The following is a 56,873-nucleotide window of genomic DNA, read 5'->3' on the forward strand; positions in this document are numbered from 1 at the left end:
TGGCCCCCTCCGACAGCGTGGCGGGGGCCCGGGGCGTGGCCGCACAGGATCCCGCCGCGTGTCCGCTCGTCGTCGAGGCGGCCCGGGGCGGATCCACGGCGCTGCCGGTGCGCCCCGAGGATCCGGACGCCTTCGGCCGTGACACCTCGGGCGCCCCGATCCTCGTACGCGCGAACGTGACGTCGCTGCTGTGCGTGCCCCTGACCACCTCGCCCGGCCCCGTACAAGGCGTGCTGACCCTGTTCCGCAGCGGCGCCCGCCGGGCGTTCTCGATGGCGGAGGCCCAGGTGATGGACATGATGTCCCGCCACCTGGCCCTGGCGATGAGCGCGCCCCGGTAGGGCTACGCCGCGTCGCGCATCACCTGGTCGCGCAGCCGGTGGCAGCACCGGCTGATCAGCCGCGACACGTGCATCTGCGAGATCCCGAGTTCGTCGGCGATCCGGCTCTGCGTCATGTCGCCGAAGAACCGCATGTAGAGGATGATGCGTTCGCGCTCGGGCAGGGCCTGCAGCCGAGGTTTGACGGCCTCGCGGTCGATGACGACGTCGAGCGCGGGGTCGGCCGAGCCGAGGGCGTCACTGAGCGAGTAGCCGTCGTCGCTGCCGGAGACCTGGGCGTCCAGGGAGAGCGCGGTGAAGCTCTCCAGGGCCTCCAGGCCGGCCCGGACGTCCTCCTCGCTCATCCCGGCGTGCTCGGCGATCTCGGCGACGGTGGGCCTGCGGCCCGAGATGGTCCCCGAGAGTTCCTGGACGGCGAACCGCACACGGTTGCGCAGGTCCTGGACGCGGCGCGGCACGTGCAGGGTCCACATGTGGTCGCGGAAGTGCCGTTTGATCTCGCCGGTGACGGTCGGCACGGCGTAGCTCTCGAAGGCGTTGCCGAGCTCGGGGTCGTACCGGTCCACGGCCTTGACCAGACCGAGTGCCGCGACCTGGCGCAGGTCCTCCAGGCTCTCACCACGGTTGCGGAACCGGCCCGCGAGCCGGTTGGCCATCGGCAGCCAGGACTCGACGATCTGCTCGCGGAGCGTGTCGTGCTGCCGGCCCGGAGGGAGCGAGGCGAGCCTGCGGAATGCCTCCGTGGTGTCGGGGGCGTCGTCGTGCGGATGACGTTTCGCGCTCACTTGGTTTCGCATGATGCGTCGCAACTCCCTTGCAGGTGCCTTGGGTTGGACGGTCACCGTGGGAGCGCACGGGTGCGTCGAACGGCACACCCGTGGCGAGGGCTTCCCCGCTCCCACGGACGTGCCTCCTGTCCGAAGCACTTGAATTCCGCCTGCCCCGGCCTGTGCGAGGCAAACACCGAGGCAAACACCCGCGCCTGTCGGCGCCTTGGGCTCAGGGAAGGGCGAGCAGGTACTCGATCGCGGCGCGCAGCTCCTCGTCCTGGAGGAAGGCCTCGTAGTTCCGTTCCTGTGCCAGGCGGCCGTCGAAGCCCCGTACCGTCCGCAGTGCGGCGCGCGTCGCGGGGGTGAGGGTGCCGATCCGGGCCAGGGCTCGCAGCGCCTCTCCGAAGAGCCCATAGTCGTCGCCGCCGTCGGCCATCGGCAGGACGAACTCCGCCAGGACGGAGATGCTCGGCTCGGGCTCGCCCGTGCCCGACCAGAGGGCGAGCGCGGCCTCGATCCGGCGAAAGCCGTCGGTGTTCTCCATGATGTGCCGTACCCGGTCGGCGTACGGCGCGGCCGCGGGACCGAACTCGGTCAGCAGGTGGACGGGCCCATAGTAGGGACCCTCCTCGGTCAGCATCGCGTCGCCGATGAGCCGCAGCGCCGCCGTACGGTCTCCGCCCATCTGCGCGGCGGCCCATGCCGCGTTCCAGTGGTACCACGGCCGGTCGAGCGCCTCACAGGCCCGCAGGGCGGGCTCCGCGGACGCGGCGCCCGGCCCCATCGCCACCAGCACCTCGACGATCGAGAGCGAGCCCGTGGCGTCGTCCAGAAGCGCCACGACCTCCGGCAGCGCGGGCAGTGCGTCCGGCCCCCACGCCTTGAGGACCTTCAGGAAGGCGCCGGTCAGCGGGCCGTGGCCGCCGTTGTGCGCCGCGTGGTGGCGCATCACCTCCCGCAGGTCGGGCAGCAGGACGCCGGCATGCGCCCGCAGCGGAACCAGCACGGCGTCGACGTCCGGAAGTCGCGGGTCGCTGAGGCAGTAGCCACGTCCGTAGTGCTCCCGATAGGGCTCGTAGAGCCGCTCGACGAGCCCCGGCATCGCGCGCGGGTCGCCGATCCGGGTGAGCGCCCAGCGCGCGTAGTCACCGACGGTCCCCTCCAGACAGGGGTCCTTCCCCGGGTCGTCGAGCAGCGTGGCGAGCCGGTCGGCGTACCGGGCCGACTGCCGGCCGAGCACCGCCAGAAGGTGTGCCGCCCGCAGGCGCACGGGGTCGGCCCGGTCGCCCAGCAGCCGGCCCGCCACCGGCAGCAGCGCGGGCGCCGCGGACGGCCTGAGCACCAGCAGCCGCCATGCCTCGTCCAGCACCGCCTCGGACAGTTCGGTGTCCCCGGTGCGGGCCGCCGCGCCGGCCAGCCGGACCACGAAGGAAGCGGCCGTCCGGGCGTCGTGGTCGAACAGCTCGGCGGCCCAGGTGACGACAGCTTCACGGCTGAAGGGGTCCTCGACGCCCACCACGTACCAGATCTCCTCGAACCTGGGCCGTACGGCGAGGTCGGAAAGTGTCTCCACCAGCAGGTCGATCCGCCGGACCGGCTCCTGCGGGTCGAGCCGTGCCCGGGCGATCACGGCGGCGACCTTCATGACGGGCTCGCCGTCACGCAGGACGCCGTCGAGTACCGCCCGCACCTCCTCGACCGACCGGGCATCCGCTTCCGCCGCAGCGGCGGCTGCCCATCCCAGCCGCAGCAGCACCGGCAGACGTACCGCCGGGTTCGTCTCGGCCCGCCACCGCTCCAGAAGCGGTACGACACCGTCGGCGAGCGGAATGGCCTCGCGCCGCACATCGGGGTCCGGGTCCGCGAGCAGCGCCAGGACCGCGCCCAGGTGTCGTCTCCACGCCGCGGGCCACCCCTCGTCCACCAGGTCCGGCCGGGCCGTCCTGGTCGCGTGCTGGAAAGCCACCAGCAGTCCTACGAGGTCGACTCGCGCGCCCGCCCCCGGGTCGGCGGCGAGCACCACCACGAAGGGCAGGGCCGCGGTCGCCGCGGAGGGCACCCTGCCGTTGTCCGCGACCAGGCAGGAGTACAGCGGGTGGCAGTACTCCTCCGTCGCGGCCCCGCCCGCGAGCGCCAGCCGCCGCAGCGCGCGGGGCACCTCCTCGACCGGGTGCCGGGGCAGCGCCGACTCGAGCCGGTCCCACGGCACCGCGTCCAGGGCCTCGAGCGACATCCCCGTCACTTCCACCCCCATGACCTCGGAGAACCGGTTCTCCGGCCGTCATCATGCCGCCCGGCGGTGGAGCTCGTCGTGCCGTTTTCCCACGGACGTGTCGACCCCGGGTCCAGGGGTACGCGATCACCGTCCCCGATCCCCTGGAGGGAGTCATGCAACGAGGCAGCGACCGGCTGAGCGTCCACCGGGACGAAGAGATGAAACACGAACTGCGGGGCCTGCTCAGGTCGGGTCACCCCACCCGGACCGAGGAGTGGCAGGACCCGGAGCCGACTGCCGACGACGACCCGGAGATCGCGCGCGGCCCCGTGGCACCGAACCGCGCGCCCGACTCCATCGAGACGGTGCGCCTGGAACTGGCCCGGTTCCTGAGCCGTACCGCCTTCCCCGCGGGCCCCCGCGACCTGGCCGACACCCTGCGCGACAAACACGCGCCCGACCCCCTGGTCGAGGCCGTGGAGCGGCGCCCCCACAAGGCGCGCTACGCCACGGTGCACGAGCTGGCCGAATCGGTCGTACGCGACCGGCACACGCGGTGAACAGCGCCCCGGCGCTGTGCACCACCGCTCGGGGGCCGGGAAAGGAAACGGAGGAATCATGCGTATCGCGTTCCTGATGGCGCCCGAGGGCGTCGAGCAGGTCGAGCTGACCGATCCCTGGCAGGCGGTACTGGACGCTGGTGGCGAGCCGGTCCTCGTGTCCACGAAGCCCGGCCGGATCCAGGCCTTCCAGCACCTCGACAAGGCGAACACCTTCCCTGTCGACGAGGTGGTCGCCGACGTGTCGGCCGAGTCCTTCGACGGGCTCGTGCTGCCGGGCGGTGTGGCCAACCCGGACGTGCTGCGCCTCGACGAACGGGCCGTGGCGGTCGTCCGCGCGTTCTTCGAGCGCGGCATTCCGGTCGCCGCGATCTGTCACGCCCCCTGGACACTCGTCGAGGCGGACGTGGTCTCGGGCCGGGTCCTCACGTCCTGGCCGAGTCTGCGCACTGACATCCGCAACGCGGGCGGCACCTGGGTCGACCGGCAGGTGCAGGTGTGCGAGCAGGGGCCCAACACCCTGATCACCAGCCGCAAGCCGGGCGACCTCAAGGCGTTCGACGAGGCGTTCCTGGCAGCGTTCGCGCGGCAGGCCGCCTGACGGAGTGTCCGCCGCTACGGAATCCGTCACCATCCGGCGCGCCTCGGTTCACCGGCGACAGCGGGGACCGAGGGCGACGGGTGCGGGCGGCAGCAACGGGTTTGCGGGCCGGGCGAGTTCGACCCGACGTCGTCACCCGTGCCCTCCCTGACACCCCGACCCGTCATGTCGCCCCGACCCGTCGTTCAGCACTCCGCCGCGAGGCCCCGCTCCCGGGCCCCGTCGCGCGTACGGCCCGCGGCGATAGGGCGGCGCGGATGGCGGCGCAGGTACTCGCCCTCCAGCTGCGCCATGCGCAAGTTGTGGGTCCGCAGGGCTTCGTTCGAACCGTGCAGCAGTGTGTCGTGGCGGGTGCGGTGGATCGTCTCCAGCTCTTTCATCAGCTGCTGGTCGTCCAGCCGGTCCGGGTCGACTCCGGTCATGGTGGTACCCCGCTCGTCGTGTCCTGCGGCGCGGTCCGGGTGGCCGCCGGGCAGGCGCTGCCGTGCGCGGCGCCCGAGCGGCGTCCGGGAGGGAGCCGTGGATCTCGCGTCCTCACTCCACTCTACGAACTTCCCGGCCCCCGGTCCTCCGGGAAGCACCGGACGACCGGGACCGGGACCGAGTCCTGGCGGGCCCGAGTCCTACCGGGCCCGAGTCCTACCGGGCCCGCTCGACGCGCCGCTCGTCCCACACCGGCTCCGCCGTCTCCCGGATCCTGCCGTCCGAGCCGAAGACCAGATAGCGGTCGAAGGAGCGGGCGAACCAGCGGTCGTGGGTGACCGCGAGCACCGTTCCCTCGTAGGCCTCCAGGCCCTCCTGGAGTGCCTCGGCCGACTCCAGGTCGAGGTTGTCGGTGGGCTCGTCCAGCAGCAGGGCCGTGGAACCCTCCAGCTCCAGCAGCAGGATCTGGAAGCGTGCCTGCTGGCCGCCGGAGAGCTTCTCGAAGCGCTGCTCGGCCTGGCCGGTCAGCTCGTAGCGGCGCAGCCGGGACATGGCGGCGCCCCGGTCCTGGGAGTGCTCGCTCCACAGGATGTCGAGAAGGGTGCGGCCCTGGAGCTCCGGGTGGGCGTGCGTCTGGGCGAAGTGTCCGGGCACGACGCGCGCGCCGAGCTTCCACTCACCTGTGTGCGCGACGGTGTCACCGGCGAGCAGGCGCAGGAAGTGCGACTTGCCTGAGCCGTTGGAGCCGAGCACGGCGACCCGCTCGCCGTAGAAGACCTCCAGGTCGAACGGGTTCATCAGCCCGGTGAGCTCAAGTCCCTTGCAGGTGATGGCCCGTACGCCGGTACGCCCGCCGTGCAGACGCATCTTGATGTCCTGCTCGCGCGGCGGCTCCGGCGGCGGGCCGGCCTCCTCGAACTTCCGCAGCCGGGTCTGCGCCGCCGCGTACCGGGACGCCAACTCATGGCTGATGGAGGCCGCCTGCCGCAGATTCAGCACGAGCTTCTTCAGCTGGGCGTGCTTCTCGTCCCAGCGCCTGCGCAGCTCCTCGAAGCGGGCGAACCGCTCCTGTCGCGCCTCGTGGTACGTCGCGAAGCCGCCGCCGTGCACCCATGCATCGGCGCCGGTGGGGCTGGGCTCGACGCTGACGATCTTCTCGGCGGCACGGGACAGCAGCTCCCGGTCGTGGGAGACGAAGAGAACGGTCTTGCGGGTCTCCTTGAGCCGTTCCTCCAGCCAGCGCTTGCCCGGGACGTCGAGGTAGTTGTCCGGCTCGTCGAGGAGCAGTACCTCGTCGGTGCCGCGCAGCAGGGCCTCCAGCACCAGCCGCTTCTGCTCTCCTCCGGAGAGGGTGCGCACCAGGCGCCACTGCGCCTTCTCGTACGGGACGCCGAGCGCGGCCATCGTGCACATGTCCCAGAGCGTCTCGGACTCGTATCCGCGTACCTCGGCCCAGTCGGAGAGTGCCTGCGCGTAGCGGAGCTGGGCGGCCTCGTCGTCCACGGTCATCATGGCGTGCTCGGCCGCGTCGACGGCCTTGGCGGCCTCCTGTATGCGGGGCGGCGCCACGGAGACGAGCAGCTCCCGCACGGTCGTCTCGTCTCTCACGGACCCCACGAACTGACGCATCACGCCCAGGCCGCCGGTCACGGTGACGGTGCCCCCGTGCGGCTTCAGCTCCCCCGAGATCAGCCGCAGCAGCGTGGTCTTGCCCGCTCCGTTGGGGCCCACCAGCGCGACGACGGCCCCTTCCCCCACCCGAAACGACACATCGCCGAGCAGCGCCCTCCCGTCGGGAAGGTAGTACTCAAGATGTGCGGCTTCGAGATGTCCCATGGGGAGGCATTCTCCGGCCCCCCGGCCCACGGAGCAAACGCATATCCCCACCGAGCTCCCAGGCCCCGGGATCCGGGGCGCAGCCCCGCCCAGGGGCGCGGGGAACTGCGCGACCAGCCCCCCACCCGCCCGCAGCCGAAGAACACACCCAGGGGGGTCTGGGGGCGCAGCCCCCAGGTCGAGGATGGGACGGGTAGGGGCGGCGGGGGCGAGGAAACGGTGGTTCGGCGGGTACGGGGAGCTCATGACCGTCACTCCAGACATCGACCTCACCACCCGCACCCCGACCCACCACCCCCTCCGAAACCACCTCCTCGCAGCCGACTCCCGCCTCTTCGAAGCCATCGCGTCCCGCCACTGGCCGGGCTGCGACCCCCTCCTGCCCAAACTGAGCCGCAGCGCGAACCACGGCCTGCTGTGGTTCGCCACAGCGGCGGCACTCACGGCGACCCGCACACCCCACGCCCGCCGAGCCGCCGCGACCGGCCTCGCCTCCCTCACCCTCGCCTCCGCCACGATCAACACCGTGGGCAAGCGCTCGGTACGCCGCCCCCGCCCACCCCTCGCCCCGGTCCCCCCGGCCCGGCAGCTGAAGCGACAGCCGATCACCACCTCGTTCCCCTCGGGCCACTCCGCGTCGGCCGCCGCCTTCGCCACGGGCGTGGCACTGGAGTCGCACGGCTGGGGCGCCGCGGTGGTACCGCTCGCCACCGCCGTGGCCCTGTCCCGCGTCTACACCGGCGCCCACTTCCCGAGCGACGTCCTCGCGGGCGCGGCGCTGGGCACGGCGGTCGCGTACGCCGTACGAGGCCTTCTCGCACGCCACCACCGACCGTGACCCGTCCGGACACCTCACTCCCCGGGCAACACCCGAGCCTCACCACTCGACTTGTCCATATACCAAGACATGGGTCTCACCATGCGACATGCGGGCGTACGGTGATGCGCAACCGACGAGACGACGCGAAGGGGAAACGGTCATGTCGAAGCCGCAGGAGACCGCCGTCTACACACACGGCCACCACGAGTCCGTACTGCGTTCGCACACCTGGCGCACGGCCGCCAACTCGGCCGCCTACCTGCTCGACTCACTGAAGCCCCACATGAAGATCCTGGACATCGGCTGCGGTCCGGGCACCATCACCGCCGACCTGGCGGAACTGGTCCCCGAAGGCCACGTCACCGCCGTCGACCACGCCCCGGGAATCCTGGACCAGGCCCGCGCCGTGGCCGCCGAACGCGGCCTGGACAACGTCGATTTCGGGGTCGCGGACGTGCACGCCCTGGACTTCCCGGACGACACCTTCTGCGTGGTCCACGCCCATCAGGTGCTCCAGCACGTGGGCGACCCGGTGCAGGCGCTGCGCGAGATGTACCGGGTCACCAAGCCGGGCGGTTTCATCGCCGCCCGCGACGCGGACTACTCGGCGATGGCCTGGTATCCCGAGGTACCGGGCCTGAACGACTGGCAGGACCTGTACCTGCGCGTGGCCCGAGCCAACGGGGGCGAACCGACGGCCGGCCGCCGTCTCAAGTCGTGGGCACTGGCGGCCGGCATCAAGGACATCACGGCGACGTCGGACACCTGGACCTTCGCCACCGAGGACGAGCGGGAGTGGTGGGGCGGGCTGTGGGCCGATCGCACGCAGGCCTCGGCGTACGCGGAGCGCGCCACGGAGGGCGGACACGCGACCACCGCGCAACTGGGGGCCGTTTCGGAGGCGTGGCGGGAGTGGGCGCGGCAGGAGGACGGCTGGTTCTCCGTCCTGCACGGAGAGATTCTCTGCCGTAAGGAAGCGTGATCCACCCGCGGTTCTCTTCGGCGCCGGATTCAGCGGGTGCGGCTCAGCGCACGATCGCCGTCTCCACCAGCAGCCGCGCCGCCGCCGCGATCGACTCCGCGTCGATGCCCGCGGCGTGCAGTTGCTCGGCGGGGGTCGCCGAACCGGGCATCGTACGGACGGCGAGGCGGACCAGGCGCGGCACCGGACGGCCGTCGAGGAAGGCGTCGAGGACCGCGTCGCCGATGCCGCCCTCCTCCCGGTGGTCCTCGACGGTGACGAGGCAGCCGGTCTGTTCGGCGGCCTCGCGCAGGGTGTCGCGATCGACGGGCTTGACCGAGTAGAGGTCGATGACCCTGACCTGGATGCCCTCGCGGTCGAGCGACTCGGCGGCGGCCAGCGCCTCGTGCAGGGTGACGCCCGCGGCGACGAGCGTCAGCCGGTCCTCGTCACTGGCGCGCAGTACCTTGCTGCCGCCGACCGGGAACTCCTCGGTGGGGCTGTAGATCACCGGGGTGTCCCCGCGTGAGGTGCGCAGATAGCGGATGCCCTCGCGGTCCGCCATCGTGGCGACGAGCTTGGCCGTCTGGTTGGCGTCGCACGGGTAGAGCACGGTCGTGCCGTACAGCGCCCGGAACATCGCCAGATCCTCCAGGGCCATCTGCGAGGGGCCGTCCTGGCCGATCGAGACGCCCGCGTGCGAGCCGACGAGGTTGATGCCGGAGCCGCTGATCGCCGCCATCCGGATGAAGTCGTGGGCCCGGGTGAGGAACGCCGCGAACGTGGTGGCGTACGGCACCCAGTCGCGTGCGGCCATACCGACGGCGGCCGCGACGAGTTGCTGCTCGGCGATGTAGCACTCGAAGAAGCGGTCGGGGTGTTCCTTGGCGAAGAGCTCGGTGCGGGTGGAGTCGCTCACCTCACCGTCCAGGGCGACGACGTCACCACGGGCGGTGCCGAGCGCGGCGAGCGCCTGTCCGTAGGCGTCGCGGGTGGCGGCCTTGTCCCCGGTGTCGTAGCGGGGCAGTTCGAGGTGGCCGGAGCGGACGGCGTGCAACACCCTTGCCGGGGGCGGCTGTTGGACCTCCACGTGCAGGTTGCGCACTCCGCCGAGTTCGGCGATCGCCTCCTCGGCGTCCGACAGCGGTTTGCCGTGCAGGCCCTCGCGGTCCTGGACGGACTCGACGCCCTTGCCCTTGAGCGTGCGGGCGATGATCACGGTGGGCTGTCCCGCGGTGGACTCGGCCTCGGCGTACGCGCGGTCGATGGCGTCGACATCGTGTCCGTCGATCTCCACGGTGTGCCAGCCGAAGGCCTGGAACCGGCGCGCGTACGCGTCGAGGTCGTGGCCGTGCCGGGTCGGGCCGCGCTGACCCAGCCGGTTGACGTCGATGATCGCGACGAGGTTGTCGAGGTGCTCGTATCCGGCGTGCTCGGCGCCCTCCCAGACGGATCCCTCGGCGAGTTCGCTGTCGCCGCACAGCACCCACACCCGATAGCCGGTGTGGTCGAGCCGTTTGCCGGCCAGTGCGACGCCGACCCCCACGGGCAAGCCCTGGCCGAGCGAGCCGGTGGCGGTCTCGACCCACGGAAGCCGCCGGGGTGTCGGATGCCCTTCGAGGCGGCTGCCGAGCCTGCGGAAGGTGAGCAGTTCGGCCTCGCTGATGGCCCCGGCCGCCCTGTACGCGGCGTACAGGAGCGGTGAGGCATGACCCTTGGAGAGGATGAAACGGTCATTGGCGTGGTGCTGGGGGCGCTCGAAGTCGTAGCGCAGGTGCTTGGCCAGCAGGACCGCCATCAGGTCGGCCGCCGACATCGAGGACGTGGGGTGCCCGGATCCCGCGGCGGCGGCAGCGCGCACGCTGTCGACACGCAACTGCTGTGCGAGTTCCTTGAGTTGACGGGTGTCCATGGCGTTCACGATGGTGTTCATGACTCTCCTTCCGGACGGCTCGCGAAGTCACCGGGGGAACCGGCCGCCCGTGCCGGTTGCAGCGAGGCGGTGTCCAGCGCCGCGGGTGACGGCCCCGGCGAGGGGGCCGGACAGCGGGATGCCCAGGGGGTTGGCGGCGGCCTGCGCGCCCCCGAGGCCGACGGTGAAGCCCAGGTCGCGGTGGCAGTGGGCACGTCGGCTGCCGATGCCGAGCGAGGCGGCGACATTGCGCCCCGCGACCCTCCCGTGCCGCCAGGCGTGCTGCGCCGTCTTCGGCGTGTACCGCCCAGGCCTCTCGAGATCCGGTACGGCGGCGGCGTCGCCGCATGCGAACACTTCAGGACGGCCCGGCACCTGCACATATGGGTCGGGCACGGGCAGCAGCTTGTTCACGCCGCCGACGGCCAGCACGAGACGATCGTACGTCAGCGTGGTGACACGGCGTGGCTCCAGGATTCCGGCGGCGACCCCGGGAAGCAGGGGCAGATACAGAAAGTAGTCGGTCGGGTGGAGCAGGGTGATGTCGGCCTCGTGCCGGGTCAGCCGCGCCGGCGTGCGGGCGGTTCGGTACCCGGCGAAGCCGGCACCGACGATCACGCTGCGGGGTCGACTCATGGTTTCGCCTCCGGCGATGTCGCTCGTACCTCGTACGGGGCTTTCCGCGTCCCCGTGGTCGGGGCGCCCAAACCCGGCGGCTCCGGTGTTTCCTCCCCACCCCCGGGGTCACTCCGCCCTCCGCAGGAGACGTCCGAATCGATCTCGCCCTCCGGCGTGCCCAACTAAGCTCGTCCGCATGGAGATTCTGGGAGCCACGTTGCGGATCTGCGTCGACGACCTGGAGGCTTCGGTCCCCTTCTACGAAAGACTTGCGGGTGGGCGGGCCCTGCGGTTCGAGCGCGGCGGCGTGTCGGTGGCGGCGGTGGGCTGTTTCCTGCTCATGAGTGGACCCGAGGCCGATCTGGAGGTCCTGCGGAAGGTCTCCGCGACCATCGCCGTCAAGGACGTCGAGGACGCGCATCGGGTGCTCAGCGAGTTGGGCGCGCGGATTCTGGCGGGCCCGGTGGGGACGCCGGCCGGGCGCAACCTGATCGCCATGCATCCGGACGGTGTGGTGTACGAGTACGTCGACCGCGGATCCCCGACCCCCTGACCGCCCCCTCGGGGCTTCGCCCCGGACCCGGGTGTGTTCCTCGACTGCGGGGGGCGTGGGCTTAGTTGGAGGGCGGGCGCATGCGGAAGTCGTAGTGGGGTGGGAGCGGCTCGTCCGTCAGACGGGTCCACAGGGCGGTGATGGTCTCCGCCCCCTCCCGCAGGTCGGCGACCTCGAACGCCTCTTCGAAGACGGCTCGCGCCCCGTCCCGGTCCCCCTCCGCGAGGAGCAGCTCCACCTCCAGCAGACGGAATCGGCCGCGCGCCCGCGTGGCGGGCCGCAATCGGTCCCAGACCCGCCGCGCCTCCCCGGTACGCCGCACCGCGAGCAGCGCCCCCACCGCCTCCCGCCCGAGCGCGGCCGTGGCCGCGGTCCAGGCCGGACCGTCGTCACGCCGCTCCTGGCACAGGTCGTCGAAGGCCTCGGCGTACCGGTCGGCGGCCCGTTCCCGGTTGCCGGCCTCCTGGTCGGCGACGGCCAGACACCGCAGCAACGGCCAGAGCGACGGGGCGAGTTCGAGCGCCCGCTCCCAGCTGCGCACGGCCTGCGCCAGGTCCCCGGCATGCCACTGCGCGACGCCGAGGTGGTACTCGGTGAGCGGCTTGGCTGGCGCGGTCTCCAGCATGTCCCGCCAGTGTGGAGCGACCAGGCTCTCACCGGGTGGCCCGACCCGCCGCGGCTCCGGGAAGGCGCCGGTCCGCAGGAGTTCCACCCAGGGTGCCTGCGGCTCCCGCAGCGTGGACTCCTCGAACGGCGTCCCGGGCAGCTTGTGGGAGGCGCGCAGCACTTCGAGCGCACCCCAGCCGGACCCGACGGCCAGCACCTCACCGGGCTCGGTGTCGGCGTACGGCAGCCATGCCTCGTACGCCGCGTCGACGTCCCTGCGCGGCAGGACCTCCGACAGCCGGTGTTCCGTCTCCGCGCGCGCGAGCGCCCAGTCCGCCCCGTGCACCGATCCCGCGTCCGTCGCGAGCGGGCCGTACGCCTCCAGCCAGGACACCTCGCTCTCCGCCTCCAGCCGGACATGCTCCAGCTGGGTACGGGCGAGTCCGGCCTGGATCTCGCAGTAGCCGCCGGTGCCGGGTTCGGTGAGCCATTCCTGCCAGCGCCGTCCGCCCGGACCGGAGCCCCAGACGAACAGCTTGCGCCCGCGCAGCACGTCGGTGGAGGTCTGTACGAGTCCGTCGCCGTTGTCGTCGAGCGCGGCGATCCAGCGGCGCTGCCCGTCGGGCACTTCGTAGAAGTAGTCGGCGGGGAAGACGCTGCGCGGCGGATATGTGCGGTCCACCCCCTCGTACTCCGGTACCGGCACCCTCCGCAGCCGCCGCTCGTACCCGAAGTGCCAGGCCTCGTCCGCGGGGGCCAGCACCCGGCGTTCCTCGGGGACGGCGATGTTGGACCACCAGTACAGGGGCGCGGGCCTCTCGTGCGGATTGCGGACGCGGACGCCGACATGGAGGAAGTCGGAGCCGTCCGGGAGCCACAGGTCGACCTGGAAGGGCAGGTCGCGCAGCCGCTCCCACTCCCACAGGCGGAGCATCTCGCCGCCGTCGGGGGCGGGGACCCGGGCGGCGTGCACGGGAGCGCAGGACAGCGTGGTGTGGCCGGTCGCGCCGATGTTCCACTCGATGCCGCCGGAGAACCAGGCTCCGTTGAGGGCGAAGCAGGCGGGCTGCACCACCGGGTTGCGGTAGAGGAGTTCGCGCTGCGAGGGCTTGTGGAACAGCGAGACCACCCGGCCGCCGTAGCCCGGCAGCACCACCGCCCGCAGCCGGTCGTTCTCGATCACGATCGTGTCGATCCCGCGCGGCTCGCGCCGTCTGTCGTATCCGTCCCGGACGCGCTGGGGCAGGACGCTCCGCAGCGGTTCGTAGCGGATCTGGCGGGCCATGTCGCGCGGCAGGTCGATCGGGGTCTCCCCTGCTCGAACGGAGTTGAGAGCTTGGGGAATGTCGCGGTCGTCGATGCGGTGTGTCTCGTCGAGCGGCCGCAGGGGTGGCAGCGGGTTGTCCGGGCCCAACTCCGCGACCGGCAGGGTCAGTACGTCACGTCGGATCGTCGTCACGATGACCATGGAACAGCGACATCGACCACCTGACCAGGGTGTCCGCTCGTCAGGATTCCGCAAAGGCGACGACGACCACACCGGTGAACAGCGCGCCCGCCGTGCCGACAGCAGGGAACAAGTAACGAGCCGGTGACCCCGTCGGCCGCCCCCCGGTCAGGCCGTGCGCTGCTGCTGTCCGGACTGCCCGGTGCCGCTCTCGGTGAGAGCCGTGCGCGCGGCCTGCAGCAGTTCTTCGGAGATCGGGTTGCCCCGGGTGGCGCGGGCGAGGACGAGGGCACCGACCATGGTGCAGAGCTGGGCCATGCCGTCGTCGTCGCCGGTGGCCAGCCGGGCGGCGCGGTTCCGTACCCCGTTGATGTAGACGTCCTGGGCGCGGGCGGCCTGGCCGGGCTCGCGCCCCAGGTCGGCGGCGAATCCGGAGACGGGGCAGCCCTCCCCGGGGTGATCGCGGTGCCAGACCGAGAGGTAGTCCTCGATCAGCGTCCGGCGGGCGGCCTCGCGCTCCCCTGCCTGCTCGTCGGGCGCCACCGCCGAGTGTGCCGCCTGCTCGTCGAAGGCGTGTGCGATGGCCTCGTCGACCAGGTCCTCCTTGGAGCCGAACTGCTTGTAGAAACCGCCGTGGGTGAGCCCGGCGGCCTTCATCAGGTCGGCGACGCTGACCGCGGTGCCTTGCTCGCGGAACATCCGGGAGGCGGTGGCTACGACGCGCTGCCGGTTCTCCTGCGCTTGCGCCTGGGACACGCGGCCCACGGAATCACTCTCCTCAATTGGATGTCACTTGCCATCTATCCTAGCCCCCTGTTTAGATTACTGACGACATCTATTTGATGTCCCTCCGCTCCGCAACCGCAGAACCACCGACAGCACTGGAGACCCCTGTGGCATCGCCACCCGCCCCCACCGAGTCCTCGACGCCCGCGGCGTCCACGCCAACCGTGCCGCCCGGACCGTCCGCCCGCCGGACGGTGCCGGTACGAGCCTGGCTGCAGCCGGCGATCGTCGGACTGATCGTGGTATCGGCCTTCGTCGCCTGTTACGTGGGCCTCCAGCGCAACCCCGAGCCGCACGGCGTGCCGCTGGCCGTGACCGGGCAGCGGCTCGCCACCGAGGTCCGGCAGACGCTCGGCGACCGCGTCGACGTGCACCAGGCAGCCGACGCCGGCGCGGCGCGCCGCGCGGTGCTCCACCGTGACGCCGTCGCAGCCCTCGGCCCCAGCGGTGACGGCGGACTGCGGCTGGACGTGGCCGGAGCCAACGGCCTGTCCACCACGAACGCCGTCACCGGCCTCGCCGCCACCTATGCGAACCGGGCGGGGCAGCACCTGGAGACCGCGGACGTCGTCCCGCTGGCCAAGTTCGACAGTCGTGGGCTGTGCGGCTTCTATGTGGCCTTCGGTGTGACCCTCGCCGGGTTCGTCCTCGCCCAGAGCACCCTGGGCCTCGGCAACGTGCTGGCCCTGCGCCACCGGTTCCGGCTGATCTGGGGTTTCTCGGCGGCCTGCGGCACCATCGCGGCCGTCATCGCCGGACCCGTCATGGGAGCCCTGCCGGCACCCTTCCTGCCCCTGGCGGGCACGCTCGCGCTGCTGGCAGCCGCGGCAGCGTTCACCACCAAGCTGCTCGGTACCTGGCTGGGCCCGCTCGGCGTCCCGGTGGCCACCCTGCTGCTCCTCACCGTCGGCAACTCGACCAGCGGCGCCACCATCGGCGTCGTCCTGCTGCCCCGTCTTGCCCGCGTCGTCTCGGGTCTGCTCCCGCCCGGCGCCGCCATACGGGCCGTCGCCGACCTCAGCTACTTCGGCGGCGCCCACGTCTCCGGCCCGCTGATCACCCTCGCGCTGTGGGCCGTGATCGGGGCGCTGCTGGTGGGCCTGCGGTCCCGGCAGGTCGCCGCCCGCTGACGCTCTGAACACCTCAACACACCTCAACACACCTCAACTCAGATGTTCCCTCACTCCGAAGGAGATCGACCGATGGTCACCAGCAACCTTGTTCTCATCGCCGGCGCCGGTGGCGTGGGCCGCACGGTCCTCGAGCAACTGCGCGCACAGGGCGTGCCGGTGCGCGTGATGGTCCGCCGCGACGACGATCGTGCTGCCGAGCTGCGCGCACTGGGCGCGGAGGTCGTCACCGGCGATCTGACCCGACCCGAGACCGTCGCCGCCGCGCTGGAGGGTGTCGGGCGGATGTACTTCGCGATGCCCGTGTCGCCGGACCACCTGCTGGCGGCAACCGTGGTGGCCTCCGTCGCGAGGGAGTACGGGAAGCTGGACGCCCTGGTCGGGCTGTCCCAGATGACGGTGTCGCAGATGACCGCCACCAGCACCGAGGAGTCGCACCAGCAGCGGCTGCACTGGCTGGCGGAGCAGGTACTGAACTGGTCCGGCCTGCCCATGGTGCACATCCGGCCGACGGCGTTCCTGGACACTCCGCTGTTCACCTCGCTGGCGGCGCGGTCGATCCGGGAGAACGGCACGCTCGCGCTGCCGTTCGGCACCGGACGCACCTCGCCGATCGCCGTGGACGACGTCGCCCGGGTCGTCGCCACCGTGCTCCGCGACCCGGCCCCGCACATCGGGCAGGTCTACGAGCTGACCGGTCCCCGCTCGGTCGACATGAAGGAGCTGGCCGGGGAGTTCTCGCGGGCGCTGGGACGACCGGTGACCTACGTGGACGTGCCCCCGGAGAGGTGGGAGGCCGAGCTCCCGAAGCTGGGGATGCCGCCGCACCTCGAACAGCACGTCGCCGTCATGGGCCGACTGCACCGTGAGAACCGCTACGACCGCACCGCCGACGGCGTCGAACGGGTGACGGGCGCACCTGCCCGGACGATCGAGGCGTTCGTGGCCGCCCGCAGGGACTTCTACCTGGGCTGAACCGCCTCCCGGCCAAGGCCGGCCCCGGGGCGAGCCCGCAAGAAGCCCTCGTCGAAGGGAGGTTCAGGTCGAAGAGAGGTTCAGCTCGACGGGAGCATCTCCGAGGTGATCGCCCATCGCTCGTGGTCGCGCCACGCCCCGTCGATGTAGATGAAGTCCGGCGAGAACCCCTCGAGCCGGAATCCGCAGCGCCGGGCGAGGGCGATCGAGGCCGCGTTCCGGGGCTGGACGTTGATCTCCAGCCGGTGCAGCCCCATCGCCCCGAAGGCGTACCGGACCACGAGCCCGAGTCCCTCGGCCATCAGCCCGCGCCCCGTGGCGTGTGCGAAGGCGCCGTAGCCCAGCGCCCCGCACAGGAAGCCGCCCTCGACGATGTTGTTGATGTTGATGAAGCCGGCGATGGCCCCGTTGTCCCGTTCGCAGACCAGGAACCCGGCCTTCGTACGGTCCTCGATGAGCCGCCCCGCGTAGGCGGCGTAGGCGTCGACGCTGCGGGGCGGGAAGAGCCAGGGCTGGTGCAGCGCCTTGCTCTCCCGGGCCCGTGCGGTGAACTCGGCACCGTCCTCGTGGGTGAAGTGCCGGATGCCCACGCGGGGGCCCTCGGCAAGATAGGCGGAGGCGTTCTCAGGCATCCCGACACAGTACGCGACGGCGGCCTGCACGCCAGGTCCTAGGTGAGCGCCGGCTCCTCCAGCGTCAGGGTCCCCGCGTCCGCGTCGAGTTCGGCCCGTACCCCGAGGGGAATCGTCAACGCGCCCTCGCCGTGCCCGAATCCGAACTCCTCGACGACCGGCACCCCGAGCCCGCCGAGCCGGTCGGTGAGCAGCGTCCGCACGCGCTCGTACGGCGAGCAGCGCGCCCAGGAGCCGAGCAGGATCCCGGTGACCCCGTCCAGCCAGCCGGCCCGCAGGAGTTGGGTGAGCACCCGGTCCAGGCGGTACGTCTCCTCGCCCACGTCCTCCAGGCAGAGCAGGCCGCCGCGCGCGGAGGTCCGGGCGTGCGGGGTGCCCAGGTCGGCGGCGAGCATGCTCAGGCATCCGCCGAGCAGGACACCCGAGGCGCGGCCGGGCACGAGCGGTGCCGCGTCCCCGCCGGACCCGATCACCCGTACCGTCTCCGGTTCGAAGAGCGTCGCCCGCAGATGTTCCTGTGCCCGCGCGTTCTTGATGAAGTCGACGGCGGCGACCATCGGCCCGTGCAGCGTCGCCAGCCCCGCCCGGTTGGCGAACGCCTCGTGCAGTGCCGTGATGTCGCTGAAGCCGAGGAGCACCTTGGGCCCGGCGGCCCGTATCGCGTCCCAGTCGAGGAGGTCGACCATGCGCTGGACGCCGTAGCCGCCGCGGGCGCAGAGCACCGCGGCCACGTCCGGGTCGCACCAGGCGGCCTGGAAGTCGGCGGACCGGTCGGCGTCGGTGCCCGCGAGGTAGGTGAACTCGGGGTGCCGGTCCAAGACATGTGGTGCCACGACGGGGTCGAGGTCCCAGCCGCGCAGGATGTCGAGGCCCGCGGCCAGCCGCTCCTCGACCACGGGCCCGCTGGGAGCGACGACGGCGACGCGGGCCCCAGGGGCGAGACGGGCGGGACGGGTCAGGGCTTTCACTGGGTGGACTCCACGATCGGTGGGACGGATCCCGTCGGCGCCGCGACGGGTTCTTCCTGGGCGGTGAGGTGCAGGGTGGGGATGCCGGGCGGACGCAGGCCGAAGACCTGGGCGTACAGGGAGAGCTCGGCCTCCAGGGCCCGCACCATGGTGTCGGCCCGCCGGAACCCGTGCCCCTCCCCCTCGAAGGTGAGGTAGGCGTGCGGTACGCGCCGCCCGGTCGACCGGGCCAGCCTGGCCAGGAACCGTTCGCACTGCGCGGGCGGACAGATGACGTCGTCCAGGCCCTGGAGGAGGAGGAAGGGCGCGGCGATGCGGTCGGCGCGCTCGGTGGGCGAGCGTTCCACGTAGCGGCCCGGCACCTCGGCGATCGGCCCGATCAGCGTCTCCAGGTACTGCGACTCGAAGTCGTGGGTCTCCCCCGAGCCCCATTCGCCGAGGTCGAGGACCGGATACAGGATCGTGCCGCAGGCGTAGACGTCGGTGCTGGTCAGGGAGGCCGCGGTGGTCCAGCCGCCCGCGCTGCCGCCGCGGATGGCGAGCCGGCGCCGGTCGGCGGTGCCCTCCTCGGCGAGGGCGAGCGCGACGGCCGCGCAGTCCTCGACGTCGACGACGCCCCACTGCTCGCGCAGCCGGTTGCGGTACTCCCGCCCGTGTCCCGCCGATCCCCCGTAGTTGACCTCGGCGACGCCGATGCCGCGCGAGGTGAAGTAGGCGATCTCCAGGTCGAGGACGAGGGGCGCGCGGCCGGTGGGCCCGCCGTGCGCCCACACGACGTAGGGCGGCAGTTCGTCGCCGGGTGCCACGTGGTCGGGGTGGTGCGGCGGGTAGATGTGGGCGTGGACCTCGCGCCCGGCGGGGCCGGTGAAGGTGCGGATCTGCGGCTCCGGGTAGTGCGCGGGGTCCACCGGGTCGGCGTGGCCGGCGCCGATCACCCGGGCGCGGCCGGTACGGGCGTCCAGTTCGACGACCTCGTACGCGCTGCGGGGGCTGGCGGCGACGCCCACGATCCGGCTGCCGTGGACCGCGAGTGTCGGGGTGAACTCGGTCCAGGGGCCGGCCGCGTCGACGACCTCGCCGGTCTCCGGGTCCAGTATTCCGAGCGCGGTGGCGCCCCGGCCGTGCACGACGGCGACGAGCCCGCTCTCCAGGGGCGCGAACCAGCGGTACCCGATCTTCCACAGCGGCCCGCCGAACTCCTCCTCCCGGGGACAGACCGGCGTGTCCTCCCCGAGCCGGTAGAGGTTCCACCAGCCGGAGCGGTCACTGGCGTACAGGAGGGTGCCGTCGGGGGTCCAGTCCGCCTGGGCGATCGACTCCTCCGGTCCGCCCGCGACGGGCCGCGCGCCGCGCAGGGTGCCGTGCTCGGTGACGTCGGCGAGGATCAGTTCGGTGCCGTCCCAGGGCATGCGCGGGTGGTCCCAGGCGAGCCAGGCCGCCTGCGCGCCGTCGGGCGAGAGCCGGGGCCCTGTGACGAACCGGTGGCTGCCGTCGGTGAGTTCGCGCACCGCGTCGCGGTCCTGCGCCGCCGACCCGTCGAGCGGCACCGCGGCCACGACCCGTCGTACGTCGGTGGGTCCGTCCCCGGTGAACTCCTCCAGCACACACCACACTTCGCCCAGATCGGGGCGCAACCGCGGGTCCACCCACCGCAGTCCGCCGCCCACCGGGGACACGGGGGTCAACGGGCGGGGCCGCGCGTCCGGGGCGTCGGGCTCGTAGGCGTAGAGCCGCTGGTCGGCGAAGTTCACGAACACCACGAACGGCCCCTCGGGGCGCATCTCGCCGGCCCAGGGCTGTCCGCCGTACTCGATGACCCGGCTGCGCACGTTCCAGGGGGCCGGCAGCACCGGCTCCTGCGTGCCGTCGACCTGTCGGCGTACGAGGGTGCGCCGTCCGCCCTCCGTTGGCCGGGGCTCGGTCCACCACGCCTCGTCGCCGACGAAGCCGACGAACTCGGGATGCCCGTCGTGCGCGGCGGCGAGCGCCGCGTCGATGGGCGAGGGCCACGATCCGTACGCCAGGTTCTGCATCCTGTCCTCTCTAGGCCGTGCGCAGGAAGCGGTCGAGGACGCGGACGCCGAAGTGCAGCGCCTCGACGGGAACGCGTTCGTCGACTCCGTGGAAGAGGGCCTGGTAGTCGAAGCCCTCGGGGAGCTTGAGCGGGGCGAAGCCGTAGCCGGTGATGCCTAGGCGCGAGAACTGCTTGGCGTCCGTACCGCCCGACATGCAGTACGGCACCACGTGCCCCTCCGGCGCGAACTCCTCGACGGCGGCACGCATCTTGGCGTACGTCGGCGAGTCCACCGGCGACTGGAGGGCCACCTCGCGGTGGTGGAACTCCCACTCCACGTCCGGTCCGGTGAGCCGGTCGAGGGTCGTGCGGAACTCCTCCTCGCCGCCCGGCAGATAGCGGCCGTCCACGTGGGCGACGGCCTCCCCCGGAATCACGTTGACCTTGTAACCGGCGCTGAGCATGGTCGGGTTGGCGCTGTTGCGGACCGTCGCCTCGACGAGCGCGGCGGCGGGCCCGAGCTTGTCGAGGAGCCCGTCGACATCGTCCAGGTCGGCGTCGACGCCGTACAGCGTGGCGAGTTCGGTGAGGGCGGCGCGGACGGTCGGAGTGAGCCTGAGGGGCCACTCGTACGCGCCGATCCGGGCGATCGCCTCGGCCAGCCGGGTCACCGCGTTCGCCCGGTTCACCTTGGAGCCGTGGCCCGCCCGCCCGCGCGCGGTGAGCTTGATCCAGCCGGTGCCGCGCTCCCCCGCCGCGATCGGGTACAGCTCCCGGCCCGCGCCGTCGTGGAAGGTGAACGCCCCGGACTCGCTGACGCCCTCGGTACAGCCCTCGAACAGTCCCGGATGCCGGTCGGCGAGGAACCCGGAGCCGTCCTGCGCGCTCGCCTCCTCGTCGGCCGTGAACGCGATCACCAGATCGCGCCGGGGCCTGACGCCGAGGCGCGCCCACAGGCGTACGACCGCAAGGATCATCGCGTCCATGTTCTTCATGTCTACCGCGCCGCGGCCCCACACAACCCCGTCGCGGACCTCCCCGGAGAACGGGTGCACGCTCCAGTCGTCGGCCTGCGCGGGCACCACGTCGAGGTGACCGTGGACGAGCAGCGCGTCGGCGGACGGGTCGGTGCCTTCGAGACGGGCGACGACGTTCGTACGGCCCTTGGTGCGCTCCAGCAGTGTGGGGTCGAGGCCCGCTTCGGCGAGGCGCGCGGCGGCGTACTCGGCGGCGGGGCGCTCCTGGCAGTCGCCGCCGCCCCGGTTGGTGGTGTCGAAGCGGATGAGATCGGAGGTGAAACGTACGACCTCGTCCAACGCCCGCTCGTCCACGGCCCGCTCGTCCGTGGGCCGTTCGTCCACAGTCCACTCGTTCATGGCTCTCTGCTCAGCCATACTGCTCCTCCACCGCGGCCGAGACGATCGTGGTGACCGCCTTGAAGGTGCGAATCCCCTCGTACATGGTGTCGCTGGTGTACTCCACCTTGCGCTCCCCGACACGCCGCACGCCCGGCACGACGGTGGCCGCCATCGACAGGTGCTCGGCGTCGAATTCGAGTGCCACCGTGAACGGGCCCCCCACCAGCGGTTCTTGACGTACCGCCAGGGATGCCGCCGCCTTGGCCGCGGCCCGGATGTCGGCGGCGGTCCTGGCCGGTGTGCGGCAGACCGCCGTGTACCGCGACACATGGTCCTTGACGGCGACCTTGAGTGCCTCCGGCGCGTAGCCGAGCGCGTCCTCGCAGGTCAGGTCGTCGCCGGTGACGAGCACGACGGGCACCCCGTACTCGGCGACGACATGGGAGTTGAGCAGCCCCTCGCTGGCCCGTACGTCGTTCACCCACACGCCGGTGATCGAGTTGGGGAGGTAGGTGTGGGCGAGGACGCCCTCCGTGCCGGCGCCCGTGTGGTAGCCGACGAACGCGATCCCGTCGACGTCTCCGTGCTGGACGCCCTCCACCATGGACAGCGTCTTGTGGCGTCCGGTGATCATCTCGGCCCGGTCGTCGAGCTGCTCCAGCAACAAATTGCGCATGGACCAGTGGGCCTCGTTGATCAGTACCTCGTCGGCGCCGCCGTCGAAGAAGCCGAGGACGGCGGCGTTGACGTCCGAGGTGAACATCGGCCGGCAGCGCTCCCACTGCGGGGTCCCCGGCAACACGTCGGCGGGCCAGGTCACCCCGGTGGCGCCCTCCATGTCGGCGCTGATGAGGATCTTCACGACACACCCTTCCGGCACAGGTCAGCGGCTGTCTCCATGTCGTGTCACGTTACGTGGCGCCGCACGGCCGGGCCAGGAGGCCCTCCACGGACGTCACCACGCCGACCGGACCCGACCGCCCCGACCGGTCCCGTCAGGGTTTCACGGCGACGGCGCCGTACTGCGGGAGGACGGCGCCGGTGCCGGGCCGGGCGCGCCACTGGGCGCAGGAGACGAGGCCCGGGTCGAGCAGGTCCAGGCCCTCGAAGAAGGTGGTGATCTCCGCGCGGCCACGGGCGGTGATCGGCGGGGTCGCGTTCTCGTTCCAGAACCTCATGGCCGCGACGTTGCCCTCGCCACCGAGGTCGGCGTCGGTGGTGGGGTGGGTCAGGGCGAGACAGCTGCCGGAGGGCAGCGCGGCCATGATCCGGCGCACGATGTCGCGTGCCTCGTCGGTGTCCAGGACGAAGTTGAGGATGCCCAGCATCATGACGGCGACGGGCCGGCCCAGGTCGAGGGTTCCCGCGGCGCCCCGCATGACGGCGTCGGGGTCGTGGACGTCGGCGTCGAGGTAGTCGGTGGCGCCCTCGGGCGTGCCGGTCACCAGCGCGCGGGCGTGGGCGAGCACCACGGGGTCGTTGTCGACGTACACGATCCGCGACTCGGGGGCGATCCGCTGGGCGATGTCGTGGGTGTTGTCCAGGGTCGGCAGTCCGGTGCCGACGTCCAGGAACTGCCGTATCCCGCGCTCCCCGGCCAGGAAGCGGACCGCGCGGCCCAGGAAGTCGCGGTCGGCCCGGGCCACGGCGCGGATCACCGGGAACATCGTGGCGACCTGCTCGCCGACCGCCTGGTCGACTGGGTGGTTGTCCCGGCCGCCGATCCAGTAGTTCCAGACCCGGGCGTTGTGCGCCACGCCCGTGTTCAGGTGCCCCGGCTCTCCCAACGGGCCTCTGCTCTCCCCCACGGCTTCCCCTCCCGGCACTCCGGCAACGGTTCAGAGGGCTAGCATCGCCCGGATCAGTCCTCGTAAACGGTCAGCACGACGCCGTCGAGTTCGATGCGGCGCGGGGTGCCGCCCTCGCCCCGGACGAGGGCGTCCAGGCAGCGCCGGAAGAGTTTCAGCTCCTCCTCGTCGAGGACGGCCGCGGCGAGGTCGAGGAGTTCGGTGAGTGCGCCCTCGGTCAGTATGTCGGGCAGCTCACCGGAGAGGAGGACGACGGACTCTCCCGTACTGCCCCGCACCACTGCGGTGGTGGGTCCTCCGTGCACGAACAGCACATGTCCCCCTGGGTGACACAGGGGTCGTGCGGCTCACGTGCCCCGAGCAGAATGAGAGACTAGCTGCGGATCTTGGGGGTTTCGGCCGTTCTGGATTCTTTTACCGGGAACCCCGGGAAGCGGAACCGGAGCACTCGGACGGGCGTCTTCGCCGTACGGCCCTTGACCGGGCCAAAGCCTCCGGGGTGCCTCCGACGGAGCAACCGTACGGACCGAACCGAGGTCAACGTCCCCTTGACGAGGGGCTCCGACATCCGACGCAGACCCCCGCAGCACCACCGCCACCCAAGTCCACCCGCCCCTACGACGCCACTCCGCCCCCCATCACCCGAATGCAAGCCACCCTCGTAGACGCGGACGCACACCCCTCCGGAGACGACTGCCACCCGGGCAGGGTCGGCCACTGTCCGCCGACCGGGCAGCCCTCCGGCACCGAGGGCCCCCGTACCCGCGGACGCCTGCCAACGCACCACCCGCCCCGCGCGGCGCGCCCCGACAGGACCTAGCCGCGTCGCGCGTCGCGGCCCAGCAAGGACTCGACCAGCGCGGCGACATGGCGGCGGTCGTCGGCCGAGAGTTGCTGGACGCTGGCGATGAGCAGGTCGACCTCGGGGTCGGCCGGCGCGCCGGGCGCGCCTTCGACGGGCGGGGCGTCGGCCGCGTAGACATGAATGCCGCACGCCTCCGCGGCGGCCCGCCGCACGGTGTCCAACGACAGTCCAAGCCCCTTGGACAGCCCCTCCAGCGTGCTGGGCTGGGGCATGCGCACCACCCGCTCGGCCGTGGCCAAGTGGTGGACGGTGGAGCGCGGAATGCCGCCCCGACGTGCCACCTCGCCGTAGGACCAGCCTTCGCGGTCGAGGCGATCTCTGATGATCTGCTGCAGTGCGTTGGCCACCGATGGTCACTTCCTGCTCGCCGCCGGGCGGAACTCTTCCAAGCGGGATCGATTCTACGTGGGGCTTCGCTCCGGCCCCAGAAGTCTTTCCCCGAACCGCTTGCGCGGCGAGCTCCAGGGCTACTACTGTCCAATCTCGTTGGACAGCACGTCCGACCAGATTGGACAGAGTTTGGGGGGAACCAGCCTGTGTCCGATCGGAAATGCCCATCCCTGAGGGGGAATTGATCATGATGGACAACCGTGAACTCGACACCGAGACCGCTGAGCTGCTGCCGGGTCGCGAGGCCCTCGGTCGGCTGAAGTTCAGCTTCGGCAAGACCGTCAACGTGACCAAGCACGTCGCGAACATCGACGCCTCCAACCAGTCGGCCGCCCTGAACGACCACTCCAGCTGGTCGGACGCGTCCTCGGGCGCCTCGCAGGCCATCAACGTCCACCAGTAATCGGCACCGGAGGCTCGCCCGCCTCCACATCACCGGATGCTCGCCCGCATCCGCCTCTGTGCCATCACCACACCCGGATCAACGAACCACGTCCCGAAAGGACATCCCATGAGCATGGACATGAACGAGCTGCAGTCCGAGTCCGCCGAGCTCCTCCCCGGCCGCGAGGCCCTGGGCCGCCTGAAGTTCAGCTTCGGCCGCACCACCAACGTGACCAAGCACGTCGCCAACATCAGCGCCCACAACGAGTCGGCCGCCCTGAACGACCACTCCAGCTGGTCGGTGGCGGAGTCCAGCGCCAACCAGGCGATCAACGTCACGCAGTAACACCCGCCACGCACAACGGCTGTTCGGCGGACCGCGCCCGGGGGCGGGCGCGGTCCGCCCTTGGGGGGGAAGGACCAGAAATGACGGCACTGGGGGACGGGCCCGCGTTGCTGTACGACACCGGGTCGCCGGTGCCGGGACCGGGGGGAATCCCGGTCACCTACGAGCAGTTCGCCACGGGAAGCCTGCCGGTTGTCGGCGCCGGCGTCGAGGTGCTGCCGGTGCCTCGACTGAGCTCCGGGCTCAAACTGCACGGGGAGTACCAGGGTTCGGGCTTCACCGAGCCCAAGTACATCGCGCGCCGCGGAGACGGCCAGGTCGTGCAGCTGTCACGGCTGCTGTACCTGGTCGCCTCCGCGATCGACGGCGTGAACGACATCGAGACCATCTCGCACCGGGTCAGCGCCCGCTACGGCCGCGAGCTCAGCGCCGACAACGTGCGTTTCCTGGTCGAGGAGAAACTCGACCCGCTCGGCGTCACCGTGCCGGAGGGCAAGGAGGAGGACGAGGTCTCGGCGCCGCGCTCCGACCTGCTCCTCGCCCTCAAGGGGCACCGGATCATCTTCAACGAGCGCAGGGCGGGCCGGATCGCCCGCTCGCTGGCCTGGCTGCACCGCCCCACGGTGGTCGTGCTGATGCTGGCGGCGGCCGTGGCCATGGACGTGTGGCTGTTCGGCTTCTTCGGCGCGGTGGAACCCGTGCTCCAGGTCCTCGACCAGCCGGTCCTGATGCTCGTCGTGTTCGCGCTCACCGTGGCCTCGCTGGTCTTCCACGAGTTCGGCCACGCCTCGGCGTGCAGATACGGGGGCGCACGGCCGGGCTGCATCGGCTGCGGGCTCTTCCTCATCTGGCCGTCCATGTACACCGACGTGACGGACATCTACCGGATCGGCCGGGCCGGACGGCTCCGTACCGACCTGGGCGGGGTGTACTTCAACGTCGTCTTCATGCTCGGGATGGCGGGCGCGTACTTCGCCACCGGACAGCAGTTCTTCCTGGCCACGGTCTATCTCGGGCACTTCGAGATCCTGGAGCAGCTGATGCCGGCCGTCCGGCTGGACGGCTACTACATCCTGGGCGACCTCGCCGGCGTCCCGGACCTCTACGGCAAGATCAAACCGATTCTGCTCAGCACGGTGCCGGGTCGGCGCGGCACGGCGGCGCGCGCCGAGGTCGTCGGGCTCAAGAAGTCGTCCCGGACCATCATCACCACCTGGGTCCTCACCATGGTGCCGCTGCTGATCGGCGAGCTCGGGTACGCGCTGTGGAACCTGCCGCGGATCGTCGCGACGATGGTCCGCTCGCTCACCGACCAGGTCGTGGGAACCGGGGACGCCTTCGCGGGCGGTCAGATCGCCGCGGCCCTGATGGGCGTGATCGGCTGCTTCATGCTGCTGTGCCCGATGGCCGGCGTGGTCTATCTGTCGCTCAAGATGGGCGGCCGGGTCTTCCGCGCCGCGAAGCGGTCGACGGCGGACAAGCCCCGGCTGCGGGTGGCACTGTGCGCGCTGGCACTGCTGGGCCTCGGCTCGCTGAGCTACGCGTGGGTGTCCGGTGTGACACCCGAGCCGCTGCCGAAGCGTCCGCCGATCGCGCCGATCCTCCAGCCCGGCGTGTCCACGGCCGAGCCGCCCGCCCGGCCCGCGACCGCGCCCCGGCCGCACACGTCACCGTCCGACACCTCGGCGGCCCTGCCGTCCGGCGCCGCGTCCTCCGGCTCCACGGCCACCACCGCGCCGAGCACGTCGGCCTCGCCCAGCGCGGGCGCCTCCGCCTCCACGTCACCCGGCGCCTCCCCGTCCACGAAGCCGACCACACCGGCCGGCGGTCCGGGCGCGACGGGTTCCGTCTCGGCCGGTCCGCCCGCGGGTCCGTCCGAGCCGCCCGGCCCGTCGCCGTCCGTCTCGTCGTCCGCACCGGCGCCCTCGACGGATCCTCCGACGCCGACCGAATCCGTCAGCGCGACCGGCGCACCGAGCCCGGCCACCCCGTGACCGCCCTCGGCGATCACCAGCCCGGTGGCCGTCGTCCCGCCGAACCACGACCGCAGGAGACCCATGTGAGTACCCATCCCAACACGCACCGCAAGCCTCGCCCAGCCGGCCGGGGTCTCTCCCAACGAGCCATGCGCATAGGCCTGTTCGCGGCAGGCGCGGCCGGTATCGCCGCGGCGGTCCCGGCCCAGGCCGCCACCGCGGCGGCGGGCTCGGTCGCCCGCCACGCCGTCGCGGAGGACCACACCTTCAGTCACGCCGACCGGGCGCATCCGACCCAGGTCAAGGACTCCTTCACCGTGCGGCAGCTCGGCACGGCGAAGGCGGTGGGTGTACGCAACCAGGCAGGCGCGGTCTCCGTCGGCTGCTCGGTCGACGCGCACTGCCGGTCGGTCGCACTGTCCTTCCAGATCGTCACGCTGGCGGGCCAGAACACCCACCTGAACGCGGTGAACCTCAGCGACGCGACCAACGAGCACTGCGACGGCTGCCAAACCCTCGCCGGCGCCTACCAGTTCGTGGTGTCCACCGCCCGTCCGTTCACCCTGGACGCCACCGCGCAGCGCAAGCTCGCCGACATCCATCGCAGGCTGGACGACCTGACCCGGTCCAAGATCCCGGCGGCCGACCTCAAGACGCAGGCCGACTCGCTGGCCGCGGAGGTCACCGCCGTACTGCACGACGCGGTGGCAGGCGCACCGAAGGCTCCGGACGCGCCCGCCGTCGCGGTCCACCGTCACCTGGACGGCTGGCCCGGCCACTGACCCAACGGCCACCATGAAGGGGTACGGCGTCACCGACCGGCAGGTGACGCCGTACCCGTGCGTGCGGCTCAGCCGGCCGTGCGACCTGCCACCAGCCACTTCGACGGCAGCTCGATCCGCGCGCCCTCGGGCGTGAACTCGGTCGTCACGAGGGGGAGTTCACCGCTCGCGAGGACGGTGAGGCCCGCCGCGCGGAGGTAGTCGGGGACCGCGTCGTCGGACACCTCACCGGGCGCGATGCCGTGCCGGAAGATGGGGGCCAGCTTGGGCGGCGGTCCGTCGGAGCCCCGGGCCAGGCCCATCAGGACCGGCCGGGCGGCTTCGGAGAGTTCGACGAGAAAGACCCGGCCGCGCTCCCCCACCAGGGTGGCGAGGGCGTCCACCAGCGGCTGGCGGTCGTCCGGCTCGCACTGGTGAAGCACGCCCCGCATATAGACGTTGGCGTCGCCCAGCTCCGCGTGCAGGGTCTGCGCCTCGGTCTTCTCGGCCGCGTCGAGCAGCCGGTACGTCGCCTGGCCCGCCGGATCGGCGAGGCGGGCGTGCTCGAGAGCGGCGGCCGAGAGGTCGGCGCCGACCACATGCCGGAAGCGGTCGGCGAGGAAGCGGGTCTGGGTGCCGTTGCCGCAGCCCAGGTCCACGACCGGCAGATCGTGAGCCGACAGGTACGGCTCGAAGAGGGCGAGGTGGACGCCCGCGGTCAGTGCGGGGTCCGCGTCCCAGAAGACGGCTCCCTGCTCGTCGGGGGCCTCGCCCCAGAAGCCCTCCCAGGCCTCCCTGTACCGATGTGTCACGCTCATGCCCGCTCCCCAGGTCGCCACCACGGCCCGCCGAGGATGGCGGGCGGGATCGGTCTATCGCGCCGGGCGGGCGTCGACAAGCGTGCGGCGCATTCCTGCACGGTTCATTTCGATCCGGTACGCCGGTACGCGCCCCCCGGGTCAGCGCCCCGGATCAGCGCCTCGGCAGGGTCAGTTCGAACCATACGGTCTTGCCGGCGCTGGTGCGGCTCGTGCCCCACTCGCGGGCCAGCGTGCTGACGATACGCAGACCGCGGCCGAACTCGTCGCCGGGGCTCGCGCTGAGCAGCGTCGGCAGGGTGTGGTCGTCGTCGGCCACCTCGCACAGCAGCGTGTCGCCGCGCACGAGCCGCAGTTCGATCCGGCGGCTGTGCGCGTGCCGTACGGCGTTGGTCACCAGTTCGCTGACCATCGACTCGGCCGGGTCGGCCAGCCGGGCCAGACCCCAGTCGTGGAGCTGTTCACGGACCACGGTGCGGGCCCGGCCGGCCTCGACCGGGTCGAGCGAGAGCCGCCACTCGGCGACGTCCTCGGGTTCGATGCCGTTGAGCCGAGCCATCAACAGGGCCACGTCGTCCTTGCGGCCGCCACGGGTGTTGAGGGAGCGGATGATCGTGTCGCAGGCGTCGTCCATGGACGCGGCCGGGTGGGCGGCGGACTCACAGAGCGTGGCGAGGCCGACGCCGATGTCCTCGCCGCGCACCTCGACCAGGCCGTCGGTGCACATCACGAGCCGGTCGCCGGGCGCCACCGGCACGCGTACCGCCTCGAAGGGCACGCCGCCGACCCCGATGGGCGCGCCGGTCGGCAGGTCGAGCAGTTCGCTGTGGCCGTCCTCGGCACGGACCAGGACGGGCGGGATGTGGCCCGCGTTGGCGATCTCCAGCTCGCCGGCGATGGGATCGTAGACCGCGTACAGACAGGTCGCGAGATAGTGCTCGCCGAGCCGCTGGGCCAGATCGTCGAGGTTGCGCAGGAGTTGGGCGGGCGGCAGGTCGAGCGCCGCCATGGTCTGCACCGCCGTACGCAACTGGCCCATCATCGCGGCCGAGTTGAGGCCGTGGCCCATCACGTCGCCGACGACGAGGGCGGTGCGGGAGCCGGGCAGCTTCACCGAGTCGAACCAGTCGCCGCCGACGCGTCCCAGCAGGGTGCCGGGCAGATAGCGGGTGGCGATGTCGCAGCCGGCCATGCGGGGCGCGATGTGCGGCAGCATGCTGTCCTGGAGGGTCTCGGCGACGCTCTCCTGGTAGGTGTACATGCGCGCGTTGTCGAGGACGAGGCCCGCGCGGGCCGCGAGTTCGGCGCCGGTGACCCGGTCCATGTCGTTGAACTCGACGCGCTCCGGGTGGCGCAGCAGGATCATGAACCCGAGGACCACGTTGCGGGCCTTCAGGGGCACGACCAGCATGGAGCGGTTGGTGATCAGCGGCCTGATGTCGCGCTTCTCGAACTGCGCGGCGATCATGTGCCCCATCTGCTCGCTGATGCGCGGCACGAGGACGGGTTCACCGGTGGTCATGCACTGGAAGAACGGTGTGTGCGCGGGGAACGGCATGGCCTCGCCGACCGGCACGACGTCGTCCCAGCGGCCGGGCTCGTCGGTGTGTTCGACGGCGACGCGGTGCCACATGGTGGTCGTGTCGGGCACACCGTCGGGGAAGCCCTCACCGGCGACGACCTGTTCGCGCAGATAGGTGCCCGCCACGTCCGTGAAGCGCGGCACCACGGCCCGGCTGACCTCGAGGATCGTCTGCGCGAGGTCGAGCGAGGTACCTATGCGTCCGCTGACCTCGTTGAGGAACTCCAGGCGTTCGCGGACGGCGACGTACTCGAGGTCCTCGCCCTCCTCGTCCTGGAACTCCTGCGGCAGAAGCTCGCCGGTGGCCGCCGCGCGCGCCGCCCACTCACGGCGCGCCTTGCGTTCGGCGCGCCGGGGCACACCCCAGTCGGGAGTCACCGGCACCCGGTCGTTCTGGCTGAACTCCAGGACGGGGTAGCCTAGTTCGAGTACCTGGGAGACGATGCGGGCGCCCTCGACCACGCTCATGCTGGGCAGGATCTCGGGCAGTCTGCGGGCCAGTTCCTCGGCGCCGGGAAAGTCGGTGTGCAGCGCGAAGCCGGGCGCGATGCGCTCGATGGCCACCTCTTCGTCCTCGTGGCGCAGCGCGTCCGCGTCGGCGGCGAGCACGAGCAGCCGCTCCGGTCCGGGGCCGACCAGCGGGTACGCCCACCACAGGACGTCCACGCGGTCCCGCTCGGGCACGGTGAGCCGGGCGCGTCCGGCGGCCGGGTAGGAGAACCGTCCGCCGAGGGAGGACTCCAGGCCGGGGCCGAGTCCGTCGTACGCCGCGTACGCCCCGTAGGGCGCGATCTCGTCCTCTTCGGGGAGCGCGCCGGAGACGGGGAGCAGGTCGACGGCGGGGCGGCCCACCGCGTCCTCCTTGGACACGCCGAACTGGCGCCGGGCGCCGGTGCTCCAGTGCGACACCAGTCCGTCGCGGTCGACGACCACCACGGCCAGCGGGATGCGGCCGGCCTCGGTGTGCTCCACCGCGCCGTCCCCAGCTCCGCGGCTGTGAGGTGCGCCCGCTTCGGTGCCACTCGCGGTGCCACTTTCCGTGCCACTTGCTGTGCCGCTGTCCATGGCCGAGGCCCTTCCTCCCCACGGCTCCGCAAGATCTGTGCCGCCTTCACTACCGTACGGCTGCGGCCCGTCGCGATGTGTGGCAATACGGGAATTGACCTTTCCAGGGGGGCGGCTCCGGCGCACCGCCCGCCTCCACGAAGGGGCCCGCGGCGGCCGTTCAGTCCTCGTGGCCGAGCTGCAGATCCCGCTCCGTGCGCCCCCCACCGGCCACTTGCAGCACGGTGGCCACCGGCGGGTAGCCCGCCGCGATGACGGTGTACTCGCCGGAGGACAGGTCGACGAACCGGAACGCCCCGTCCGCACCGGTGGTGAGCGTGTCCACCACGTTCCCCGCGGCGTCCAGGAGCGTCACCCGCGCGTCCTCGACGGGCCGGCCGCCGCCCGCCCGCACGGTGCCGCGCAGCACGGCGCCGCCCGCGAGTTCGACGTCCTGGCGGGTCTCGCGCGAGGCCTGCACGCTGACGGGGAGGGCGGCCGGGCGGAACGCGGGCGCGCTGGCGGCGAGGGTGTACTCGCCCGCCACCAGCTCCGTGATGACATAGCCGCCTTCGCGTCCGCTGCGGGTGGTGGCCACGACCTCCCCGTGGACGTTGGTGAGCGTGACGGTGGCGTCGCGCACGGGACTGCCGTCCGCGGTCAGCACGCTCCCGGCGAGGCGTCCCGCGCCGCCGAGGACGACGTCCAGTTCCACGGGGCGCTCGCCGATGGTCACCGAGACGGCCTGCGGCTGGTGGCCGCCGGCCGCGGCGATCAGGACGTACGACCCAGACCCGGGCGTGGACAGCGCGTACCGGCCGTCCTCGCCGCTGGCGCCCCGCCCGATCTGCTGTCCGGCGATGTCGATGAGGGTGAGCGCGGCGCGCGGCACGACGGTCCCGTCGGGGTGCTGCACGGTGCCGCAGACGGGGATCCCGGCGGCGTAGGACGAACGGGCCTGCGGGATCGGGGCGTTCACCCGTGCGGCTTCCGGGTCGGCGATGGGGGCGTTGTGGGACACCAGCGGTTTCTCCTTGAGGAAGCAGGCGATGAGCAGGCCCAGGACGAGCACCGGGACGAGATAGAGGAAGATCCGCGGCATGGCGTCCGCGTAGGCGCGGACGTAGTCGTCGCGCAGGGCCCCGGGCAGGGAGTGGACGAGCTGCGGGGTGATGGACTCGGGGTCGGGCAGGCCGGTGCGTGGGGGCAGGCGGTCGGCGAGCGCGTCCGAGAGCCGATGGGCGAACAGCGTGCCGAAGATGGCGGCGCCGACGCTGCCGCCGATCTGCCGGAAGTAGTTGTTGGCGCTGGTCGCGGTGCCGAGGTCGGCGGGGCGCACGGAGTTCTGCACGGCGAGGACCAGGACCGGCATCACCATGCCGATGCCGGCGCCGAGGATGGCCATCCAGACGCTGTACTGCAGGCGGGGCGTGTCGACTTCGAGGCGGGACAGCAGCCACATGCCGAGGGCCGACAGGGCGCTGCCGAGGACCGGATAGATCTTGTAGCGGCCGGTGCGGCTGATGAGCTGCCCGCAGACGACCGAGGCGCCGACGATGCCGCCCATCATGGGGAGCATCAGGAGTCCGGACTCGGTGGCGCTGGCCCCGTCGACCATCTGCAGGAAGGTCGGCAGATAACTGGCCGCTCCGAAGAGGGCGACGCCGATGACGAGCCCCACCAGGGCGGTGATGTTGAAGACGCCGTCCTTGAACAGCCTCGGCGGGATGAGGGGTTCGGTGGCGAAGCGCTCGGCGACGAAGAAGAGGACGGTCGCGACGAGCGCGCCCGCGCCGAGCCCCATGATGACCCGTGAGCCCCAGGCGTACTCGGTTCCGCCCCAGCTGGTCAGCAGGACCAGGCAGGTCGACGCGGCGGCCAGCAGCAGCACACCGAGTACGTCGACGCGTCCGCGCGCGGGGGGCCTGGGCAGTTTCAGCACGACGGTGACGACGGCCAGGGTGAGCAGGCCGAAGGGCACGTTGATGTAGAAGCACCAGCGCCAGGAGAGGTGGTCGGTGAAATAGCCGCCGAGGAGGGGCCCCGCGACCGAGGCGACGCCGAAGGCGGCGCCGATCAGGCCCATGAAGCGGCCGCGCTCGCGAGGCGGCACGATGTCCGCGATGATCGCCTGCACGCCGATCATGAGGCCGCCCGCGCCGACGCCCTGGATCGCTCGGAAGGCGATCAGCTGGTCCATGCTCTGGGCGCGTCCCGAGCACGCCGAACCGGCCACGAAGACGACGATCGCGAACTGGAAGACGCCCTTGCGGCCGAAGAGGTCGCCGAGCTTGCCGTAGACGGGGAGTCCGACGGTGGAGGTCAGCAGATAGGCGGTGATCGCCCAGGACATCCTGCCCAGGCCGTGCAGCTCACCGACGATCTTCGGGAGCGCGGTGGCCACGATCATCTGGTCGAGCGCGGCGAGCAGCAGCGCGAGCATGAGCCCGAAGAAGACCAGCCGCACCTGGCGCGGGCTCAGGCGGGCGGTCCCGGGGGCCGGTGGAGGGGAGTGCCGCGGAGGCGCGGCAGCCGGTTCGTCCTGCACCAGAGTGATCCCGCCCACGTACCGCTCCCCTCGTCGCGCCCACCGCACAATTCCCGCTTATCGCGACAACTGTGAGCAAGCACGACGAGTTACGGCGTACCGCCGCGGCGCGAGGACATCCACTCGAACCGGTGAGAGTGACAACGCGCCCCGGAGAGTTGCCTCTTGGGCCGTGCGCCCGCCAAAGAGGCGTAGGTCCTGGCTACTTCTGCGTCTCGGTGGTGAGCCTGTCGAGCACCAGGTCGTAGATCCTGCCGAGGCCCTTGGGCGCGAAGGTCTTCTCGAAGAAGCCGCCGATGCCGCCCGCGCCGTCCCAGACGGTGGTGACGACGACGCGGGACTTGCCCTCGCCGGCCGGGGTGACCCGCCAGGTGGTGACCATGGAGGAGTTGCGGTCCTTCTCGACGAGCTCGCCGTCGGTGGGCTCGGTGACCTCGAGCAGGCAGTCGCGCACCCGCTTGCTGGTGGCCTGGAGCTTCCAGTGGACGACGGTGCCCTCGCCGTCCCCGCCCTCGCGCACCTCGTACTCGCTGAAGTGCTCGGGCAGCAGCTTCGCGCGCGTGCCGCTGTAGTCCGCCAGGGCGTCGAACACCGCCTCCGCGTCCGCCGCGATGACCCGCTCCGTCGTGGCCTCGACCTGCGCCATTGCACTTCCTCCAGCACTTGGTGACTCGGGGTGTGCGGCAAGCCAACCACCCGGCGGCCCGACCCCCCAAATCGGGGCCCCGAAATTGCGGTCGCACGATCAAGGGAACATGTGTTCTATTCTGTGGCCAGTGCTATCGAGGAGGCGTCATGCGCTGGGACAACCTCACAGCGGACCCCGCCGGGGACCGCGCCCGGGACGCCGCGCTGTTCGGCGCGGACGCGGTGACCACCCGTACGTTCGACACCCCGGAGTTCCGTGGCATCACCTTCCACGAGATCCGGGCCCGCTCGATCGTGAACCGGGTACCGGGGGCCTCGCGCATGCCCTTCGAATGGACGGTCAACCCCTATCGGGGCTGCACACACGCGTGTGTGTACTGCTTCGCGCGCAAGACCCACAGCTATCTGGACCTCGACACGGGACTCGACTTCGACTCCCAGATCGTGGTGAAGGTCAACGCGCCGGAACTGCTGCGCCGCCAGCTCGGCTCGCGCCGCTGGCAGGGCGAGCACATCGCGATGGGCACGAACGTCGACTGCTACCAACGGGCCGAGGGCCGCTACCGGCTGATGCCCGGCATCATCGCGGCCCTGCGCGACCACGCGAACCCCTTCTCGATCCTGACGAAGGGCACGCTGATCCTGCGCGACCTCGACCTGCTGAAGCAGGCCTCCGAGGTCACCGACGTCGGGATCTCGGTCTCCGTGGGCTTCACCGACTCCCAGCTGTGGCGCACCGTCGAGCCGGGCACCCCGGCCCCGGAGCGCCGTCTGGACGTCGTGCGCACCCTCACGGACCACGGCATCGGCTGCGGGGTCCTGATGGCCCCCGTGATCCCCTTCCTGGGCGACAGCCCGGCCCAACTGCGCGCCACCGTACGGGCGATAGCGGCCTCCGGGGCCACCTCGGTGACCCCGCTCGTACTGCATCTGCGGCCCGGCGCCCGGGAGTGGTTCATGGCCTGGCTGGAGCACTACCACCCGTATCTCGTACGGCGCTACGAGCGGCTGTACGCGGAGGGCGCGTACGCCCCGAAGTGGTACCAGCGCCGGATCACCCGTCAGGTCCACGAGCTGGCCCAGGAGTACGGCATCGGTCCCACGCGCGCGGGGATGCCCCGCAGGATCGCCGCGCCCGCGGAGCCCGCCGAGCCCGTGGCGCCGGAGCCGACCCAGCTAACCCTGCTCTGACCACGGCGAACGGCCGTTGCCCGGACCGTCCCTGACGGCATCCGAGCGGATCACACGGCTCAATTGGGTCAAGACTTTCCAGAACGAGTTCTTCCGGGGCCCCTTTCCGGGACGATGCGGCGAAGGCCGTGGCGTGCACGGCTCAAAATCCTCCGTCCTTGGGAGGCTCTGTGAAGAAACGCGCAGCTGCTCTGTGCGGGGCGGCGGCCGTGCTGGCCGGGATGATCACGTCGATCCCCGCCGACGCGAGCGCCGGTTCCGCGACCGCACCGCGCACCACCCTCATCACCGCGAAACCCACCTGGAAGAAGTGCGGGACCAGCCGCTATCCGACGCTCCAATGCGCGTCCCTGAAGGTGCCGCTGGACCACTCCAAGCCCCACGGCCGGCAGATCACCCTCGCCCTCTCACGCGTCCCGCACACCGCGAAGACGTACCAGGGGCCGCTGTTGGTGAACCCGGGCGGTCCCGGCGGCAGCGGGCTCTCGCTGGCCGGATTCGTCGCCTCCTCGCTGCCGAAGGCAGTGGCGGCGCAGTACGACGTCATCGGCTTCGACCCGCGCGGCGTCGGCGCCAGCAAGCCCGCCCTGGACTGCAGGCCCGGGTCGTTCAACCCGGTGCGCCCGGACTCCGTGCCCAGCACCCCCGCGATCGAGAAGGCCAACCTCGACCGCGCCAAGGCCTTCGCCAAGGCGTGCGGCAAGAAGTACGCCGACCTGCTGCCGTACATCGACACGGTGAGCGCGGTCCGGGACATGGACTCGATCCGCGCCGCGCTCGGCGCCAAGAAGATCAACTACTTCGGTTACTCGTACGGCACCTACCTCGGTGCCGTGTACGCGAAGCTCTACCCGCAGCGCGTACGCCGACTGGTGCTCGACTCCATCGTCGACCCCACCGGTGTCTGGTACGAGGACAACATCGCCCAGGACTACGCCTTCAACGACCGCCACCAGGCGTTCATGGCCTGGGTCGCCAAGCACGACGCGACCTACAAGCTCGGCACGGACCCGGCCGGGGTCGAGGCCAAGTGGTACGCCATGCGGGGGGCGCTCGCCAAGAACCCCGCGGGCAATAAGGTGGGCGCCTCCGAACTGGAGGACACCTTCATCCCGGGCGGCTACTACAACGGCTACTGGCCCACCCTCGCCGGGGCGTTCGCGGCCTACGTGAACGACAAGAAGACGGCCCCCCTCGTCGCGGCCTACGAGAACCTCGGCGCCATCGACGCCTCCGGCGACAACGGCTACAGCATCTACACCGCCGTGCAGTGCCGTGACGCCTCCTGGCCGCGCGACTGGAACCAGTGGCGCAAGGACAACTGGGCGGTGTACGGCAAGGCGCCGTTCATGGCCTGGAACAACGCCTGGTACAACGCGCCGTGCGCGTTCTGGCCGACGAAGACGCTGCGGCCGGTGAACATCGCCAACAAGGCGCTGCCGCCGACGCTGCTCTTCCAGGCCACGAACGACGCGGCCACCCCCTACGAGGGCGGCGTGACGGTCCATCACGCACTGCGCGGCTCCAGCCTGGTGGTCGAACAGGGTGGCGGGAACCACGGCATCACGCTGAGCGGGAACGCCTGCCTGGACAAGTACCTGGCGGCGTACCTCACCAACGGCAAGGTGCCGCACGGCAGCGGCGTGGCCGACGCGGTGTGCAAGAAGCTGCCGGACCCGGAGCCGAAGAGCACGAAGGCTGCGTTGTCCACCGCCTCGGGCGGTGCGTCCTCGGCAGGCGCGACGCTGCACGGGCTGCTCGGCCACCGCGGCTGAGCACGTCCTGACGGCCCGTCGGGGGCGTTGTCAGACCCATGGTCCACCATGGACGCATGAGTGAGCTGACCCGCATTCCCGCCCCCGACGGGGTCGCCCCCGCCGCCGCGTACTCGCATGTCGTCCTCGGCACGGGCCGCTTCGTCGCGGTCTCGGGGCAGCTCGCCCTGGACGAGGACGGCAAGCTCGTCGGCGCGGGCGACGCGGCGGCGCAGGCCCGCCAGGTGTTCGAGAACCTGCGCCGCTGCCTGGCCGCCGCCGGGGCGACCTTCGACGACGTCGTCAAACTCACCTTCTTCGTCACGGACATGGCCCACATGCCGGCCGTCCGCGCGGCCCGCGACGCCCACATACCCGCGGACCGCCTCCCGGCCGCGTCGGCGGTCCAGGTCGCCGCGCTGGTCCGCCCCGAGTTCCTGATGGAGATCGAGGCGTACGCGGTGGTGGACGAGTGAGCGCACTCCCGGTCCTGATCCGGGAGATGGTCCTCTCGGACTGCGAGCGGGTGGCCGAGATCCGCATCCGCGGCTGGCAGACCGCGTACCGGGGGCTGATGCCCGAGGCGTACCTCGACGCGCTCAGCGTGGCCGAGGACGCGGCCCGGCGGCGCGAGCGTTTCGGGCGGGGCGGCGGCGCGATCGTGAACCTGGTCGCCGAGCGGGACGGCGAGGTGGTCGGCTGGGCCTGCCACGGCCCGTACCGGGACGACGAAGCCCGCGGCGACGGCGTCGGGGCGGCCGAGTTGTACGCGATCTACGTCGATCCCGAGCGGGTCGGGGCCGGGGTGGGCCGCGCGCTTCTCACGGAATCGATCGCCCGCTGCACCGCCGCGGGGCACGAGCGCATGCTGCTGTGGGTGCTAGAGGGAAACACCAGGGCACGTCGGTTCTACGCCCAGGCCGGATTCGGACCCGACGGTGGCGAGGAGCCCTTCGATGTGGACGGTGTCGCGGTGCCCGAGGTCCGGTACGCCCGCACCCTCACGCGCCCGGGCGCCGGCACCGGGGCGCGCCCGTAGCGCGGGAACATCTTTGCGGTTACGACCCGTTCCCGTGCGGACGTCACGGACTACGCTCGAAGGGCCGGGTCCGGAGCGCGACGACACGGTGAGCACGGTCGACGAGGCGCTGCGGGAGGCGGCCCGTCGGCCGCCCGCCGTGTCACCCGGGCAGTCGGGCCAGCGCGTGCACGGCCGCCTCGGCGAGTACCGGATGGGCGAGCGCCTCGTTCAGGACGGGTCTCGCGCGTACGTCCCCCAGCGCCCCGAGCCCCTCCACACAGGCCAGGGCGACTCCGCGGTAGGGGTCGTGGGGGCGCAGCCTGCGCCCCAGGGTGGTGATCAGCGCCGGTACGGCCTCGGGGGCGCGCAGCTCGACCAGGAGCCGTACGGGATGCAGCGCGTAGGCGACGCGCAGTTCGTTGGTGGCGAGCGCGGCCGCCGCGCGGGCCGTGCGCGGATCGCCGAGGTGCGCGAGCGCGTGCGCCGCGGACGCGCAGCGCTGTGGGTCGCGGTGGTTCAGCAGCAGGACGAGCGCCTCGAAGGCCCGCCGGTCCCCGGCGAGTCCGAGCCGGAAGGCGACCAACTCCCGGGCCCACAAGGGCTGTCCGGGCGCGGTCAGCGCGTCGGCCAGCACATTCGGATCCTCGGTCGCCACGAGTCGCTCGTACGCCGGCGAATCCCCCGCCTCGTTTCGTAGACGCTCCGTGAGTGATCGCAACTCTTCGTCCATGAAGCCGAGCCTAGGCGCGGTCCCCGTCGCTCCGGGACCTACATCACAAACTCGGGGGCTGGCGCGCTCGTTACCGGCGGGTTAAGCTCAGACGAGCGAGTTACCCACTCGCGTCTTGCTTGCGGTGGCCTGGTGACGCAGCCACCGTGAGAGCAGTCGGTTCGGTACCTCAGGTACCTCAGTACGACACGGCTCCGGGACAGGGCCGGTCGGCTTCACCGTTCCCTGGGTGCGCCCTCGCGGGCACCCCCCTCTGGACGGCACCGGGCGTGTGCGCTCGTCAGCCCGGCAACACCCGCACTCTCCGCACTCCGTGCGCCTCCTGGGCGTACCTGCGTGCGCTCCTCAGTCGTCACCCTCTTCCTGGAGTCCCGCGATGGCAACTCCCCTGTCCGACACCCCTCTGTCCCCCATCAAGACCGTTGCCGTCGTCGGCCTCGGCACGATGGGCACCGGCATCGCCGAGGTCCTCGTCCGGGCCGGCCGCGAGGTCATCGGCATCGACATCAGCGAGGCAGCGGCCGCCCAGGCCGTCTCCGCCCTCGAAGCCTCCACCGCCCGCGCCGTGCGACGCGAGCGACTCAGCGAGCAGGAGCGCGCCGACGCTCTGCCCCGCTTCCGCACCTTCACCGACCTCGCGGCCGCCGCCGACGCCGATCTGGTCATCGAGGTGACCCCGGAGTCGTACGACATCAAGCAGCAGGTCTTCCGGGCGCTGGACGGCATCGTGCGTCCGGACACCATCCTGGCCACCGGCACCAACGCCCTCTCGGTGACGCGCCTGGCCGCCGACTCGGCCCGCCCCGAGCGCGTCCTCGGCCTGCACTTCTTCAACCCGGCCCCCGCGATGAAGCTGGTCGAGGTCGTCTCCTCGGTGCTCACCGCGCCCACGGCCGTGACCGCGGTCACCAACCTCGCGCTCGACCTCGGCAAGGAGCCCGTCGCGGTCGGCGACCGCCCCGGCTTCGTCGCCGACGGACTGCTGTTCGGCTACCTCAACCAGGCCGCCGCGATGTACGAGGCCAAATACGCCTCCCGCGAGGACATCGACGCCGCGATGAAGCTCGGCTGCGGGCTGCCCATGGGCCCGCTCGCGCTGCTCGACCTCATCGGCGTCGACACCGCGCGGACGGTCCTGGAGGCCATGTACGCCGAGTCCCGCGACCGCCTGCACGCCCCCGCGCCCATCCTCAAGCAGCTCAGCGAGGCGGGCCTGACCGGCCGCAAGTCGGGGCGCGGCTTCTACTCCTACGAGGCGCCCGGCAGCGCGACGGTCGTGCGGGACGCGCTGACCCCCCTCTCCGGCGGCCCCGAGGTCCCCGGCCGCACGGTCCGCTCCGTGGGCGTCGCGGGCTCGGGGACCATGGCCTCCGGCATCGCCGAGGTCTTCGCGAAGGCCGGGTACGAGGTCGTCCTCGCCGCCCGCACCGAGGAGAAGGCACAGGCCGCGAAGGCCCGCATCGGCAAGTCCCTGGCCCGCTCGGTCGACAAGGGCCGGATGACCGCCGAGGCCGCCGCGAGCACCCTGGACCTGATCGTCCCGGCGGGCTCGTACGACGCCTTCGCCGACGTCGATCTCGCCCTGGAGGCGGTGGCCGAGGACCTGGAGGTCAAGCAGCAGCTGTTCGGGGTGTTCGACAAGGTCTGCAAGCCCGGCGCGATCCTCGCCACGACCACCTCCTCGCTGCCCGTCGTCGCCTGCGCCCGTGCCACCTCACGCCCCCAGGACGTGATCGGCATGCACTTCTTCAACCCGGCGCCGGCGATGAAACTGGTCGAGGTGGTCCGGACCGTCCTGACCGCGGACGACGTGCACGCCACGGTCCGTGAGCTGTGCGGGAAGATCCGCAAGCACCCGGTGGACTGCGGGGACCGGGCCGGTTTCATCGTGAACGCGCTGCTCTTCCCGTACCTGAACAACGCGATCAAGATGGTCCAGGAGCACTACGCCACCCTCGACGACATCGACGCCGCGATGAGGCTGGGCGGCGGCTACCCGATGGGGCCGTTCGAACTTCTCGACGTCGTCGGTCTGGACGTCTCGCTCGCCATCGAGAAGGTGCTGCACCGCGAGTTCCGCGACCCGGGTCTCGCCCCCGCGCCGCTCCTGGAGCACCTGGTGGCCGCGGGCTGCCTCGGCCGCAAGACGGGCCGCGGCTTCCGCGAATATGCCCGCCGCTGAGCGTCCCGGCGACCGGCTGCCCGACACCGCCGACTGGGGCGGGCTGCTCGGCCCGGCCGGCAGCCCCCCGCCCATCGAGGGCGGGGGGTTCCCCGGACATGCGCGTTCCCCTGCGCACATGCAGTACGTTCGGGTCATGTCCCAGCCCGCCAAGTCCTCACGTACACCAGCCACGCCCGACGCTCCGGAGAGCGCCGCGGGCAGTCGCGCCGCCGCCCAACGGCTCAAGATGCGCCGAGAACTGGCGGCCGCGGCCATGGAGCTGTTCGCGACCAAGGGGTACGAGGCGACCACCGTCGACGAGATCGCGGCCCGGGCCGGGGTGGCCCGCCGCACGTTCTTCCGCCACTTCCGCTCCAAGGAAGAGGCGATCTTCCCCGATCACGACGACACCCTGATCCGCGCGGAGGCGGTCCTCAACGCGGCTCCGGCGCACGAGCACCCGCTCGACACGGTGTGCCGCGGCATCAAGGAAGTCATGACGATGTACGCGGCCCAGCCCGAGATCTCCGTCTCGCGCTACAAACTGACCCGCGAGGTACCCACGCTCCGGGAGGCCGAGATCGCCTCCGTGGCCCGCTACGAGCGGCTCTTCACCCGCTATCTCCTGGGCCACTTCGACGAGCACGCGCATGACGACGACGCCAACGACGATCCGCTGCTCGCGGAGGTCGCCGCGTCCGCCGTGGTCACGGCCCACAACCATGTTCTGCGGCGCTGGCTGCGGGCGGGGGGACAAGGTGACGTCGAGGCGCAGCTGGACCACGCCTTCTCCATCGTCCGCAAGACCTTCGGGACGGGGATCGGGGCCGGGCGGGAGACCACGCCCCGTACGGCGCCGGCGTCCGCCTTCACCGAGGGCGACGTCCTGGTGACCGTGGCCCGGGTCGACGCGCCGTTGGACCAGGTCATGCGGACCATCGAGCAGGCGCTGCGGGAGCGGTCGTAGAACGCGGGTCGCAGGCGCCTTCCGGCGCCGGGGGCGCGGTCCCGCCCGGACTCACGCGCGCCCGGCAGACGGACCGAGTCCCCTCCTGACGGCTCGGCCGGGGGCGAATCCGGGGGTCAGGGAGTCGTCCGGCTTTCCCGTCAGGAGTCCCGTCACCAGGCGTCCCGTCGCCGGGGCCAGCATCAGCCCGAGCATGTTGTGGCCGGTCGCCAGGACCACCCCGGGGTGCCCGGGGAGCGGGCCGATCAGGGGGAGGCCGTCCGTGGTCATGGGGCGCGGGCCCATCCACTCCTGCTCCCTGTGGTCCCAGTCCGCCTCCGGCAGATAGGGGCGGGCCGCCGCCACGATCGCGTCCACGCGGGACTGGCGGAAGTGGTCGGGGTCGTGGTCGAACTCCATCGTGCCGGCGACCCTCACCTTCCCCCGGGCTCTCGACTCCGCTCGACCAGAGGGCACCCCCCCCTACCCATCGGCGTGAGGACCGCCTTGGCACTGCCGAGGTGGACCAGGCGACGCGGCAGGGGGTCGGCCGGGACCGAGAAGCTGTAGCCCTTGCCGGGGGCGAGGTCGATGTCGACGCCCAGGGAGCGGCAGATCTCGCGGGACCAGACTCCGGCGGCGACCACCACCTGGTCGGCGCCGTACGTGCCCGCGGTCGTCCGGACCTCCACGCGGCCCGCGCCCTCGCGTACCGCGGTGACCCGGGCGCCCTCCACCAGCTCGGCACCGTCCCGCCGCAGCCGCTCGGCGAGCGAGTCCACGAACCGGCCGGGGTCCAGTGACCACTGGCGTTCGACGAGGAACCCGGCGCGGGCGGCGGGGCCGAGGGTGGGCTCGAGCTCCGCGAGTGCGGAGGCGGCCAGAACCCCTTCGGGGGCCACCGGGGCGCCGAGGCGGCGGAAGGCCGCCACACCGTGCGCCGCGGCCTCGTACGACGGATACGCGAAGAGGAAGCCGTCCTTCCCGGCGCCGCCGTCCACGCCGAGCGCCTCCAGCTCCTCGAACAGCGCGAACGTGTCCTCGGCCAGCGCGGCGAGCGACGCGACCCCGGCGTTGTACCGGCGGGCCGTGCTGTTCAGGCCGAGGCGGGCCAGGAAGCGCAGCAGCCGGACGTTCGGCACCGGGTTGAGGCTGGAGCCGGAACGGCGGGTCTTCGCCGTCGCCGAGTTGCGGGTGCCGCAGCTGGTCGCCATGGCCGTACGCCAGGAACGGGCCCGGTGCGCGGAGGCGCTGCTGTCCGGGTTGCACGAGCGCGAGGACTGGCCGGTGCTGCGGGAGACTCTCGTCGCCTGGGCGGAGTGCGGGTTCCAGCTGGTGGGAACGGCACGGCGGCTGGCCGTCCACCGGAACACGCTGCTGTACCGCCTGGCCAAGATCGAGGAACTGTCCACCCGCGACGTCCGCGACCCGCGCACGGCGATGGCCCTGTACCTGGCCTGCCTGGCAGACGCACTCTGACGCCGACCCAGCACGCCACCACCCCAGCCGGACGGACGCGGCCCGCATCGCGGGCTTCCCCGGGGACCCCGGCGCCGCGAGTCTTGGGCCGAAAAGTGCTGCCCCCAGGCAGGTACGCCCCCTGGCCCCGTCGCCCGCACCCCCGGCTCCGCCGACGAGCGCCCCCGTCATCGACCGCCCGGCACTCCCGACGCCCGACCCTCCCCCGGACGCCTCGTCGGCCCGCTGCAACGCCGACTCACCCCGACCCCGCCCCCGCACCGGAACCCTCACGCCGCGCCACCGACATCAGGTGTTCTCCGAAGCGGCCCGTCGCCCCGCGCCTCCGGCCCGCGTACCGGCCCCTCCACACCGCCCCTGACCAGTGTGTTTTGATCGATCATCGGTCGATCTGATCGATCATCGCTCACGTGTTACGTAAAGATTTCACCTGAGCGAAACTCATGGCACTCCGTGCCTTGCGAGGTGACACGGCGTGCCATACGTTGATGTTGTCCGGGCGGCCGGCGTGCAGAGACCTTTCGTACGCCGGCTGTCCCCGCAAGCCACGGCGAGCGCGCCCGGACGCCTGCGTCACAGGCAACCTTTTGCGCCAACCCGGCGCTGCCACCGCACCACCACCTTCGCCGAACCGACGGCACACCCCTCACTCCCAGCAGCAGCACCGACGTAACCCTCAAGTGTCTTCCCTCAAGACGCTCATCGCCGGAGGCAACACCGTGAAGGACATCCTGGACGCGATTCAGTCGCAGACGGCCACGTCTGCCGACTTCGCCGCTCTTCCGCTCCCCGAGTCGTACCGCGCGATCACCGTGCACAAGGACGAGACGGAGATGTTCGCGGGGCTCACCACCCGCGACAAGGACCCCCGCAAGTCGATCCACCTGGACGACGTGCCGGTGCCGGAGCTCGGCCCGGGCGAGGCCCTGGTGGCCGTGATGGCCTCCTCCGTCAACTACAACTCGGTCTGGACCTCGATCTTCGAGCCGATGGCGACCTTCGGTTTCCTGGAGCGCTACGGCAGGCTCAGCGAGCTCACCAAGCGCCACGACCTGCCGTACCACATCATCGGTTCCGACCTCGCGGGCGTCGTCCTGCGCACCGGCCCCGGCGTCAACGCCTGGAAGCCCGGCGACGAGGTCGTCGCGCACTGTCTGTCCGTCGAGCTGGAGTCCAGCGACGGGCACAACGACACGATGCTCGACCCCGAGCAGCGCATCTGGGGCTTCGAGACCAACTTCGGCGGCCTCGCCGAGATAGCCCTCGTCAAGTCCAACCAGCTGATGCCCAAGCCCGACCACCTGTCGTGGGAGGAGGCCGCCGCTCCCGGGCTCGTGAACTCCACCGCGTACCGGCAGCTCGTGTCGAGGAACGGCGCCGGCATGAAGCAGGGCGACAACGTCCTCATCTGGGGCGCGAGCGGCGGCCTCGGCTCGTACGCCACGCAGTTCGCGCTCGCCGGTGGCGCCAACCCCATCTGCGTCGTCAGCAGCGACCAGAAGGCGGACATCTGCCGGGCGATGGGCGCCGAGGCGATCATCGACCGCAACGCCGAGGACTACAAGTTCTGGAAGGACGAGCACAACCAGGACCCGAAGGAGTGGAAGCGGTTCGGGAAGCGGATCCGCGAGCTGACCGGCGGCGAGGACGTCGACATCGTCTTCGAGCACCCGGGCCGCGAGACCTTCGGCGCCTCCGTCTACGTCACCCGCAAGGGCGGCACCATCGTCACCTGCGCCTCGACCTCGGGCTACAACCACGAGTACGACAACCGCTACCTGTGGATGTCCCTGAAGCGCATCATCGGCTCGCACTTCGCCAACTACCGCGAGGCCTGGGAGGCCAACCGGCTGGTCGCCAAGGGCAAGATCCACCCGACGCTCTCCAAGGTGTACTCCCTGGAGGAGACCGGGCAGGCCGCGTACGACGTCCACCGCAACCTCCACCAGGGCAAGGTCGGCGTGCTCGCGCTGGCACCCCGCGAGGGCCTGGGCGTGCGCGACGAGGAGAAGCGCGCCCAGCACATCGACGCCATCAACCGCTTCCGGAACGTCTGAGGTCCCCAGATGACTGAGCGTCAGAACGCCGCTGGACGGCGGGAGAAGGACCGGCCGTGGCTCATGCGGACCTACGCCGGTCACTCCACCGCCGAGGCGTCCAACGAGTTGTACCGGCGCAACCTCGCCAAGGGGCAGACGGGTCTCTCCGTGGCCTTCGACCTGCCCACGCAGACCGGGTACGACCCCGACCACATCCTCGCCCGCGGCGAGGTCGGCCGGGTCGGGGTGCCGGTCTCGCACCTCGGTGACATGCGCCGGCTGTTCCAGGACATCCCCCTGGAGCAGATGAACACCTCGATGACCATCAACGCCACCGCCATGTGGCTGCTGGCGCTCTACCAGGTCGTCGCCGAGGAGCAGGGCGCCGACATCACCAAACTCCAGGGGACGACGCAGAACGACATCGTCAAGGAGTACCTGTCGCGGGGTACGCATGTCTTTCCGCCGGTGCCCTCACTCCGGCTGACGACGGACATGATCGCGTACACGGTCTCCCACATCCCCAAGTGGAACCCGATCAACATCTGCTCGTACCACCTCCAGGAGGCGGGCGCGACCCCCGTCCAGGAGATCTCGTACGCGATGTCGACGGCCATCGCCGTGCTGGACGCCGTCCGCGACTCGGGGCAGGTGCCCGCCGAGAAGTTCGGTGACGTCGTCGCCCGTATCTCCTTCTTCGTGAACGCGGGTGTCCGGTTCGTCGAGGAGATGTGCAAGATGCGGGCGTTCGGGCGGATCTGGGACCAGGTCACGCGCGAGCGGTACGGCATCCAGGACGCCAAGCAGCGGCGTTTCCGCTACGGCGTCCAGGTCAACTCGCTCGGTCTGACCGAGGCGCAGCCGGAGAACAACGTCCAGCGGATCGTCCTCGAGATGCTGGCCGTGACGCTCTCGAAGGACGCACGCGCGCGTGCCGTGCAGCTGCCCGCCTGGAACGAGGCGCTGGGGCTGCCCCGGCCCTGGGACCAGCAGTGGTCGCTGCGCATCCAGCAGGTGCTGGCGCACGAGAGCGACCTGCTGGAGTACGAGGACATCTTCGAGGGCTCGCACGTCATCGAGGCGAAGGTCGCGGCGCTCGTCGAGGAGTCGCTCGCCGAGATGGACCGGATCGACGAGATGGGCGGGGCGATGGCCGCCGTCGAGTCGGGCTATCTGAAGTCCCAGCTCGTCTCCTCGCACGCCGAGCGCCGGGCCCGGATCGAGGGCGGCACCGAGAAGATCGTCGGCGTCAACATCTTCGAGTCGACCGAGCCGAACCCGCTCACCGCCGACCTGGACGCGGCGATCCAGACCGTCGACCCGGCCGTCGAGGCCCGCGTGGTCGCCGCGCTGCAGAACTGGCGCGACACGCGCTACCAGCCACCGTTCAACCACCCGCGCCCCTGCAAGGCGCTGGAGCGGCTGAAGGAAGCGGCCAAGGGCACCGACAACCTCATGGAGGCCACCCTCGAGTGCGCCCGCGCCGGGGTCACGACCGGCGAGTGGTCCGAGGCCCTGCGCGAGGTGTTCGGCGAGTTCCGCGCCCCGACCGGCGTCTCGTCCGCACCCGTCGCGGTCACCGCCGAGGAGGGCACCGCGCTGGCGCTGGTGCGCCGCAAGGTCGAGGAGACCGCCCGCGAACTCGGCGTCGGCAAGCTCCGCTTCCTGGTGGGCAAGCCGGGCCTGGACGGGCACTCCAACGGCGCCGAGCAGATCGCCGTGCGCGCCCGCGACGCCGGGTTCGAGGTGGTCTACCAGGGCATCCGGCTCACGCCCGAACAGATCGTGGACGCGGCCGTCGCCGAGGACGTGCACGGCGTCGGCCTGTCCATCCTGTCCGGCTCGCACGCCCAGTTGGTGCCCGACGTGCTGGAGCGGCTGCGCGAGGCCGGCGCGGCCGACATCCCGGTGATCGCCGGCGGGATCATCCCGAACGCCGACGCCGAACTGTTGCGCGCCGCGGGAGTCGCCGCGGTATTCACACCGAAGGACTTCGACATCACCGGAATCATCGGCCGTATCGTCGACGAGATCCGGAAAGCGAACAAGCTCGACCCCCTGGAGGTCCCCGCATGACCACGCCCGTCAACCGCCTTCGCCCGCGGCGTTCCTGCCTGGCCGTGCCCGGCTCGAACCCCCGCTTCCTGGAGAAGGCCCAGGGCCTCCCCGCGGACCAGGTCTTCCTGGACCTGGAGGACGCCTGCGCCCCGCTCGCCAAGCCCGAGGCGCGGCACACCATCGTGAAGTTCCTGAACGAGGGCGACTGGACCGGCAAGACGCGGGTCGTGCGGGTGAACGACTGGACGACGCACTGGACGTACCGCGATGTCGTCACGGTCGTCGAGGGCGCGGGCCAGAACCTCGACTGCATCATGCTGCCGAAGGTCCAGGACGCCCAGCAGGTCGTCGCGCTCGACCTGCTGCTGACGCAGATCGAGAAGACGATGGGCTTCGAGGTCGGCAAGATCGGCATCGAGGCGCAGATCGAGAACGCGAAGGGACTCGTCAACGTCGACGAGATCGCGGCCGCCTCACCGCGTGTAGAGACCATCATCTTCGGCCCGGCCGACTTCATGGCCTCCATCAACATGAAGTCGCTGGTCGTGGGCGAGCAGCCGCCGGGCTACCCGGCGGACGCGTACCACTACATCCTGATGCGCATCCTGATGGCCGCCCGTACGCACGACCTCCAGGCGATCGACGGCCCCTACCTGCAGATCCGCAACCAGGAGGGCTACCGCGAGGTCGCCCGGCGCGCAGCCGCCCTGGGCTTCGACGGCAAGTGGGTGCTGCACCCGGACCAGGTCGCCGCGGCCAACGAGATCTTCTCGCCCTCCCAGGAGGACTTCGACCACGCCGAGCTCATCCTCGACGCGTACGAGTACTACACGTCCGAGGCGGGCGGCAAGAAGGGCTCCGCGATGCTCGGCGACGAGATGATCGACGAGGCCAGCCGCAAGATGGCCCTGGTCATCTCGGGCAAGGGCCGGGCGGCCGGCATGCAGCGCACGTCCAAGTTCGAAGCCCCGGAGGCCTGAGCACCATGCAGTTCGGACGCACGTACGAGGAGTTCGAGGTCGGCGCGGTCTACAAGCACTGGCCCGGGAAAACGGTCACGGAGTACGACGACCACCTCTTCTGTCTCCTGACCATGAACCACCACCCCCTCCACATGGACTCGAACTATGCGGAGCGGACGACGGACTTCGGCAGGAACGTCGTCGTGGGCAACTACATCTACTCGCTACTGCTCGGCATGTCCGTCCCGGACGTCTCCGGGAAGGCCATCGCCAACCTGGAGATCGAGTCGCTGAAGCACGTGGCGCCGACCTTCCACGGCGACACGATCTACGGCGAGACCACGGTCCTCGACAAGACACCCTCGAAGTCGAAGAGCGACCGCGGGATCGTCTACGTCGAGACCAAGGGCTACAAGCAGGACGGCACGCTGGTGTGCGTGTTCCGCCGCAAGGTCATGGTGCCGACCGAGACGTACATCAAGGAGCGCGGGGGCGAGCAGCCCGGCCGTCCGGAACTCAAGCAGCAGGAGAAGTAGCCATGGCGCGACTCGCCCAGACCGCCGGTCTCACCGACGTCCAGCAGGAGATCCTCTCCACCGTCCGCGACTTCGTGGACAAGGAGATCATCCCGGTCGCGACCGAGCTGGAGCACCGCGACGAGTACCCCCAGCAGATCGTCGACGGCCTCAAGGAGCTGGGCCTGTTCGGCCTGATGATCCCCGAGGAGTACGGGGGCCTGGGCGAGTCCCTCCTCACCTACGCGCTCTGCGTCGAGGAGATCGCCCGCGGCTGGATGTCGGTCTCCGGCATCATCAACACGCACTTCATCGTGGCGTACATGCTCAAGCAGCACGGCACGCAGGAGCAGAAGGACCACTTCCTGCCCCGGATGGCGCTGGGCGAGGTGCGCGGCGCGTTCTCGATGTCGGAGCCGGCGCTCGGCTCGGACGTCTCCGCGATCACCTCGAAGGCGGTCAGGGACGGCGACGAGTACGTCCTGAACGGCCAGAAGATGTGGCTGACGAACGGCGGCTCGTCGAACCTGGTGGCCGTGCTCGTACGAAGTGACGAAGGACACCCGGAGGGCACCGCGCCCCACAAGTCGATGACGACCTTCCTGGTCGAGAAGGAGCCCGGCTTCGGAGAGGTCCGCCCCGGCCTCACCATTCCCGGGAAGATCGACAAGATGGGCTACAAGGGCGTCGACACGACCGAGCTCATCATGGACGGACTGCGCGTTCCGGCCAATCGGGTACTCGGCGGCACCACTGGCCGAGGGTTTTACCAAATGATGGACGGAGTCGAGGTCGGCCGCGTCAACGTGGCGGCTCGTGGTTGCGGTGTCGCACAGCGTGCGTTCGAGCTGGGTGTCTCCTATGCCCAGCAGCGTCATACTTTCGGCAAGCCGATCGCGCAGCACCAGGCCATCCAGTTCAAGCTGGCCGAGATGGCCACCAAGGTCGAAGCGGCCCATGCAATGATGGTGAACGCAGCCCGCAAAAAGGACTCCGGGGAACGAAACGACCTCGAGGCAGGGATGGCGAAGTACCTCGCCTCCGAATACTGCAAGGAAGTGGTCGAGGACGCCTTCCGGATCCACGGCGGCTACGGCTTCTCCAAGGAGTACGAGATCGAGCGTCTCTACCGCGAGGCGCCGATGCTGCTGATCGGAGAAGGTACCGCCGAAATCCAGAAAATGATCATCGGGCGCCGACTGCTCGAAGAGTATCGACTCCAGGGTTAAGCGGGGTTGGATGTCACGGTTCGGGGTGTTTTCTTCGAGAAGAAGATCACACCCCGTCAACACTCTTCGGCCGCCGACTCGGCTTCCTGGCTTGCCCAGTTGCGGCCCGCGCCCGGTACGATCCCGGGAAAGCCGCCGTCCCCCGTTCCAGCGCGGCATCATCCGCTACGAAGGTCATCCATGCCCCACAGCCAAACCTCTGCACCTCGCGGCCGGGTCCGCCTCGCGCGCGGAGCATCGCCGTGGCTTCTCCCGACCGTTGCCACCGCAGCACTCAGTCTGGCCAAGGCACGCCGCTCCGGCGCCGCCAAGGCCGTGGCCGTACCCGCCACCGCGCTCGCGGCGGGCATGCTGTGGTTCTTCCGCGACCCCGAGCGCGAGATCGCCCCGGGCCGGGTCATCTCGCCCGCCGACGGTGTGGTGCAGAGCATCATGCCGTGGAAGGACGGACGCACCCGCGTCGCGATCTTCATGAGCCCTCTGAACGTCCATGTCAACCGCGCGCCGCTCTCCGGCACGGTGACCTCGGTCGAGCACATCCCCGGTGGGTTCGTTCCGGCGTTCAACAAGGAGAGCGAGAACAACGAACGCGTCGTCTGGCATTTCGACACCGAACTCGGTGACATCGAGATGATCCAGATCGCCGGCGCGGTCGCCCGCCGTATCGTTCCTTATATCCCGCAGGGTACGAAGGTCGAGCAGGGCGACCGGATCGGTCTCATCCGCTTCGGCTCGCGCGTCGACATCTACCTCCCCGAGGGTGTCGAGGTCGATGTGGAAGTCGGTCAGAAGACCGTGGCTGGGGTGACTCGAATTGACCGTGATTGATCCTGAGACTCAGGCCGGCTGGGTGCCGGAGGCCGACGAGGTGGACGACGAGGAGGAGATGCCCCTCTCTCTCCGCCTCTCAATAGCGGACACCCTCACCCTCGGCAACGCCACGTGCGGCTTCATGGCGGTGTACTTCACCACCACGGGCATTCTGATCCCGCACCTCACCGGCAGCCAGGAGTCGGGCATGGCGCGCCACAGCGCCGCCACGGCCGTCATCCTGATGCTCTGCGCCGCGGTCTTCGACCTCTTCGACGGCCTCGTCGCCCGCAAGCTGCGCTCCTCCCCCATGGGCGCGGAACTGGACAACCTGTCGGACCTGATCAGCTTCGGTCTGGCGCCCGCGTACTTCGTCCTCGTCTACGGCATGGTCGCGGACGACGCGCACCAGAGAGTGGCGGCGCTCGGCGCGATCGTGGTGTTGCTCGCGGTCGTCCTCCGCCTCGCCCGCTTCTCCTGCGTCACGGTGAAGGACGGCACGTTCCAGGGCATGCCGTCGCCGTTCGGAGCGCTGACGGTGGTCTCGATCGTGCTCCTGGAGCTGCCCTTCGCGGCGACGCTGATGGCGATCCTCGGCACGGCGTGGCTGATGGTGAGCCGGGTGGAGTACCCGAAGCCGCGGGGCCGCCTCGCGGTGGCGATGCTCTCCTGGATCGTCCTGTCCATGGGTCTGCTGGCGGCGTGGGCCTTCGACGCCCCCAGCGGTCAGCTCCTGCTCCAGACCGGCTGTGCGCTGCAGCTCGTCATGGGTGCGGTGATTCCGCTGTTCGCGACGGCTCGGCGGGTGAACAACTTCCGCGACAACCGGCGTGAGGCACGGGCGGCGCAGCTGCCGTAGCTTTTCCTCGTACGCCCGAAGGGGCCCGAACCGGACAACCGGTTCGGGCCCCTTCGTCGTACCTCTTCGTACCTCGTCGTACCTCTTCGTCCCCCGGGACGGGTCAGGTCAGGAAGTCACGGGCGATGTTCTGGGCCACCGTCTCCAGGATCGGCCCCGCGTCGGAGATGCATCGCGCGATGTCGGGCTCGACCTCCGTGAGGGGGTACGCGCGCCGGATGCCGGCCCTGCCGAGCGCCTCCGGGCGCAGTGCCAGGCGCCCGCACACCGCGACGACCTCCTTGCCCGCGGCACGGGCGGCCGCGGCCACCCCCGCCGGAGCCTTGCCGTGGAGGGTCTGTTCATCGAGGGACCCCTCACCGGTGATCACCAGGGTGGCCCTCTCCAGCGCGGGCGCGAAGCCGAGGACGTCGAGCATCACCTCGATACCGGGACGGAACCGGGCGCCCAGGACCAGCGCACCGTAGCCGATGCCACCCGCGGCTCCCGCCCCCGGCGCCGCGGCGTACTCCGTGGCCCTGGACCCGATCGACTTCTCCAGAACCGCGGCGAAGTGTCCGAGGGCCGCGTCCAGGATCTCCACGTCGTCGGGGCTCGCCCCCTTCTGGGGGCCGTACACGGCGGGCGCGCCCTTCGGCCCGGTGAGCGGGTTGTCCACGTCGCTGGCGAGGACGAAGTCCACGGAGGACAGGCGGGGGTCCAGGCCGGACAGGTCCGCGGTCGCCACGTCACTCAGCGCCGCACCGCCGGGCGCCACCGGCTCCCCCTCCGCGTCCACGAACCGCGCCCCGAGCGCGGACAGCATCCCCGCCCCGCCGTCCGTCGTGGCGCTCCCGCCCACGCCGAACACGATCGTCCGGGCCCCGGCGTCCAGCGCGGCCCGCAGCAGCTCCCCGGACCCGTACGTGGACGACGTCAGCGGCGCGAACACCCCGGCGGGCAGCCGCTGCAATCCGCTCGCCTCCGCCATCTCCACCACCGCGGTGCCGCCGCGCAGCGCGAAGGCGGCGGTGAGCTCGTCGCCCAGCGGGCCGGCGACCCGCACCTCACGGCGCTCGAACCCGGCCGCGACCGCCGCGTCCACGGTCCCGTCGCCGCCGTCGGCCACGGGCAGCGCCTCGACCTCGACACCCGGCACGACCCGGCGCAGCCCGGCCATGACGCGCTCCGCGACCTGCACGGCGGTCAGCGACCCCTTGAACTTGTCCGCGGCGATCAGCACCCGCGAAACACGCCCGGTGCCCGCACGTGTCGTCTTCACAGCAGAGTCCGCCACCTTGCATTCCCCTTGCTTTCCGGCCTCGCACACGTCAAGGCAGTCGCGCCGTTGCGACCTTAACCGCAGGACGCCCCCGCCGTCATGCCCCGACCGGCCCGTGGAACACCGCACGCTCATGCCCGGAATTGGGTAAACCGGAGCTATGACTCCTGTGGGCACCGAACTCGCGGACCGCGTTCTCGGGGGCTGGCTGGGCCGGATCGCGGGCAACATGCTCGGCAAGCCGGTCGAGCAGGGCGACCACTGGACGCGGGACCGTATCGACCGCTATCTGCGACAGGCCGCCGCCCTGCCGCTCACCGACTATCTTCCCGAGCCCGCCACCGACGGCGACGCCGGCGAGTTCGAGCTGCGGCCCGAGTGGCGGCAATGCGTGCGCGGCCGCATCCACGGCAGCTGCCGTGACGACGACGTCGACTACGCGATCCTGGGCCTGCACCTGCTGGAGACGCACGGTTTCGGTTTCAGCACCGAGCAGGTCGGCGACCTGTGGCTGCTGCGGCTGCCGTATCTGCAGACGTTCACGGCGGAGCGGGCCGCGTACCGCAACCTCGCCAACGGCATCAAACCGCCGCTGACGGCGACGTACGACAATCCCTACCAGGAGTGGATCGGCGCCCTGATCCGCGCCGACGTCTACGGCTGGACCAACCCGGGTGCGCCGCGCCGGGCGGCCTCCCTAGCCCGTCGGGACGCCGTGCTGTCCCACACCGGCAACGGCGTGTACGGGGCGATGTGGGCGGCGGCGCTCGTCTCGGCCGCGTTCACCGCGCCCACGGTCCGCCACGCACTGGACACGGCGCTGACCGTCATCCCCGCGAGCAGCCGCCTCGCCCGCACCGTACGCCGGGTGCTCACGCTTCACGAGACCCGGATGACCTGGGAGGACACGCTCACCACGGTGTCCGAGGAGACCGCGGGGCTCGGCTGGATCCACACAATCCCGAACGCCGCCGTCCTCACGGCCGGGCTGCTCTACGGCGACGGCGACTTCACCCGGACCATCACGCTGACCGTCCGCGGCGGCCTGGACACCGACTCGAACGGCGCGACGGCGGGCTCGGTGGCCGGGGTCCTGTGCGGGGCCGAGGCCATTCCCGCGCAGTGGAAGGACCCGCTGGAGGACACCGTACGCAGCGCGGTGTTCGGCTTCGACGGCGTACGGATCAGTGAGCTGGCCGCGCGGACGCTCGCGCTGACGGAGGCGGAGGCGGAGATGGGAGCCGAGGCCGAGGGGCCGTCCGGTGCCGGTCCCGACGTCCAGGACCTGTCCTAGCCGACGGGTGTCGGGGCCGTCTCGAACACGTCCGCCGTGATCCCCGTCGCCGGCAGGACCAGCCTCGCGCCGCCGCGGCGGCGACGGCTTCCCAGGGTGCGCGTAGTGCTTCGCCGAGGCGGACAGTACGTCCGAGGAGGGGCCGCGCAGGCTCGTTACGCTTCGGGGATGACCACTCCAGACTTCGCCACGTACATCGCGGGCCTCCCCCGTGTCCTCGCCGGTGCCGCCGCGCTCTTCCGCGACGGGGACGGCCGGGTGCTGCTCGTCGAGCCGAACTACCGTGAGGGCTGGGCCCTTCCGGGTGGCACCGTCGAGTCGGACGACGGGGAGACCCCGCGCCAGGGCGCGCGCCGCGAGACCGCCGAGGAGATCGGGCTCGACATCGAACTCGGTCCACTGCTCGCGGTCGACTGGGTGCACGGGACGGCGCGCCCCCCGCTGGTCGCCTACCTGTACGACGGCGGAGTCCTCGGCGAGCGGGAGCTCAAGGCGATCCGGTTGCAGGAGGAGGAACTGCTGTCGTGGCGGCTGGTGCCGCGGGAGGACCTGGCCGAGTATCTGCCGGGCGCACTCGGCCGCCGGGTCCTCGCGGCGCTGGACGTGCTGACGGACGGCGGCGGAACCGCGGAACTGGAGAACGGCCACCGGGTGGGCTAGAGCCCGTTCGGCGGATCAGGCCGTAGGAAAATGACGGTGCTGCATCGGCGACCGACGACAACGCCGCTGGGGTTCACCCCCTGCTCGACGAGCTTGGGGGGAGTGTGCCAAGCCCCGCGTCTACGGCATGATCCGCCGGACAGGCCCGAGTCGCCCATTGGCTACGGCGGATTTGTCAACTTCACTACCTTCACGGGGCATTGATCGGCACAATGCCCGTGTGCCGCACTACGACTACATGGAATTCGCCCTCGACGACGGGGCCCACGTCCGGCTCGAGCTCGCGGCCGCGGGGGAGGCGTCGGCGGCCCCGGCCGTCGACGCCGATCTGCCGGGCGGCATTTCCGGGGTGGTCCCGGTCGGGCGTGGCGCGCGGGTCGCGTCGCTGGCGACGGACGGTCTGCGCAGTGTGCTGAGCCCGCTGGGGCCCGTACTGCAGCAGGTGCACGACGCGATCCGCGGGATACCCGACCCGCCGCACGAGATCTCCGTCGACTTCGGCATCCAGATCGGACAGGACCTGAAGATCGGCATCGTCGGGGCCAACGGCCAGGCCAGCATGACCATTTCGGCGACCTGGCAGCTGCCCCGCCGGACGGAGCCGTGACCTGGTTCGGATCGCCGGACGACCCGTCGTCCGGCGACGCCCGCGGCGCGCTGGTGCGCGTCCTATCCAGCGATCGCGGCCGAACCGCGGGGGCGGGTGTCTACCTCTCCGGCCGCAGGCTGCTGACCTGCGCGCATGTCATCAACCTGGCGCTCGGGCTGCGCGGCCTCAGCCCGCACAACCCGGGGGAGGTCACCCTCGACGTGTCTTTCCCGGTGCTGTCCGCCGCGGATCTGCACCAGGCCCGGCTGGTCGCCTGGATACCGCCGCGGTCCCCGCAGTACGGCCCGGTCGCCGACGGCTCCCTGGAGTGGGACGGCGATCTGGCCGTCCTCGAACTCGACGAGGCGCCTCCCCCGCCCGTGAGCCCGCTGCGCTGGCTGGAGATGGAGCGCGGCCAGCAGGTGCGGGCCTGGTACGGCGGCGGGCAGCCGTTCTCGTACGCCGACGCGCGGGTGGGGGCGTACGACGGCCGGATCTGTTATCTCGACGGACAGTTGTCCGGCGCGGCGGTCGACGAGGGCTACAGCGGCGGGCCCCTCTGGTCGGTGACCGACCGGGCGGCCGTCGGCCTGGTCGTGGGGCGGATCACCGCGCC

Annotated in this window: 52 protein-coding genes and 2 pseudogenes (2 of these 54 cut by a window edge); 30 read left to right on the forward strand and 24 right to left on the reverse strand. The window is 71.3% G+C overall.

The window, feature by feature from the left end; all coding sequences use genetic code 11:
- Positions 1-341, forward strand: the 3' end of a protein-coding gene (locus KVT44_RS19540) for a PAS domain-containing protein (RefSeq protein ID WP_217567941.1). It extends 787 nt beyond the left edge of the window; only the last 341 of its 1,128 coding nucleotides appear in the window; its start codon lies beyond the left edge, outside the window; the stop codon is at positions 339-341.
- Between the two features lie 2 nt (positions 342-343).
- On the opposite strand, the gene KVT44_RS19545 is transcribed toward KVT44_RS19540, so the two are convergent.
- Together KVT44_RS19545 and KVT44_RS19550 are read right to left on the reverse strand one after the other, a co-directional pair.
- The gene (locus KVT44_RS19545) at positions 344-1,138 is read right to left on the reverse strand and encodes an RNA polymerase sigma factor SigF (protein ID WP_217567942.1); all 795 of its coding nucleotides are present in this window, start codon (positions 1,136-1,138) and stop codon (positions 344-346) included.
- 202 nt (positions 1,139-1,340) lie between these two features.
- On the reverse strand, positions 1,341-3,344 hold the full coding sequence (locus tag KVT44_RS19550; RefSeq protein ID WP_217567943.1) for a hypothetical protein: 2,004 nt from the start codon (positions 3,342-3,344) through the stop codon (positions 1,341-1,343).
- A gap of 155 nt (positions 3,345-3,499) precedes the next feature.
- Here KVT44_RS19550 and KVT44_RS19555 point away from each other — a divergent pair, with 155 nt between their 5' ends.
- Both KVT44_RS19555 and KVT44_RS19560 read left to right on the forward strand, forming a co-directional pair.
- Entirely contained in the window at positions 3,500-3,886 is a 387-nt protein-coding gene (locus KVT44_RS19555; RefSeq protein ID WP_217567944.1) for a DUF2795 domain-containing protein, read from the forward strand.
- A 58-nt stretch (positions 3,887-3,944) separates the two neighbouring features.
- Complete coding sequence (locus KVT44_RS19560) at positions 3,945-4,487, forward strand: type 1 glutamine amidotransferase domain-containing protein (RefSeq protein WP_217567945.1); 543 nt, start codon at positions 3,945-3,947, stop codon at positions 4,485-4,487.
- Positions 4,488-4,672: 185 nt separating this feature from the next.
- On the opposite strand, the gene KVT44_RS19565 is transcribed toward KVT44_RS19560, so the two are convergent.
- Together KVT44_RS19565 and KVT44_RS19570 are read right to left on the reverse strand one after the other, a co-directional pair.
- Entirely contained in the window at positions 4,673-4,909 is a 237-nt protein-coding gene (locus KVT44_RS19565; RefSeq protein ID WP_190168062.1) for a DUF6158 family protein, read from the reverse strand.
- 217 nt (positions 4,910-5,126) lie between these two features.
- Positions 5,127-6,746, reverse strand: coding sequence for an ABC-F family ATP-binding cassette domain-containing protein (locus KVT44_RS19570; RefSeq protein WP_217567946.1), 1,620 nt, complete (start codon positions 6,744-6,746; stop codon positions 5,127-5,129).
- 244 nt (positions 6,747-6,990) lie between these two features.
- Here KVT44_RS19570 and KVT44_RS19575 point away from each other — a divergent pair.
- Together KVT44_RS19575 and KVT44_RS19580 are read left to right on the forward strand one after the other, a co-directional pair.
- Positions 6,991-7,563 (forward strand): annotated as a pseudogene (locus tag KVT44_RS19575) (phosphatase PAP2 family protein); the annotation flags it as partial.
- Positions 7,564-7,726: 163 nt separating this feature from the next.
- Complete coding sequence (locus KVT44_RS19580; RefSeq protein WP_217567948.1) at positions 7,727-8,548, forward strand: class I SAM-dependent methyltransferase; 822 nt, start codon at positions 7,727-7,729, stop codon at positions 8,546-8,548.
- Between the two features lie 43 nt (positions 8,549-8,591).
- Here the strand turns inward: KVT44_RS19580 and KVT44_RS19585 are convergent, their stop codons facing one another.
- Both KVT44_RS19585 and KVT44_RS19590 read right to left on the reverse strand, forming a co-directional pair.
- The gene (locus KVT44_RS19585; protein WP_217567949.1) at positions 8,592-10,460 is read right to left on the reverse strand and encodes a transketolase; all 1,869 of its coding nucleotides are present in this window, start codon (positions 10,458-10,460) and stop codon (positions 8,592-8,594) included.
- A 57-nt stretch (positions 10,461-10,517) separates the two neighbouring features.
- A pseudogene (locus tag KVT44_RS19590) lies at positions 10,518-11,075 on the reverse strand (hypothetical protein); the annotation flags it as partial.
- 178 nt (positions 11,076-11,253) lie between these two features.
- Here KVT44_RS19590 and KVT44_RS19595 point away from each other — a divergent pair.
- On the forward strand, positions 11,254-11,610 hold the full coding sequence (locus KVT44_RS19595) for a VOC family protein (protein ID WP_075029764.1): 357 nt from the start codon (positions 11,254-11,256) through the stop codon (positions 11,608-11,610).
- A 61-nt stretch (positions 11,611-11,671) separates the two neighbouring features.
- Here the strand turns inward: KVT44_RS19595 and KVT44_RS19600 are convergent, their stop codons facing one another.
- Both KVT44_RS19600 and KVT44_RS19605 read right to left on the reverse strand, forming a co-directional pair.
- Complete coding sequence (locus KVT44_RS19600; RefSeq protein WP_217567950.1) at positions 11,672-13,684, reverse strand: DUF5107 domain-containing protein; 2,013 nt, start codon at positions 13,682-13,684, stop codon at positions 11,672-11,674.
- A gap of 147 nt (positions 13,685-13,831) precedes the next feature.
- Positions 13,832-14,428 (reverse strand): TetR/AcrR family transcriptional regulator, encoded by a 597-nt coding sequence (locus KVT44_RS19605; protein ID WP_217567951.1) that lies wholly within the window; start codon positions 14,426-14,428, stop codon positions 13,832-13,834.
- Positions 14,429-14,556: 128 nt separating this feature from the next.
- Between KVT44_RS19605 and KVT44_RS19610 the strand changes: the two genes are divergently transcribed.
- Complete coding sequence (locus KVT44_RS19610; protein WP_217567952.1) at positions 14,557-15,579, forward strand: hypothetical protein; 1,023 nt, start codon at positions 14,557-14,559, stop codon at positions 15,577-15,579.
- A 72-nt stretch (positions 15,580-15,651) separates the two neighbouring features.
- Positions 15,652-16,554, forward strand: a complete 903-nt coding sequence (locus KVT44_RS19615; RefSeq protein ID WP_217567953.1) for an NmrA family NAD(P)-binding protein — start codon at positions 15,652-15,654, stop codon at positions 16,552-16,554.
- A gap of 80 nt (positions 16,555-16,634) precedes the next feature.
- On the opposite strand, the gene KVT44_RS19620 is transcribed toward KVT44_RS19615, so the two are convergent.
- The 8 genes from KVT44_RS19620 to KVT44_RS19655 form a co-directional block, all read right to left on the reverse strand.
- A complete protein-coding gene (locus KVT44_RS19620; protein ID WP_099919797.1) occupies positions 16,635-17,186 on the reverse strand; it encodes a GNAT family N-acetyltransferase in 552 nt (183 codons plus the stop codon).
- 38 nt (positions 17,187-17,224) lie between these two features.
- Entirely contained in the window at positions 17,225-18,154 is a 930-nt protein-coding gene (locus tag KVT44_RS19625) for an LD-carboxypeptidase (protein WP_217567954.1), read from the reverse strand.
- Positions 18,151-20,187 (reverse strand): prolyl oligopeptidase family serine peptidase, encoded by a 2,037-nt coding sequence (locus tag KVT44_RS19630; RefSeq protein ID WP_217567955.1) that lies wholly within the window; start codon positions 20,185-20,187, stop codon positions 18,151-18,153. The genes KVT44_RS19625 and KVT44_RS19630 overlap by 4 nt, the downstream gene beginning before the upstream one ends.
- Before the next feature lie 10 nt (positions 20,188-20,197).
- The gene (locus KVT44_RS19635; protein WP_217568044.1) at positions 20,198-21,544 is read right to left on the reverse strand and encodes a M20/M25/M40 family metallo-hydrolase; all 1,347 of its coding nucleotides are present in this window, start codon (positions 21,542-21,544) and stop codon (positions 20,198-20,200) included.
- Between the two features lie 10 nt (positions 21,545-21,554).
- The gene (locus KVT44_RS19640) at positions 21,555-22,388 is read right to left on the reverse strand and encodes a M55 family metallopeptidase (protein WP_217567956.1); all 834 of its coding nucleotides are present in this window, start codon (positions 22,386-22,388) and stop codon (positions 21,555-21,557) included.
- Positions 22,389-22,521: 133 nt separating this feature from the next.
- Positions 22,522-23,334, reverse strand: coding sequence for an SAM-dependent methyltransferase (locus KVT44_RS19645; protein WP_217567957.1), 813 nt, complete (start codon positions 23,332-23,334; stop codon positions 22,522-22,524).
- A gap of 53 nt (positions 23,335-23,387) precedes the next feature.
- The gene (locus KVT44_RS19650; RefSeq protein ID WP_225900559.1) at positions 23,388-23,639 is read right to left on the reverse strand and encodes a hypothetical protein; all 252 of its coding nucleotides are present in this window, start codon (positions 23,637-23,639) and stop codon (positions 23,388-23,390) included.
- 511 nt (positions 23,640-24,150) lie between these two features.
- Positions 24,151-24,546 (reverse strand): helix-turn-helix transcriptional regulator, encoded by a 396-nt coding sequence (locus KVT44_RS19655; protein ID WP_190168052.1) that lies wholly within the window; start codon positions 24,544-24,546, stop codon positions 24,151-24,153.
- A 227-nt stretch (positions 24,547-24,773) separates the two neighbouring features.
- On the opposite strand from KVT44_RS19655, the gene KVT44_RS19660 reads away from it, so the two are divergent.
- The 4 genes from KVT44_RS19660 (at position 24,774) to KVT44_RS19675 (ending at position 28,077) form a co-directional block, all read left to right on the forward strand.
- Positions 24,774-24,992 (forward strand): hypothetical protein, encoded by a 219-nt coding sequence (locus tag KVT44_RS19660; RefSeq protein WP_067362861.1) that lies wholly within the window; start codon positions 24,774-24,776, stop codon positions 24,990-24,992.
- A gap of 108 nt (positions 24,993-25,100) precedes the next feature.
- The gene (locus KVT44_RS19665; protein ID WP_054230284.1) at positions 25,101-25,319 is read left to right on the forward strand and encodes a hypothetical protein; all 219 of its coding nucleotides are present in this window, start codon (positions 25,101-25,103) and stop codon (positions 25,317-25,319) included.
- An 80-nt stretch (positions 25,320-25,399) separates the two neighbouring features.
- Positions 25,400-27,313: a hypothetical protein gene (locus KVT44_RS19670; protein ID WP_217567958.1), complete on the forward strand. Its 1,914-nt coding sequence runs from the start codon at positions 25,400-25,402 to the stop codon at positions 27,311-27,313.
- Between the two features lie 65 nt (positions 27,314-27,378).
- Positions 27,379-28,077 carry a hypothetical protein gene (locus KVT44_RS19675; RefSeq protein WP_308314047.1) on the forward strand — a complete coding sequence of 233 codons (699 nt, stop codon included), beginning with the start codon at positions 27,379-27,381 and terminating at the stop codon, positions 28,075-28,077.
- A gap of 68 nt (positions 28,078-28,145) precedes the next feature.
- Here KVT44_RS19675 and KVT44_RS19680 read toward each other — a convergent pair whose 3' ends face one another.
- From KVT44_RS19680 to KVT44_RS19695, 4 genes are all read right to left on the reverse strand, one after another.
- Complete coding sequence (locus KVT44_RS19680; RefSeq protein WP_217567959.1) at positions 28,146-28,874, reverse strand: class I SAM-dependent methyltransferase; 729 nt, start codon at positions 28,872-28,874, stop codon at positions 28,146-28,148.
- A gap of 154 nt (positions 28,875-29,028) precedes the next feature.
- Positions 29,029-31,521: a SpoIIE family protein phosphatase gene (locus KVT44_RS19685; RefSeq protein WP_217567960.1), complete on the reverse strand. Its 2,493-nt coding sequence runs from the start codon at positions 31,519-31,521 to the stop codon at positions 29,029-29,031.
- 160 nt (positions 31,522-31,681) lie between these two features.
- Positions 31,682-34,066, reverse strand: a complete 2,385-nt coding sequence (locus KVT44_RS19690; protein ID WP_217567961.1) for an MFS transporter — start codon at positions 34,064-34,066, stop codon at positions 31,682-31,684.
- Positions 34,067-34,250: 184 nt separating this feature from the next.
- Positions 34,251-34,694, reverse strand: a complete 444-nt coding sequence (locus tag KVT44_RS19695; RefSeq protein WP_099919809.1) for an SRPBCC family protein — start codon at positions 34,692-34,694, stop codon at positions 34,251-34,253.
- 149 nt (positions 34,695-34,843) lie between these two features.
- On the opposite strand from KVT44_RS19695, the gene KVT44_RS19700 reads away from it, so the two are divergent.
- The 4 genes from KVT44_RS19700 to KVT44_RS19715 all read left to right on the forward strand — a co-directional run bounded on the left by KVT44_RS19700 (position 34,844) and on the right by KVT44_RS19715 (position 38,680).
- Entirely contained in the window at positions 34,844-35,887 is a 1,044-nt protein-coding gene (locus tag KVT44_RS19700) for an Rv2578c family radical SAM protein (protein WP_217567962.1), read from the forward strand.
- 170 nt (positions 35,888-36,057) lie between these two features.
- Complete coding sequence (locus tag KVT44_RS19705) at positions 36,058-37,662, forward strand: alpha/beta hydrolase (protein ID WP_217567963.1); 1,605 nt, start codon at positions 36,058-36,060, stop codon at positions 37,660-37,662.
- A 56-nt stretch (positions 37,663-37,718) separates the two neighbouring features.
- The gene (locus KVT44_RS19710) at positions 37,719-38,117 is read left to right on the forward strand and encodes a RidA family protein (protein ID WP_143628860.1); all 399 of its coding nucleotides are present in this window, start codon (positions 37,719-37,721) and stop codon (positions 38,115-38,117) included.
- A gap of 26 nt (positions 38,118-38,143) precedes the next feature.
- Entirely contained in the window at positions 38,144-38,680 is a 537-nt protein-coding gene (locus KVT44_RS19715; protein ID WP_217568045.1) for a GNAT family N-acetyltransferase, read from the forward strand.
- Between the two features lie 142 nt (positions 38,681-38,822).
- Here the strand turns inward: KVT44_RS19715 and KVT44_RS19720 are convergent, their stop codons facing one another.
- Positions 38,823-39,392 carry an adenylosuccinate lyase gene (locus tag KVT44_RS19720; protein WP_217567964.1) on the reverse strand — a complete coding sequence of 190 codons (570 nt, stop codon included), beginning with the start codon at positions 39,390-39,392 and terminating at the stop codon, positions 38,823-38,825.
- A 376-nt stretch (positions 39,393-39,768) separates the two neighbouring features.
- Between KVT44_RS19720 and KVT44_RS19725 the strand changes: the two genes are divergently transcribed.
- Positions 39,769-41,574: a 3-hydroxyacyl-CoA dehydrogenase family protein gene (locus tag KVT44_RS19725; protein ID WP_190168045.1), complete on the forward strand. Its 1,806-nt coding sequence runs from the start codon at positions 39,769-39,771 to the stop codon at positions 41,572-41,574.
- A 136-nt stretch (positions 41,575-41,710) separates the two neighbouring features.
- Positions 41,711-42,523 (forward strand): TetR family transcriptional regulator, encoded by an 813-nt coding sequence (locus KVT44_RS19730; protein WP_060901027.1) that lies wholly within the window; start codon positions 41,711-41,713, stop codon positions 42,521-42,523.
- A gap of 51 nt (positions 42,524-42,574) precedes the next feature.
- Here the strand turns inward: KVT44_RS19730 and KVT44_RS19735 are convergent, their stop codons facing one another.
- Entirely contained in the window at positions 42,575-42,922 is a 348-nt protein-coding gene (locus tag KVT44_RS19735; protein WP_217567965.1) for an FAD-binding oxidoreductase, read from the reverse strand.
- A 14-nt stretch (positions 42,923-42,936) separates the two neighbouring features.
- Positions 42,937-43,644, reverse strand: coding sequence for an FAD-binding oxidoreductase (locus KVT44_RS19740; RefSeq protein WP_217567966.1), 708 nt, complete (start codon positions 43,642-43,644; stop codon positions 42,937-42,939).
- Positions 43,645-43,648: 4 nt separating this feature from the next.
- Here KVT44_RS19740 and KVT44_RS19745 point away from each other — a divergent pair, with 4 nt between their 5' ends.
- From KVT44_RS19745 to pssA, 8 genes are all read left to right on the forward strand, one after another.
- A complete protein-coding gene (locus tag KVT44_RS19745; RefSeq protein ID WP_254649602.1) occupies positions 43,649-43,981 on the forward strand; it encodes a CdaR family transcriptional regulator in 333 nt (110 codons plus the stop codon).
- A 719-nt stretch (positions 43,982-44,700) separates the two neighbouring features.
- Entirely contained in the window at positions 44,701-46,038 is a 1,338-nt protein-coding gene (gene ccrA / locus KVT44_RS19750; RefSeq protein ID WP_099925275.1) for a crotonyl-CoA carboxylase/reductase, read from the forward strand.
- 9 nt (positions 46,039-46,047) lie between these two features.
- On the forward strand, positions 46,048-48,096 hold the full coding sequence (locus tag KVT44_RS19755; protein WP_190168042.1) for a protein meaA: 2,049 nt from the start codon (positions 46,048-46,050) through the stop codon (positions 48,094-48,096).
- Entirely contained in the window at positions 48,093-49,058 is a 966-nt protein-coding gene (locus tag KVT44_RS19760; RefSeq protein WP_075029694.1) for a CoA ester lyase, read from the forward strand. Before KVT44_RS19755 ends, KVT44_RS19760 begins: the two co-directional genes overlap by 4 nt.
- 5 nt (positions 49,059-49,063) lie before the next feature.
- Entirely contained in the window at positions 49,064-49,576 is a 513-nt protein-coding gene (locus KVT44_RS19765; protein WP_075029693.1) for a MaoC family dehydratase, read from the forward strand.
- 2 nt (positions 49,577-49,578) lie between these two features.
- Positions 49,579-50,784, forward strand: a complete 1,206-nt coding sequence (locus tag KVT44_RS19770; RefSeq protein ID WP_054230299.1) for an acyl-CoA dehydrogenase family protein — start codon at positions 49,579-49,581, stop codon at positions 50,782-50,784.
- Between the two features lie 180 nt (positions 50,785-50,964).
- Positions 50,965-51,612 (forward strand): phosphatidylserine decarboxylase, encoded by a 648-nt coding sequence (locus tag KVT44_RS19775; protein WP_095851695.1) that lies wholly within the window; start codon positions 50,965-50,967, stop codon positions 51,610-51,612.
- Between the two features lie 22 nt (positions 51,613-51,634).
- Entirely contained in the window at positions 51,635-52,453 is an 819-nt protein-coding gene (gene pssA, locus KVT44_RS19780) for a CDP-diacylglycerol--serine O-phosphatidyltransferase (RefSeq protein ID WP_054230301.1), read from the forward strand.
- Positions 52,454-52,556: 103 nt separating this feature from the next.
- On the opposite strand, the gene KVT44_RS19785 is transcribed toward pssA, so the two are convergent.
- Positions 52,557-53,675: a glycerate kinase gene (locus KVT44_RS19785; RefSeq protein WP_217568047.1), complete on the reverse strand. Its 1,119-nt coding sequence runs from the start codon at positions 53,673-53,675 to the stop codon at positions 52,557-52,559.
- Between the two features lie 199 nt (positions 53,676-53,874).
- Here KVT44_RS19785 and KVT44_RS19790 point away from each other — a divergent pair, with 199 nt between their 5' ends.
- The 4 genes from KVT44_RS19790 to KVT44_RS19805 all read left to right on the forward strand — a co-directional run.
- On the forward strand, positions 53,875-55,008 hold the full coding sequence (locus KVT44_RS19790) for an ADP-ribosylglycohydrolase family protein (protein ID WP_217567967.1): 1,134 nt from the start codon (positions 53,875-53,877) through the stop codon (positions 55,006-55,008).
- Between the two features lie 168 nt (positions 55,009-55,176).
- Positions 55,177-55,668, forward strand: a complete 492-nt coding sequence (locus tag KVT44_RS19795; protein WP_217567968.1) for an NUDIX hydrolase — start codon at positions 55,177-55,179, stop codon at positions 55,666-55,668.
- Positions 55,669-55,888: 220 nt separating this feature from the next.
- Positions 55,889-56,275, forward strand: coding sequence for a CU044_2847 family protein (locus KVT44_RS19800; RefSeq protein ID WP_060901035.1), 387 nt, complete (start codon positions 55,889-55,891; stop codon positions 56,273-56,275).
- Positions 56,272-56,873, forward strand: the 5' end (the start) of a protein-coding gene (locus tag KVT44_RS19805) for a trypsin-like peptidase domain-containing protein (protein ID WP_217567969.1). It continues 1,618 nt past the right edge of the window; only the first 602 of its 2,220 coding nucleotides appear in the window; its start codon is at positions 56,272-56,274; the stop codon falls past the right edge of the window. Before KVT44_RS19800 ends, KVT44_RS19805 begins: the two co-directional genes overlap by 4 nt.

Source organism: Streptomyces sp. GbtcB7, from assembly GCF_019091445.1.
GTDB lineage: Bacteria > Actinomycetota > Actinomycetes > Streptomycetales > Streptomycetaceae > Streptomyces > Streptomyces mirabilis.

What these genes read in the sequence shown, in the direction of transcription:
- KVT44_RS19570 (WP_217567946.1), bottom strand. Translation starts at nt 6,746, where the DNA reads ATGGGACATCTCGAAGCCGCACATCTTGAGTACTACCTTCCCGACGGG.
- KVT44_RS19550 (WP_217567943.1), bottom strand. Translation starts at nt 3,344, where the DNA reads ATGTCGCTCGAGGCCCTGGACGCGGTGCCGTGGGACCGGCTCGAGTCG.
- KVT44_RS19710 (WP_143628860.1), top strand. Translation starts at nt 37,719, where the DNA reads ATGAGTGAGCTGACCCGCATTCCCGCCCCCGACGGGGTCGCCCCCGCC.
- KVT44_RS19670 (WP_217567958.1), top strand. Translation starts at nt 25,400, where the DNA reads ATGACGGCACTGGGGGACGGGCCCGCGTTGCTGTACGACACCGGGTCG.
- KVT44_RS19765 (WP_075029693.1), top strand. Translation starts at nt 49,064, where the DNA reads ATGCAGTTCGGACGCACGTACGAGGAGTTCGAGGTCGGCGCGGTCTAC.
- KVT44_RS19790 (WP_217567967.1), top strand. Translation starts at nt 53,875, where the DNA reads ATGACTCCTGTGGGCACCGAACTCGCGGACCGCGTTCTCGGGGGCTGG.
- KVT44_RS19635 (WP_217568044.1), bottom strand. Translation starts at nt 21,544, where the DNA reads ATGAACGAGTGGACTGTGGACGAACGGCCCACGGACGAGCGGGCCGTG.
- KVT44_RS19600 (WP_217567950.1), bottom strand. Translation starts at nt 13,684, where the DNA reads ATGGTCATCGTGACGACGATCCGACGTGACGTACTGACCCTGCCGGTC.
- KVT44_RS19735 (WP_217567965.1), bottom strand. Translation starts at nt 42,922, where the DNA reads ATGGAGTTCGACCACGACCCCGACCACTTCCGCCAGTCCCGCGTGGAC.
- KVT44_RS19700 (WP_217567962.1), top strand. Translation starts at nt 34,844, where the DNA reads ATGCGCTGGGACAACCTCACAGCGGACCCCGCCGGGGACCGCGCCCGG.
- KVT44_RS19770 (WP_054230299.1), top strand. Translation starts at nt 49,579, where the DNA reads ATGGCGCGACTCGCCCAGACCGCCGGTCTCACCGACGTCCAGCAGGAG.
- KVT44_RS19560 (WP_217567945.1), top strand. Translation starts at nt 3,945, where the DNA reads ATGCGTATCGCGTTCCTGATGGCGCCCGAGGGCGTCGAGCAGGTCGAG.
- KVT44_RS19595 (WP_075029764.1), top strand. Translation starts at nt 11,254, where the DNA reads ATGGAGATTCTGGGAGCCACGTTGCGGATCTGCGTCGACGACCTGGAG.
- KVT44_RS19680 (WP_217567959.1), bottom strand. Translation starts at nt 28,874, where the DNA reads ATGAGCGTGACACATCGGTACAGGGAGGCCTGGGAGGGCTTCTGGGGC.
- KVT44_RS19755 (WP_190168042.1), top strand. Translation starts at nt 46,048, where the DNA reads ATGACTGAGCGTCAGAACGCCGCTGGACGGCGGGAGAAGGACCGGCCG.
- KVT44_RS19585 (WP_217567949.1), bottom strand. Translation starts at nt 10,460, where the DNA reads ATGAACACCATCGTGAACGCCATGGACACCCGTCAACTCAAGGAACTC.
- KVT44_RS19580 (WP_217567948.1), top strand. Translation starts at nt 7,727, where the DNA reads ATGTCGAAGCCGCAGGAGACCGCCGTCTACACACACGGCCACCACGAG.
- KVT44_RS19760 (WP_075029694.1), top strand. Translation starts at nt 48,093, where the DNA reads ATGACCACGCCCGTCAACCGCCTTCGCCCGCGGCGTTCCTGCCTGGCC.
- KVT44_RS19620 (WP_099919797.1), bottom strand. Translation starts at nt 17,186, where the DNA reads ATGCCTGAGAACGCCTCCGCCTATCTTGCCGAGGGCCCCCGCGTGGGC.
- KVT44_RS19775 (WP_095851695.1), top strand. Translation starts at nt 50,965, where the DNA reads ATGCCCCACAGCCAAACCTCTGCACCTCGCGGCCGGGTCCGCCTCGCG.
- KVT44_RS19630 (WP_217567955.1), bottom strand. Translation starts at nt 20,187, where the DNA reads ATGCAGAACCTGGCGTACGGATCGTGGCCCTCGCCCATCGACGCGGCG.
- KVT44_RS19730 (WP_060901027.1), top strand. Translation starts at nt 41,711, where the DNA reads ATGTCCCAGCCCGCCAAGTCCTCACGTACACCAGCCACGCCCGACGCT.
- KVT44_RS19685 (WP_217567960.1), bottom strand. Translation starts at nt 31,521, where the DNA reads ATGGACAGCGGCACAGCAAGTGGCACGGAAAGTGGCACCGCGAGTGGC.
- KVT44_RS19615 (WP_217567953.1), top strand. Translation starts at nt 15,652, where the DNA reads ATGGTCACCAGCAACCTTGTTCTCATCGCCGGCGCCGGTGGCGTGGGC.
- KVT44_RS19665 (WP_054230284.1), top strand. Translation starts at nt 25,101, where the DNA reads ATGAGCATGGACATGAACGAGCTGCAGTCCGAGTCCGCCGAGCTCCTC.
- KVT44_RS19565 (WP_190168062.1), bottom strand. Translation starts at nt 4,909, where the DNA reads ATGACCGGAGTCGACCCGGACCGGCTGGACGACCAGCAGCTGATGAAA.
- KVT44_RS19545 (WP_217567942.1), bottom strand. Translation starts at nt 1,138, where the DNA reads ATGCGAAACCAAGTGAGCGCGAAACGTCATCCGCACGACGACGCCCCC.
- KVT44_RS19795 (WP_217567968.1), top strand. Translation starts at nt 55,177, where the DNA reads ATGACCACTCCAGACTTCGCCACGTACATCGCGGGCCTCCCCCGTGTC.
- KVT44_RS19725 (WP_190168045.1), top strand. Translation starts at nt 39,769, where the DNA reads ATGGCAACTCCCCTGTCCGACACCCCTCTGTCCCCCATCAAGACCGTT.
- KVT44_RS19555 (WP_217567944.1), top strand. Translation starts at nt 3,500, where the DNA reads ATGCAACGAGGCAGCGACCGGCTGAGCGTCCACCGGGACGAAGAGATG.
- KVT44_RS19720 (WP_217567964.1), bottom strand. Translation starts at nt 39,392, where the DNA reads ATGGACGAAGAGTTGCGATCACTCACGGAGCGTCTACGAAACGAGGCG.
- KVT44_RS19715 (WP_217568045.1), top strand. Translation starts at nt 38,144, where the DNA reads ATGGTCCTCTCGGACTGCGAGCGGGTGGCCGAGATCCGCATCCGCGGC.
- KVT44_RS19695 (WP_099919809.1), bottom strand. Translation starts at nt 34,694, where the DNA reads ATGGCGCAGGTCGAGGCCACGACGGAGCGGGTCATCGCGGCGGACGCG.